This window comes from Natrinema zhouii (genome assembly GCF_013456555.2).
Lineage (GTDB): Archaea > Halobacteriota > Halobacteria > Halobacteriales > Natrialbaceae > Natrinema > Natrinema zhouii.
On the sequence record NZ_CP084884.1, the window covers coordinates 171,287 to 227,827 of the forward strand.

A 56,541-nucleotide genomic window follows, 5' to 3' on the forward strand; every position below is an offset into this window, starting at 1 on the left:
GGAACAACGAACACACCGAGCACTGGCACGACCTCCACGAAGAGATGACCTCCAGCTACCGCAACCTCGACCGCGACACGGCGACCGTCATTATGGATCAGATCGATGAGTAACAGCTACGACCGCCCCCGTGCGGATCCGAACGCCAGCCCCTGTTCGCACACCAGTTACGATACCAAAGAGCAGATCGAGGGCGACGTCCCCGCGACCGGCGAGGATGCGACGGGTCTAGAACGGGAGGTCTGGTCGGCGTTGTACGAGGTCGAGGACCCCGAGATGCCGATAAGTATCGTCGACCTCGGACTCATCTATGGGATCGACCTCGAGGATGGTGAGGTCACTATCGATATGACGCTGACGTACAGCGGGTGTCCGGCACGGGAGATCATCCTCGAAGAGGTCGAGGAAGCTGCTGAGAGTGTCGACGGTGTCGACGACGCAGGAGTGCGACTCGTGTGGTCACCAGACTGGTCGATCGATTTCGTCACTGAACAGGGCAAGGAAGCGCTTCGCGAGTTCGGATTGAGTTTCGATGACTGAACCTGATCCCAGCGTCACGACCAGCGGAGAGATGACTGGTGCGAAGTGTCCATACTGTGAATCGACGGATACCGAGCGCAAACACCCCCGCGGCCCGTCCCGGTGTCAGTCTATTCACTACTGCAACGAGTGTTTTCAGCAGTTTAAGAAGTTTGAATAGGAAGCGATATCGTTTCAATTCCCATTCGAAATCGATGTTTTCGATAGTAGATGTTACTGTAGTTCACGAGTTTCAGAACTATTAGTAAAACCATTCACTACTAATTAAAGTGCCATTACACTTACTCTCAGTTCTGGTCGTCAACAGCGTCGGCCGCGAAGAATACGGGTACTTCGAGAGGCCCTTACACAGATTAGAGGACTTAACCCACATGCGGAAGAAGGTTCTCGGGACAGCGTGACAACAGCGCTGGAAAGAACAGTAGATTGCAGCAGCTCCGTCGTCAGCAAAACGCCGGCAACGGAGATGGATCCGTAGCTGTGCGCTTGAACCTCGGGACGCTAAACGTGAACGGAAAACGTCCTTCTGTCGAGGCACAGATCGAGAGTCCTGTGAAAGTCTCAGGGCTGACCTGAGACGATTTACACACGGACCGTAAGCATCCGTCGGCTATCCTAGATTGACGTGAACGTTTTTGACTTCGGTGTAGGTTTCGATGGCCTCCTCGCCCTGTGCACGGCCATGACCACTCTGCTTGGTACCGCCGAACGGCGTCTGTGGCCAGGTATTGGGTGTGTCGTTGACCATGACCATACCGTACTCGAGTTTGTCAGCCACGGTGTGTGCACGGCTGAGGTCGTTTGTCCAGACGCAGGACGTCAACCCGTACGGCGAGTCGTTAGCGACCTCGAGAGCTTCCTCTTCGTCTTCGACCTCGATGATCGACAGGACTGGGCCGAAGATTTCCTCGCGGGCGATGGTCATGTCGTTGGTCACGTCCGCGAAGACAGTCGGCTCGACGAAGTGGCCAGTGTCTTTGTCATCTGGGACGTCGCCGCCGGCGACGACGGTTGCGCCTTCCGACTTGCCAGTCTCGATGTAGTCGAGAATTTCCTGTTGCTGTCCCTCACTGACGACCGGCCCCATCTGGCCATCGTCGTCGATGCCGCTACCAAGGGGAATGCTTTCGGCGATGTCGGCCATCCGATCGACCATCTCGTCAGCGATGTCTTCGTGAACGACCAGCCGCGAATTGGCCCAGCACATCTGTCCGGCGTTCATGAAGATTCCGTACTGAACGCCTCGGGCGGCCGCGTCGAGGTCGGCGTCGGGGAAGACGACTGCCGGCCCCTTCCCGCCGAGTTCGAGCGTCACGTCTGTGACGCTGTCAGCGGCGTCTTGCTGAATCGTCTGGCCGACGCCGGTGCTGCCGGTGAAGGTGACGTGGTCGACGGTATCGTGACTCGCCAGCGCACTGCCCGCGCCGCTCCCGGATCCAGGGACGACGTTCATAACGCCGTCGGGGAGGTCAGCCTGTTCAGCAGCCTTGGCGTAGTAGAGCGCCGACAACGGTGTCATACTGGACGGTTTGAGCACGACGCTGTTGCCGGTCGCTAACGCCGGCGCGATGCTTCGGCCCGCGAGCTGGAAGGGGTAGTTCCACGGGGAGACGTGGGCGGTAACCCCTACGGGCTCGCGCTTGGTGTAGTTGAGTCGGGAGTCGGACACAGGGATCTGCTCGCCCTGGACCTTATCGGACCAACCGGCGTAGTATCGGAAGGTGTCGGCAACCAAGTCGATCTCCATACCCGCCTCAAACGGCGTTTTCCCATTGTCGTGGGACTCGACCATCGAGATCTCGTCTTTCATCTCCTCGATTGCGTCGGCCATCGCGTGCATGTACTGGCCACGCTCGTCCGGGTCCATCGTCCGCCACTCGGAGTCGTGGTCGACCGCTGCAGCGGCCGCCTGAACGGCCGCGTCGACGTCGGACTCGTCGCCCTTCTGGACCGTCGCGTACGGTTCTTCGGTCGCCGGGTCTTCGGTTTTGATCGTCTCTCCACTACTCGCAGTCGTCCACTCGCCATCGATATACAGGTCTGTCGGACCGGAGTATTCCATTGCGTTCGTATCGAACGCTCCGGCCACCTTAACAGTTTATATCAGCAGTACCGACGGCGTTTACGGACCGTAGGAAGGAGATAGACTTTTCGGCTCTTTGTTCGAGCGGACCGTCAGCTCGGACGGACGGTCGCCGACGGGGTACTGCCCGCTCTCGAGCGGTACTGTCCGACCCGCTAGTGAGAGGTGCTCATCGCGGCACTCCGGAACGGATGCTTCGAGTCCCGAACCGCTACTGAATTGAGTTCTCCGACGAGCCGGTGGCAAGCCGTCGTATTCGACCGCCACGAACGCGTTACACAGCGCTCTCTGACTGAAAACTGATCTCAGTCTTTTTTCTTGATGAGGAACTTCATGTCGCCCTCGAGGACGATAGTACCATCCTGTTTTTCCATCTCCGTGTCGAGGACAACGAGCCCGGCGTCGTCGCGGCCGACCTCTTTCGTCTTCGAGACTTCGATCTCGAGTTGGAGGGTGTCGCCGATGAAGACTGGGTTTGGTAGGTCCATGTAGTTCATTCCCAGGAACGCGAGCGCGGTCCGCTCGACGATCCCAGTTCGATAGACGAAACCAGTCGCCTGCACGAACGTCATGGGACCGTGGGCGATACGCTCGCCGAAGTCGTCCTGGTCGGCCGCGTACTCCTTGTTGGTGTGTAGCTCCGTCCAGTCACCACTGAGCGCCGAGTGCATCATGAAGTCGGACTCCGTGACGGTCCGACCGACGCTGATGAATTCCTGTCCCTCCTCGAAGTCCTCGAAGTGATGTGGCTCGTAACTATAGGCCATACACCGAGTTTCGCAAACCATCGTTAAATAATTTTACGTTCCGATGTTTCACGGTCGAACGTATGGCTCGAGTCACCACTCACCAGTACGTATTTACGCCGACTTTCTGAATGAGTCTCCTGTATGTCGGACGTATCTGACGAGACACGGTCACGTATCGACGCTGATCCGTACTGCGAGACGCTTGGTATCGACATCGTGGAACTGGAGGTGAGGTTCGCCCGCGCGGAACTAACGATTACCGAGGACCTGCTGAACTTCCATGGAACTCCACACGGGGCCGCCATCTACTCGCTTGCGGACGCTGCTTTCGCCGCAGCATCGAACTCCGACGGTGATGCCGCCGTCGGGCTGGAGGCCAACATCTCGTATCTGGAGGCCGCCGATACCGGTGAGACGATCGCAGCCACGGCCGAGGAGACACATTCCTCTGATCGAACTGCGGAATACGAAATCATCGTACTCGGCGAGGATGGAAATCGGATTGCGACGTTCCGTGGACGCGTCTATCGTCCCTAAAACCGCCGTTCCGTTACTCGCGGTGGTCGTAGACGCGCTGGACCTTGCCAACCTCGGTACGGGCGATGCCGCCCGGCTCGACGAGTTCGAGGTCGTCCGGCGTGAACTGGAGGACGTTCTCCAGACGTGTCATGATTTCCTTCCGGAGGTCCTCGTCGTCGCTGTCGAACGCTTCGTCTTTTTCGATGGTGAGTTCCATGACGTCGAGGGTCCCCTCCTTGTGGAGGTCGATGCGGTAGTGGGGAGCGACGCCGTCGATGTCGAGGACGACGTGTTCGATTTCGCTCGGGTAGAGGTTGACGCCCCGGACGATGAGCAGGTCGTCTGCGCGACCAGTGACGTTATCCATGCGGACCATGGTCCGACCACACTCGCACTCGTCGTAGTTCAGCGTCGTGAGGTCGCCGGTCCGGTAGCGGAGGACGGGCAGGGCCTCCTTCGTGAGCGTCGTCAGGACGAGTTCTCCCTCCTCGCCTTCGTCCACGGGTTCGCCCGTGCGCGGATCGACGACTTCCGGGTAGAAGTGGTCCTCCCAGATGTGCAGGCCGTCCTGTGCCTCGTGGCACTCGTTGGAGACACCCGGACCGATTATCTCTGAGAGGCCGTAGATGTCGATGCCGTTCACGTCGAGTCGTTCCTCGATCTCCTCGCGCATCGGCTCGGTACACGGCTCAGCGCCGAAAATAATCGTCGAGATCGGGAGCTCCTTCGGGTCGTAGCCCATCTCCTCTGCCGTCTCTGCGAGGTACAGCGCGTAGGAGGGTGTACACGAGAGGGCGTCGCTCTCGAGGTCGGTCATCAATTCGACTTGACGCTGTGTTCCGCCACCCCCAATGGGGATGACCGTCGCGCCGAGCTCTTCGACGCCGTAGTGGAGGCCGAGGCCGCCGGTGAACAGGCCGTAGCCGTAGGCGTTCTGGACGGTGTCACCCGGGTTCACGCCGCCTGCCTTCAGCGACCGGGCGACGACTTCGCTCCAGACGCTGAGGTCGTCGTCGGTGTAGGAGACGATCTTGGGCTTGCCGGTCGTCCCGGAGGAGGCGTGGATTCGCGAGACCTCCTCGTCGTCGACGGCGAACAGGCCGTCGGGGTACTCGTCGCGGAAGTCCTCTTTGGTCGTCATCGGGAGCTTCGTGATGTCGTCGATGCTCTCGATGTCGCCCGGTTCCACGCCGGCTTCCTCGAGTCGCTCGCGGTAGAACGGGACGTTCTCGTACGCGCGTTCGACTGTTTCGCGGAGACGCTTCTCCTGAATCTCACGGAGTTCTGTACGGCCTTCTGTCTCTACGTGTGCGTGCACCATACGTCACCCGTCGATTGGCAGACTACCATGAAAAACCATTCGGGTGCGATCCATTAGATTCGAGTAATAATGAACGGTTATTCGTCTACGCGTTTCGACGTTCGAACACGACCAGCCACGCAGTGGTCCACACGTGGAGGAAAAGCTATTTCTCTATACATCGGGAACTCGAAGTATGCGAGATGTCTACGTCATTGGTGCAGGGCAGACACCGTTCGGTGCGATGCCCGACGAGAGTTATCGCTCGCTGTTCTCATCAGCCTTCGACGAGGCCGTCGACAGCGTACCACACGGAATCGACGCGGACGACGTCGACGAAGCCGTCGTCGGTTCGCTCGGCGTCGGTGGTCGCCAACTGGGCCTATCGGGACCGGCCGCGACTGAACACGCCGGTCTGCACGGAATCCCGAGTTCGCGCATCGAGAACGCCTGTGCGGCGTCGGGCTACTCGGTCCGGCAGGCGGTTCAAGCGGTCAAAAGCGGGATGGCCGACGTGGCGCTAGCCGGCGGCGTCGAGATCATGACCGACATGAGCAGCGACGTGACGAAGTACTGGCTCGGCGTCAGCGGCGAGACGGAGTGGGAGCGCCTGACGGGGACGACCTTCGCGGGCGTCTACGCGCAGATGGCCAGTACGTATCTCGACACGTACGAAGCGACCCAGGAGCACCTCTCGATGGTCGCGGTCAAAAACCACGCCAACGGCGCGAAAAACCCCAACGCTCACCTGGGCTTCGAGTGCTCACTCGAGGACGCGGTCAGTGCCCCGACGGTCGCCGACCCGTTGAATCTCTATCACTGCTGTCCGACCTCCGACGGCGCGGCAGTCGCGTTGATCGCGAGCGAGGACGTCGTCGACGAGTACACCGACGATCCGATCCGCGTCGCGGGCGTCGGTGCTGCCAGCGAACGGGTCGGACTCTTCCAGCGGGACGAATACACGGCCATCTCCTCCTCGGAGAAAGCCGGCGAACAGGCCTACGAGGACGCGGGTATCACGCCCGACGACGTCGATTTCGCCGAGGTTCACGACTGCTTCGCCATCGCGGAACTGCTCGCCTACGAGGACCTGGGCTTTTGCGACCGCGGAGAAGCGTACCGGCTACTCGAGGACGGCGTCACGGATCTGGACGGCGACCTTCCGGTCAACGCGTCGGGCGGTCTGAAGTCCAAGGGTCACCCCATCGGCGCGACGGGTGCGGGTCAGGTCGCCGAGGCGTTCAAGCAACTGAGCGGCGAGGCCGGTGATCGACAGATCGAAGACCCGCGGTACGGCCTGACGCACAACGTCGGTGGGAGTGGCGGCGCAGCCGTCGTTCACGTCCTCGAACGGGAGGTGGCCCGATGAACGACGTCTCCATCGCAGCGGTCAGTGCCTACGCCCCGCGCCTGCGGATTGACGCCGACGAGATTGCCGACGCCTGGGGACAGTTCCACGCCTCAGGTATCGATCAGAAGGCGGTCCCCGAAGCCGACGAAGACGCGCTGACGATGGCCGTCGAAGCAGCCGAACGAGCGCTCGCCGCTGCCGGCCGAGATGGATCCGCCGTCGCTCACCTGGCGCTGGGAACCACGACACCACCGATGGCCGAAGAGGACCTCACTGCGCGGCTGGCGAGTATGCTCGGCACGCCCGAGGACGTAACGACTCGGACGGTGACGGGAAGTACCCGAGCCGGGGCGCAGGCGCTCGACGCCGCCCTCGACGCGGGACCGTGGGGCGAGGCAGTCGCCCTCGTCGTCGCCAGCGACTGTCCGCGAGGCGAACCGGACAGCGAGCGAGAACACGCCGCCGGTGCCGGTGCTGCCGCGTTCGTCCTCGAGGCCGACGGCCCCGGCACGATCGTCGACCGCGCCTCCCACGTCGAACCGTACCCCGGAACGCGATTCCGGGCGACCGGCGATGACGAGACGACCGGGCTTGGCGTCACACAGTACGACCGGGAGGCATTCGCGACGACGCTCGGCGGTGCCACGAGCGACCTCGAGGCGGCCCTCGACGTCGACGCGGCAGCCGTCCAGTCGCCGGACGGGAAACTGCCGTATCGCGCGGCCGACGCGCTGGGCGTCAGCGTCGAGGACATCGCGGCCGCGGACACGGTGAGCACGCTCGGGGACACCGGTGCGGCGAGTCCGTTCCTCGGTGCCGCGACGGCCTTCGCGGACGGTGCCGAGCGCCTCCTCCTCGCGGCCTACGGCAGCGGTGCGGGCGCGAACGCGTTCGTCGTCGACGGGGCAGTTCCCGTCGCCACGTCGCTCGAGGGGGATACCGACCTGACGTACGCCGAGTACCTCCGGCGGCGCGGCGAGATCACCAGCGACGAGCCCGAGGGTGGCGGTGCGTACGTGAGCGTCCCCTCGTGGCAGCGGACGATCCCCCAGCGTCACCGACTGGTGGCCGGGCGGTGTCCAAACTGTAGTACCCTCAACTTCCCGCCGGACGGAACCTGTTACAGCTGTAACGAGCGCCCCGACGAGTACGTGCCCGTCAAACTGCCGGGTACCGGCACTGTCGAGGCAGTGACGCAGATCGAACAGGGCGGTGCTCCACCCGAATTCGTCGAGCAGCAGTCAAAGAGCGGGGCGTTCGTCAGCGCCGTGGTCGCACTCGATGGACCCGATGGCGAGGAGACGGTCAGCGCGCCGACGCAAGTCCTGACTAGCGGTGACGAGATTGTCAGTGTCGGCGACGACGTCGAAACGACGATTCGGCGCATCTACACGCAAGAAGGAGTCATCCGGTACGGCTTCAAGGCCCAATTCACCGGCGCGAAACGGTAACGAGCCTAGGTGCGTTCGAAAACCGTCGCCACGCCCTGCCCAAAGCCGACACACATCGTCGCGAGGCCGTACGTGGCGTCCTGCTTTTCCATCTCGTGGAGCAGCGTCGTCGAGATCCGTGCGCCCGAACAACCGAGTGGGTGTCCCAGCGCGATCGCTCCACCATTGACGTTCACCTTCTCGTCGGGGATTCCGAGTTCGCGGACGCAGTGGACGCTCTGTGCGGCGAACGCCTCGTTGAGTTCGACGAGGTCGATGTCGTCGATCGTGAGGTCGGCGTCTTCGAGCGCGGCACGGGTCGCGGGGATCGGCCCCTTCCCCATGACTCGCGGATCGACGCCGACGACGGCGCGGGTCGTGACGCGAGCGAGCGGCTCGAGTCCGTGTTCCTCGGCGTAGGACTCGCTCGTGACGAGCATCCCGGCAGCGCCGTCGGTCAGCGGCGAGGCGCTGCCCGGCGTGACCGACGCCCGGTCGTCATCGCGGAAGACGGTCGGCAGGTCGTTCAGTTTCTCGAGTGTCGTGTTCGGACGCGGCGTCCCGTCGGCTTCGACGAGGCCGTCACCGGTTTCGACGGGGACGATTTCGTCGGCGAACCGGCCGCTCTCGGCCGCCTCGGTCGCCCGATCGTGCGAGCGGAGGGCGAACTCGTCCTGGGCGATTCGGCTGACATCGTGTTTTCGGGCGATCGTTTCGGCAGTCTGCCCCATCGGCAGTCGGTCGGGGTCGTACCGCGATTCGATCGCCGGATGGAGCCACTCCGAGAAGGGGATCCGACTCATCTGCTCGACGCCGGCGACGGGATAGACGGCACCGTCTCCGGCCTCGATAGCGCGGGCGGCGTCGTTGAGCGTGCTGAGCGAGGAGCCACAGAGGCGCGTCGTGGTCGACGCGGGAATCGTCTCTGGGAACCCGCCTGCGAGCAACGACTGCCGGGCGAGGTTGCGTCCCTGTTCGTTCTCCTGATTCGCACAGCCGAGCCGGAAGTCCTCCCAGGCCGTTGCCGGAACTCCCGTGCGCTCGACGAGCGCGTCGAGAATCGTCGTAACGAGGTCTTCAGGATACAGGTCGGCGAGTGCGCCGTCCTTTTTTGTCTGTGGTGTTCGCACTGCATCGACGATTACAGCCTTGGCTTGTGTCATCACACGCTGTAGCTCGAACGGTTCGGAGTTTAAGCCTTCGACTCTCGGCTACGCCGGGATCGGACGGTCGGTAACCCGCTCGTCACGCGATCAGTCACCGCTACTGTCTCACGAACATTCGATATTGTTTTGAGTCGAACGTAGGAAGAGTAGTGTAGGCAATACCCACTGCGCGGTAGTCCCGCAATCATGATTTCCACATACCGCTCCGAACGCCTGCGATCGCTCGACGGGAGACGAGACCGGCTCCAGCCCCGATCATCGCTGAGACCGCAATCGTCGGACCGTCCGTGGTATCACACCCCAAGTTTCGGCGGAATTCGTACCGATCTCATTACGGTAGCGACAGAGAGCACATCAGTAGGGTCGTCGTCCCCATCGATACGGTCGCTCGTACAGCACTCGAACCACTCCTGCAGCGTCACGGTTACCTCTCGGCTAGCGTGTACCCCATGAACGAAGATTTCAACGCGGGAGTACGCGATTCCATCGGTGTTCTGCTCGGCCTCGTTCCGTTCGCACTCGTCTTCGGAATCGCCGCTGACGGCGCGGGGCTATCGGTCGTTCAGACGACGGTGATGTCCGCGGGTATCTTCGCAGGAACCGCACAGCTCGTCACCGTCGAGTTGATCGCTGCGAACGCGGGGCTCGCCATCATCGTCGCCACCGGGGTCGTTGTCAACCTGCGGATGCTCATGTATTCGGCGTCGATCGCACCGCACTTCACCGCCTACGGGAAGCGCACGCGGGCGTCCCTCGCGTACTTCCTCACCGACCACGTCTACGCGATGTCGATCGCCGAGTACGCCGAGGAAGCCCGAAGCCGTGACAAGCGGCTGTACTACCTCGGACTCGGCGTGAGTGTCTGGGTCGTCTGGGTCGCCACGACGATCGCCGGCTTCGTCCTCGGGGCCGGCATTCCCGAGTCGCTGAACCTCATGTTCGCGATCCCGCTGGTCTTTCTCGCGATCTTGATCCCGGCGATCGAGGACCTTCCGCAGGTCGTCGCCGCGCTCGCCAGCGCCGTCGTCGCGGTCGCCGCGGCGTACGCCGTCGCCGAGTTTGGGCTACCGGCGGGAATCGACCTCCTCATCGCCGCGGCTGTCGGAATCGTCGCTGGTGTGACTACTGAGGAAGTGATGGGCCAATGAGCGAGTTCTCCACGCTCGCCATCTGGGCCATTATCCTCGTGATCGCCGTCGCAACGTACCTCATCCGGCTCTCCTTTATCCACTTGTTCGGCCGGATCAACCGGGTTCCGCCGCGCATCTCGCTCTTCCTCAGGTTCGTCCCCGCGGCGGTACTCGCGGCACTCGTCGCTCCCGGGCTCGTCACGCCGAATCCGGACGTCGCCGCGATGGTCGCAGACGAGCGGCTGGTCGCCGGTATCGTCGCCGCCGCGGTGGCGTGGTGGCGCGAGAACATTCTGCTGACGATCGTCGCCGGGATGGCCACCCTCTGGGTACTCGAGTTCGGTCCCGCGCTCGTCTTCTGAGACGGTCTGTTGTCACGAACTCCCCGGCGAAACCGCGAGCCGCCCGGCGGTTACGCCGGAACGGACGAACACGTATGAAACGGAAACGGCTTTTATGCCCCCACGGTATTGCCTGTGTATGCGAGTCGCAGTACTTGGAGCCGGTACCATGGGACACGGAATCGCACAGGTAACCGCCATGGCCGGTCACGACGTGGTCGTACGGGACATCGAGATGGAGTACGTCGAGAACGGCCTCGAGTCGATCGATGACAACCTCGGGGGCGGCATCGAACGCGACAAGGTCACCCGCGAGGAGGCCGACGCGGCCCTCGAACGCCTCTCGGGGACGACGGACCTCGAGGAGGCCGTCGCGGACGCGGATCTCGTCGTCGAGGCCGTCCCCGAGGACCTCGACCTCAAGAAGTCGACGATGGCGGACGTCGAGGAACTCGTCGACGACGAGACGGTCATCGCGACTAATACCTCTTCGCTGTCGATTACGGAGATTGCGAGCGCCGCCGAGAACGACGGTCGCGTGATCGGTCTGCACTTCTTCAATCCGGTTCATATCATGGGTCTCGTCGAAATCGTCGTCGCCGAGCAGACCGACGATGAGACCCTCGCGTTCGCCCACGAGTACATCGAGGACATCGACAAGACGCCCGTCGAAGTGACCGACTCGCCCGGCTTCGCCTCCTCGCGGCTGGGCGTCGCGCTCGGCGTCGAGGCGATGCGGATGGTCGAAGAGGGCGTCGCCGACCCGCGTGACATCGACACCGCGATGGAACTCGGTTACAATCACCCAATGGGGCCGATCGAACTCGGCGACGTCGTCGGGCTCGACGTCCGGCTGGATATCATCGAGTACCTCCGCGAGGAACTCGGCGAGCGGTTCAAGCCGCCGCAGGTCTTAAAACGGAAGGTCCGAGCCGGCAAACTCGGCAAGAAGAGCGGCGAAGGGTTCTACGTCTGGGAGAACGGCGAAATCGTCGGCACGAGCGGCGAGTGGGGGGACGACTGATGTCGGTCGAAGCGACCGCCGCCGAGTGTGAGACGGTAAACGCCACCGTCGGTGACCGGCTCGAACATGTGGCGACGATCGAACTGTGCCGGCCGGACGCCCGTAACGCGCTCAACGCACAGCTCCGAGACGAACTCAAGGACGTTCTCGACGCCGTCGAGGACAGCGACGTGCGCGTCGTCGTCCTGACGGGCGCCGAGGAGTCCGGCGCGTTCGTGGCGGGCGCGGACGTGACGGAACTGCGCGAACGGGACATGCTCGAGCAACGCGAAGCGAGCAAGCGCCCGCGCGTCTACGAGCGCGTCGACGACTGCCCGATCCCGATCATCGCCCGGATCAACGGCCACGCGCTGGGTGGGGGTTGTGAACTCATTCAAGCGTGTGACATCCGCATCGCCCACGAAGACGCGAAAATCGGCCAGCCGGAGATCAATCTCGGCATCATGCCGGGTGGCGGCGGCACGCAGCGACTCCCGCGACTGGTCGGTGAGGGCCACGCCATGCGGCTCATCTTGTCCGGCGAACTCATCGACGCCGAGGAAGCCGCGGACATCGGCCTCGTCGACGAGGTCCACGGCGACGAGACGTTCGACGATAGCGTTTACGACCTCACCGAAGCGATCGCAGAGAAGAGCCCGGTCGCCCTCGAGTTCGCGAAAAAATCCGTCAAAGCGGCCTCGCGGACGGGCCTCGAAGCGGGGATCGAGTACGAGGCTGAACTGTTCGCGCAACTGTTCGCGACCGATGACAAGGACGAAGGCATCGACGCCTTCTTCGAGGACCGCAACCCCGACTGGCCGAGCAGCTGATGTTGATAGTTCCGTGTAAACGGACAACATGACTGTTTAACCTCATCGAACGGATTTTCACCGCTGAAACGGACTAACTGCTCGATATACCGGTTGGGAGACGCTTTCTGGCCTAATGTGGGCCGTTCATTGGGAGTGAACGTTCGAGTTCGGTCATTTCCGTGCTGCCATCTCGGGACATCCAGATCGAGTGCATGAGGGCGGCCCGATCCGTCACTGGAGCCGTTTGTTGCTAACTCTTACCACTCGCTCCCCTTCAAATTCGCGTCCATCCTCATTGAATGTGCTGTCTGAAGCGTTTCAGGGCTGATATCGTCAGATATCGCACGACTTATTCACAGTGTTCCACGGGACAGGCCTACCAGCTCGGCTCCGCCTCATCGCAGCCACCAGTCGAAGCAGCAGGGGCGAACGATATGGCGCGATGAGTCACCGTTCACCTCTGCCGTTACAGAACTAGAACTGTAATGAATTCGTCGCCAACTCCTCGAGACGAGTTACCACACTAACGTTCGAATAGCTCGAATTGGATAGCTGAACGAATCGATCACTCGTGCCGTCGGACCCGACCCTCTACGGCCCGTATTCGTAGAAACGCTGGCATCGCTGGCACTAATCGTCAGGACGCTTTCGAACGTCAACCCGGTGTTCATTGTGATTGAACGAGTCTGAGGAGGGGAAAGCCTCGCCTCATCCACCGATCTGTTGGAATTTTTAAGTATCCGTTCGATGCCATCGTGAGAGTCATCCGAGGTCGGGATCGACCGTCTCGTGGTACCTGCAGTTCAGGCGATGCGCTCGATAACCGGTGACGCACTCGAGAAGGTGTCCTGTACGAAGAATCATCAGGCGTGTGCGAGATTGATCGTGATCTCGTTGACCGTTCCGAGAAGCAGCGTCGAGAGTTCGTCTCGGAGGAACGAGCCCTCGAGGCGATTCGAGGGTCCAGCGATGCTGATCGCGCCGAGTGCGACTCCGTTCTCGTCTTTGATCGGAGCACCGATCGCGTGGAGCCCTTCGACGGACTCCTCGATGTTCAGTGCGTACTTGCGCTCACGGATGGTCTCGATCTCGTCCCAGAGCTCGTCTTCGGTCGTTATCGTGTGCTGCGTTCGCGCTGGCAACCCGTACATCTCGACGATCTCGTCGATGCGCTCGTCCGGAAGAAATGCCAGTATCGCCTTCCCCGCGGCGTGCTGGTGGAGGTAGTTCTGGTGTCCCAGACGTGCGTACGTCCGCACGGAGTGTTTCCCCTGTGCGCCGTAGATGTGGACGCTCCGTCCGTGTTCCTCGACGGCACACCAGATCTTCTCTTCGGTCTCGTCGGCGAGTGCGTCGACTTTCGGTTTCACTTCCTGATAGAGCGTGTACCTCTCTCGAGCAACGACGCCGTAATCAAGAAAGCGAATTCCGAGGCGATACTCGCCGTCGTTCTCGATGAGGAAGCTGTTCGCCTCGAGCGTCTTCAGGTGGCGATGGGCGGTGCTCTTGGCACAGCCGAGCTGGTCCGTCACCTCGGTGATCGTCGCGGGCCCGTTCTCCTTGAGGTAGTCGACGATGTCGATCGCTCGCTCGACGGTTTCGACGGGCCGGTCGACCTCGGGTGGGAGTGACATACGACACTACGAGGGGCTACGTTCACTAAAACTTGTTCAAGCTATTCGAACGCCACGTGAGCCCAACTGGACGTTTCGTCATCGATTCCGGCGAAACGGCGTGGGGATCGATAACCGTTAAATCAAAGAGCGCGGAATGTGAGGAACTAGTACCATGATCAAGATGGTAGACTTCCTCGTCCGCACGGACGGGTACAGCCACGAAGAGTTCACCGAGCGATGGCAGGGCGAACACGCAGCGATTGCACAGGACCTTCCGGGTCTCCGGAAGTACACGACGTCCGTCCCGACCAACCCGGATGCCGCCGAGTACGACGGCGTCCTCGAACTCTACTTCGACGACGCCACGGCGCTCAACGCGGCCTTCGAGTCCGAGGTCGGACAGGCAGTCCAGGCCGACGCAGCCGAGTTCATCGACCTCGAGGCAGGGCCAACGCTCGTGGTGGACGAGACGGTGCAACTCGACGAGACCCATGACTGAGACGGGAGAACGGCTCGTCGAGGAACTCGACGCCCAGAACGTCGAGTATCTGTTCGGGTATCCGGGCGGTCGAGTCATCGAGATCCTCGATTTCATCCCGGAGTCCGACGTGACCCTGGTTCGCCCACGCGACGAGCGCGAGGCGAGTATCATGGCGGAGATGTACGGGCGGATGACGGGAAAGCCCGGTATTCTCGCGGGTCAGGGACCGTGGATCGGCAGCCTCGGTGCCATCGGCCAGATGGAGGGCAAACTCGCCTCCTCGCCGATGGTGGTCATCACGGAAGCCAGTGAGCGCGGCGATTACTCCACGCTTGCCCCCTACCAGCAGGCGCGGGGCGACTACGGCGGACTGGATCTCCCCTCGGCGCTCGAGGCGTACACCAAGGAACACTGGTTCCCCCGGTCGCCGACGGAGACGATCCGCAGTCTGCAGTTGGCGTTCAAACACGCGACAGCCGGCCGCTCCGGTCCGACCGCCGTCATCCTCGACGGCGATGCGGTTTCGGAGGAGATGCCCGAGGACCCGGTGCCCCCGGTCTGGGACGGCCACAACCAGGTACGAAACTGGGAGGCGCGGCCCGATGCCGACGACCTCGAAACGGCCGTCGACAGACTGGTAGCCGCTGAGCGGCCGGTGATCATCGCCGGTAACGGCGTCCACTCCGCAGGCGCGTACGATGAACTGCTGGCGGTCGCCGAGGCCACGGACGCTGTCGTCACCACCTCTTATCTCGGAAAATCGACCTTCCCTGAGACACACGAGCAGGCCGCGGGCGTCATCGGCTCGTTCGGCCACGAAGGGGCCAATCAGGTCGTCAGCGAGGCCGACGTGTTGCTCGTCGTCGGCTCCCGGCTCAACCCGATGGACACGAACTGGCAGGCACCGGACTTCATTCGGCCGGACGAGCAGACGATCATCCACGCCGACATCGACACGCGCAACGCCGGGTGGGTCTACCCCGCCGACGTCGCGCTCATCGGCGATGCAACCCAGAGTCTCGGCGACCTCGCGGACGCACTGCCCGCCGACGTGAGCAACGACTGGGCGCACGACCGGGCCGCCGAGGCACGGGAATCGTTCGACGATCCGAAATGCGAGTCGGATGCCTCCCCCATCAAGCCCCAGCGCGCGGTCAAAGAGATCGAAGCCGTCGTCGACGCGGACACTATCGTCACGGCCGACTCCGGGAACAACCGCTTCTGGCTACTGAACTACCTGCAGGCCCCCGACACGGGAACCTACTACGGCAGCGGCGGCGTCGGGAGCATGGGCTGGGCCACGCCGGCAGCCGTCTCGGCGGCGATCACGACGGACAAGGACGTCATCGGCGTCGCTGGCGACGGCGGCTTCACCATGACGATGACCAGCGTCGAGACGGCCGTCGAACACGGCGTCGCGCCGACGTTCGTCGTCTTAAACGATACGAGCCTGGGCATGGTCCGGCAGATGCAAGACGACGAGGGCGACATCGCCGGCGTCGAGTTCCATGACACTGACTTCGTCAAAGCCGCCGAGGCCTTCGGTGCCGAGGCAACGCGCGCGGTGACGCCCGATGAACTCGCCGACGCGCTCGAGACCGGGACGAACGCCGACGTCCCGTTCGTTATCGACGCGCGTATCGACCGCGACGAAGAGATGGTCGAGTCGCTCCAGTCGTCGTTCTACGAACAGGTCGGCGGCCTCCACGAGTAACGGGGCCTACCGGTCTACCGGCGCTTCGACCTCGAGTTCGACGAGCAACCCGTCCTGTGCGAGTTGCTGTGGACCGAGGAGCGTGAGACACGGGAGCGGCGGCTCGCTGAACACGTCGTTCCACACCTCGAAGAACGCGTCCCGGTTCGCGTGGAGCTCGACGACGTGTGCGGTCACTTTCGTCACGTCGGCCAGCGATCGGTCGACTTCCTCGAGCAGCGTCTCGACGTTCGCGAACGCTTGGCGTGTCTGTGCTGTGACGTCCTCGCCGGCGAGTTCGAACGACTCGTCCCAGCCGACCTGCCCGGACATGTAGAGTGTGCCGTCCGCGACGATGCCGTGGCTGTAGCCGATGCTCGAGGCGTCGATGAGTCCGTCCGGGTCTAGCTGTCGCCGTGCCATGACGTGACAGACATCGTGAATCTCGAAATACCTGACGGTAGCTGTGGTGGCGAGACGGTGCTAATAACAAACTTTTTTGTGTTGCTCCGTCACGTCGTTGGTACACGATGACAGAGTCAACTGTACTCATCACTGGTGGTACCGGCTTCCTCGGCTCGTACGTCGTCGAGGACCTGGTTGATGCGGGACACGACGTCGTCGCCTACGATCTCTCGACGGACGATCGGATCCTAGACAAGCTGGGCGTCGCCGAGGACGTGACTATCCGGCGGGGCGACGTCTCCGAGGCGACCGACGTCATCCGCGCGGTCAAGGAGACCGGCACGACACACATCATTCACCTGGCAGCGCTACTGACCAATACCGCGCGCGACAACCCGCGTGCGGCCCTCGACGTGAACGTCGCGGGCACCAACAACATCCTGGAAGCCGCTCGCACGCTCGACGATCAGGTCGAACGGGTCGCCTGGGCATCCAGTGCGGCCGTGTACGCGCCGCCGCACAACTACGACGGCGAGTACGTCGACGAGAACGAACTCGTCTATCCCGACACGCTCTACGGGGCGACCAAGGAGTACAACGAACACCAGGCTCGGGTCTACTACGAGGACTACGACGTCTCCCACGTCGGCCTGCGCCCGACCGTCGCGTACGGCCCCTACCGGGAGACCGGTGGCTCGGCGTTCCTCGCGAACATCGTCGAGAAGCCGGCCCTCGAGGAGTCGTTCAGCGTCGAGTACGGCGATCAGGTCATCGACTGGCAACACGCTCGCGACATCGCCCAGGCGTTCCGGAAAGCGGCGTTCGCCCCCGACGAGGACCTCAACCAGCGTATCTACAACGTCCGCGGGGAACTCGCCACCATACGCGAGGCCGCCGACACCGTCCGCGAGATCATCCCGGACGCCGATCTTGACGTCTCCGACGACGGCGAACTCCCGTGGACCCAGAACCTCGATATGACCGCCGCACAGGACGACCTCGGCTACGAGGTCGAATACGACCTCGAGACCGGGTTCCGAGAGTACATCAACACGCTCCGCGAGGAGAACGGGCTCGAGCCGGTCTGATCGGCACCTGAGACGGACGACTGTCAGTCATTTCCGCCGTAACCGCAGTACATCTTCGATTGCGCCGGCAAATCATCATGGCAGACCGTCTGAGCGCTTACGATTCTTCTAACCGCTGGCCGTCGACGTAGAGCGCGTCGGCCGGCGGTCGGCCCTCGCCGTACCCCTCGTGGTACTCGAACAGCTGGAACAGCGCCCCGGTCGGGTTCGACGGGGGAACGAACGCCTCCGTCCAGTCGTCGTACTCCGTGTACTCGACGACCCGATAGCCGGCGTCCTCGAGCGCCGCGGCGACGGCCGCGATATCCGCGACCTCGAAGGTGATGTGGTGGAGCCCGGGGCCGTGTTCGTCGAGGTATGTCGTCAGGAAAGTGTCGTCGGCCTCGGGCTCGATGAATTCCAGTCGCGAGGCGTCCATCCCGAAGTCGTACTGCGCCCAGTGGAAGCGGCCCTCGACGGACTCCTCGATGAGCTTCCGACAGCCGAGCGCGAACAGGATCGGTTCGGCGTCGGCGATCGAGTCGACGGCGATGCCGGTGTGGTCGACGCGAATCGGTGTCTCGTGGGACATAGCCACCAGTGGTCGCGGCGGACAGTTATACGCTCGGGTAGTCACACGCTGACAGGACGGCGAACCGATCGACGGGGTGTGTTAGATATTAGCAAACCCGGAGTTTGATTAGGCCCCTCTGTGTATCGGGACACGATGTACGAGCGCGATTTCATGGAAGGAACGCGTGGAACCATGGCTGTCGACTGGGAAGAACGCATCGACGTCCAGCGCATGCGCCGCGAGCGCAAGGAGCGGGCGCTCGAGCGACTCCGGGACTCGGATCTCGGGTCGATGGTGCTCATCGACGACCCGAACGTCCGCTACGTGACCGGGCTCGCGATGACCGGCGGCAGCGGTGCGGACCACTACACGCTGCTCACGGAAGACGGCGACGTCGTCCACTGGGACACGGCCGATCACGCCTCGAACCAGCGGTTCAACTGTCCCTGGCTCGACGACATCCGGTACGCCTGTCCCGGCCTCGGGAACGTCCCTCGAGCCTCGGGAAGCGCTTCGGCTCGGCGCTGGCTAAAGGACAAGATGGCCGAGACGATCTACGAGGCCATGGAAGAGTACGGCGTCGCCAACGAACCGATGGGCATCGACGTGGCCAACGGTGCGCTCGTCGAGCGCTTCGAGGACCGCGGCGTCGACGTCAACACAGACGCGGCCACGGACATCATGCTCGACGCGCGCAAAGTGAAGACCCGCGACGAGATCGAGTGTCTCCGACAGGTCGCGGCCATCTGTGAGGCTGGCTTCCAGGCCATCACCGAGAGCGCAAAGCCCGGCAAGCTCGAGTCCGAAGTCTGGGGCGACGCGGTAGGCGAACTCTGGCGCCACGGTGCGATGGCCCAGGGCGGCTACGTCACCTCCGGCCCGAACACGTGGCCGAAACACCAGGCGAACACGACCGACCGTCTGATCCGCCCCGGCGACCTCGTCTACGCCGACTTCTACAACATCGGCTACCTGGGCTATCGCTCCTGTTACTACCGCACGTTCAGCGTGGGCGAGCCTACGCAGGCACAACAGGACGCCTACGAGAAGGCCCGCGCCGATCTTTACGACGTGCTCGAGCGCATCGAGCCCGGGGCGACCACCGACGAGATTTGCAACGGCTTCCCGGACGAGGAGGGCGAGCATATGGACTGGTACGATGTCGACGACTTCTGGCAGATGACGACCAATCACTGGGCCCACGGCCTCGGTCTGCAACTGTACGAGGTACCACTCATCTGGCGCGGACTCTCGCCGGACCACCCCATCGAGATCGAGGAGGGTATGACGATGGCCGTCGAGACGATGCAGCCGGCTGACCGCCAAGGCGTCCGCGTCGAGGAGATGGTCGTCGTCCGCGAGAACGGTGTCGAGATCCTCAGTCAGTGGCCCGTCGAGGAGATCACCCGCATCGATTACTGAATGGTAACAGCTCGCGAATACTGTTCTGACGTGAACCGTCGTCAGTCTATACCTGTCGACCGAGTTCGTGACCGGAATAAACAGCGTCAGCGATCCGTCGAGGCGAGACACAGTCGCCGACGGCATGGACCTCCTCGATCTCGGTCGACTGCCGGAGTGACTCGAGGTTCGCCGCGAGTTTCTGGTAGAGGTCGTCGTTCGACTTTCGCATCGTCGTGAAGATGACGTAGTCTGCCTCGAAAGCGGTCTGCTCTCCTGAGTGGACGTTGGCGGCGACGACGTCGTCGTCGCGGACTTCCTCGAGTGCGTGGTGAGTTACGAACTCGACGTCCGCCTCGAAGAGGGTGGTGAAGATCGTTCCTCGTTCGAACGTGTGTAACGCCTGACTGAACGCGCTCGCGCCCGGCGTCACGAACGTCACGTCGTTGTCAGCGGCGAGCGACTGGGCAACGCCAGCACTCACGTTGTACCCCTCTTCGTCGAAGATCACGATGTGCTGTTCCGACGGATCGGCCTCGAGTGCATCCTCGGGGGTCAGTACGTGGTCACGATCCCAGCCCGGGACGGGACGATGCGTTCCCGACGTTTCGCCTTTCTCGGACCACCTCGCACCAGTCGCGACGACGACGACCTCCGCACCGTAGGTCTCGACGTCGTCGTAGCTCATTTCGGCTCTGCTCCCCGTGTGGACAGCGACGTCGTCGAGCCGCTCAAGTTCTGTAGCCCGCCAGTCGCGGACCCTGTTCCACTCGCCGAGATCCGGAAGTGCCCCCTCGAAGTTGACTCGACCGCCGAGAGCGTCTGCTTTCTCATTGAGGTGGACGAGGTGACCACGTTCGCTAGCGACTCTCGCAAACTCCATGCCGGCCGGCCCGCCGCCGACAACGAGAACGGCCCTCTGTTCGTCGGCCGCATCGTACTCCTCGGGCGGCCAGATCGCCTCCTTCCCGACCGTCGGGTTCTGCGTGCAGGTGAGTGGGATCCCCTGTCTCGACTGGGAGACGCAGATATTACAGCCGATGCACTCTCGGATCTCGTCGATGCGCCCCTCTCTCACCTTTCGCGGCCAGTGTGGATCGGAGATTGACTGGCGCGCCATGCCGACCATGTCGATGTATTCCTCCTCGATGAGGGAGACCGCATCGTCCGGGTCGGTGATTCGTCCGGTGCCGCCGACGGGAACGTCGAGCTCGTCGGTGGCAGCCTTCACGAAATCAATCTGGTAGTTCTTCGAGTGGCGACGGCTCGGTGCGATCATGTCGTCGATCGACTGCTTGACGCCGATGTCGATGTCCCAGAAGTCGAGGTCGCCGCCGATCCGCCGGACGATCTCGAGGCCGTCGCCATCCGCGGTCAGTCCGCCCTCGACACGTTCGTCGATCGTATACCGGGCACCGACGGCCATGCCGTCGCTCACGTTCTCGCGAACGCTGTCGATGACTTCCCGGAAGAACCGCAGCCGATTTTCGAGCGAGCCACCGTACTCGTCGTCGCGATCGTTGTAGAACGGTGAGAGGAACTGTGAGATGAGGTATCCGTGTGCAGCGTGGAGTTCGATACCGTCGTAGCCCGCTCGACGCGCCCGGTCTGCTCCATCGCCGAACGCTTGGACGATCTCCTGAATGTCGTCGTACTCCATCTCCTTTGGCGTGTAGTCGCTCCCAGTCGGGAGCTGTGACGCCGAAAGCGGCGGATGGCGACTCCCGTAGTTTCCGGCTGTTGCGCCGCCGTGCCACAATTCGACGAACAGTTTCCCGCCGTGGTTGTGAACCGCGTCGACCATCTCTCTTTGCGGAGGGATCGTCTCGTCGTCATGGATGAATCCCGAGTCGACGGGCGTGACGTCGGTTGACTCGTGGACCTGACTGTACTCTTGGACGATCAGGCCGAATCCGCCCTTCGCCTTCTCCGCACGGAAGTTCGTCTGCTGGTCTCCGAGCCCGTACGCGTTCCCATGTGGCGGCTGAAAAACTCTGTTCGGGATCGTCACGGGTCCGAGGTCGATCGACTCGAAGAGGGGGCTATGCCGGTCAGACATGTATGTTGTGTCCACATAGCACGTCTTAAAACTGTTTCTGCCCCGGTTACGGGCGACGTTTCGTTACCGCTACCCGAGGCGCTCCTAAAGTGATAGATTAGCCGTTCCGGCGATAGGCAGAGGAACATTTATTAATTACGATCTGATTAGGTGCCTTGTATGTGGCACGAGACAACATACCGCACTATCGAATATCCTAATCTGAGAGCGATTCGTCGATTAACGATCACCAAGAGCGACCAGCGAAGTCAGGGGGTGATCGGACGATGAGTTACCTTCTCGGGTTTCCGACGCCAGTCATCGAGGTCCTTCTCATACTCATCGTCCTCTTTCTCGTCGTCTCGGTATACCTCGGAACGCAGATGGAAGGGACGGAACCGGTTCGAGACCACGAGTCCCTCGACGGAATCGATTCCAGCGAGGTGAACGATTGATGTCCATCGGCACCGGCGTACTGGTTCCATTACAGACGTGGGGCGACGATCTCGGCATCGAGTACCATTCAGAGACGGCAGTGTTCTTTTTCGCCGTGTTTGCCGTCCTGATGGTTGCGATCGGGATACTGGCGAGCCGCTACCAGACAGACCAGGAAGAGTACTTCGTAGCGGGACGACGATCGGGCGTTCTCGTTGTCGCGCTGGCAGTGTTCGTCTCGATTCAGAGCGGTTGGGGTATGATCGGCGTCACCGGAACGGGGTATCTCGTCGGCCTCGAATACTTCATCCTCGTCGGAGGACTGATCATCTTCGGATTCACCGCATCGTACTGGCTGCTCGGACGGAAGATGCGCGTGCTCGGTGACGCACGGAACGCTATCACCGCACCCGATGCGATGTACTACCGGTTCCAAGACGAGCGCGTCCGGTTGCTCGGCGCGGCGTCGGTCCTGCTTGGCAGCATGGGGTATCTCGCTGCCCAGTATGCCGCACTCGGCATCGTCGGGTCACTCATCTTGCCGATCAGCTTCTTCGAGGCGCTGGTAGTCGGGCTGGTGATCGTCGGCTTCTATACCGTCATTGGAGGGATGCTCGCGGCTATCTGGTCCGACGCAATTCAAGGGGCGATAATGGTTCTCGGCGGTGTGTTGACCGCCTACTATGTTGTGACAAACTCCGGACTCGGCTGGAACGGAATGATCAACGCGATCCAGACGGAGAATCCCGCGTACTTTGAGTTCACGCTGCTCGGTGGTGACGGGATCATGGCCATCGGCCTGGTCATTTCAGTAATCGTCATTCAGGCGACCGTCGCCGGCCAGCCTCACGCGATCACGAAGTTCTACATGGTACGTGACGCGTCGGTGCTGAAGTGGGGCGCACTTATCACCGGTTCGGCGTACCTCGCGACGGCGATGTACTGGCTCGCCGCACCGTTCCTGCAGGCCGCTGTCATCGAGGGGACCGTTTCCGATCCGGGCAATCCGGACGCGACCCTTCCACTCGCGCTCATCCAGTGGGCCCCGGACGTCGTCGTCGCATTCGTCCTCACTGCGGTCATGGCCGCGATCATGTCGACGAGCAACGCGTTCCTTAACATGGGCGCGTCTGCGGTCGTCCACGACTATTTCATCGAATATCGAGACGTTGATCTCTCTCGCAAGCAGGAAGTCCGTTGGGGACGCCTGACCACGGCAGTTCTCCTCGTCGCAGCGGGCGTTATCGCGGCTACCTTCCCCGGACTCATCTTCGTACTCGGGGCTGCAGGCTGGGCGATCTTCGCCGCCGTCATCTTCCCGTGTATCGCCATCGCATACAACTGGCGGGGAGCGACCGCTGAAGGTGCACTCGCCGGCGGCGGCGTCGGACTGGTGCTTACGATCCTCCTCGCCTACGGTGTCGAGTATGCCGGTATCGAACTGCCCATGGGATTCCTCGGGGGTCAACTCGCTACTCTCGTCGCCGTCGTCGTCTTCGTCGCCGTCTCCTTCGTCACGAGTACGAGCGACTATCACGACTTGGATGAGGACATCAAGACGGTAATGAACCTCGGCCGGATCAAGGGCAATCCCGAGGAATCCGTCGGCGTCGCAGCCGATGGCGGGATCGAAACCGACGACTAGTCTCACTGACGCACCGCCAGCTCTCGTCGCTCTACTCTCTCTACCGCGGTATCCTCGAACCACGTACTGGACATTACTCGAGGCTCCCCCGCTTCATCGAGCACCATGTGCACGACTTCGCGGCCGTGACGCCATCGTCCGCCGTACTCGAAGACGTGGTGAAAGTGTACTTGCCGGCTTTCGAGACGCGGTCGGGCACCGTCATCGCGTCCTCGAGTTCGATCGGTCCTGTATAGTCGATTCCTGATGGACAGCGCGTCGTCGATTTCCTCGAGGCACTCGCCGCGACGTTCGCAAATACCGTGTAATTCCTCGCGTAGATCAGGACACAAGCGTTGTGAGTCCGCCCTATCGGTGCGAGGTCGCGAAAGCAAACTGAGTCTCCGTCTCGTATGCGAATACTGCTATGAGTCGCCCTTTCGACACGGCGGTCTTTGCTCTGGCGGCCGATTCGTGGTCTCCGGACGGGACCTCGCCCCTTTGTCAAGGATTAAGGCGGTTCCCCGAATTGAATCGTGTATGCAACTCGGTACTGGTCTCTTTACCTGCCAGCAGCGGCCGAACGACGACCGCTCGATGAGTGAGATCTATGACGAGATGCTCGAACTCGGCCGCGTCATCGATAACGCCGGCCTCGACAGCGCATGGGTGTCCGAACACCACTTCCTCGATGACGGGTACATGTCGGGGATCTCGCCCGCACTGGGTGCGCTGGCGGCGGTCACGGACGACATCGAGCTCGGTCCGTGTATCGCGCTGGTTCCGCTGTACGATTCGGTTCGCTTCGCGGAGGATATCGCGACGATCGACCAGCTCGCGGACGGCCGGGCGACGCTCGGCCTATCGATCGGCTCGAACGTCGACGAGTTCGACGCGTTCGGCATCCCCGAGGACGAGCGCGTCGACCGACTGACTGACACCGTCAACGTGCTCCGCGGCGCGTGGTCGGCGGGGCCACTCGACTACGAGCCTGATTTCTACGAGATCTCGGCCGACGTCGATGTGACGCCGAAGCCCGCCCACGACGTGCCGATCATGCTCGGCGGCGCTGCCAAGCCCGCCGTTCGGCGTGCCGCCCGTATCGGGGACGCTTGGTGTGCACCCTCGGCCATCTCGCTCGAGGGGGTCCGCAAGCGCAAGGAGGACATCGAGAACGTCCGCGAACACGAAGATATCGACGGCGACTTTCAGGTCTACGTCCTCCAGCACGGGTTCGTCGGTGACTCTCGCGAGGAGGCCTGGGAGGCGATGCGCGACGGCTACTTCTACATCCAGCGCCGGTACGCGGAGATCTTCTCCGGCGAGCCCGTCGACGAACTGTCCGACGAACGCAAACGAGAACTGAAGGAGCAGGCGATCTTCGGTACACCCGAACAGGTCGTCGACGAACTCGAGACGTATCGCGATGCGCTCGGTGACGACATCCACTTCATCTTCCGGACGTACCACCCGGGAGCCGGCATGGAGGAGATGGCCGAGTGTATCCGTCGACTCGGCGACGAGGTCCGCCCTGAACTGGTCTGATCACAGCGAGAGCACGAATCTTTTTGAGGTGGTCTGTTCTCTCTATGAGTGTGCGAAGCAGTAACGAGGACCTCGATCGGACAGCGCTCCGTCAATTACAGGCAGACTGTCTCGCGAAGACGGTCGAACGCGCGTACGAGAACGTCCCGTTCTACCGCGAGCGACTCGAGGAAGCCGGCGTGGAGCCGGGCGACATCGAGAGCATCGACGACATCACGAAGCTCCCGATGACGACCAAAGAGGACTTCCGCGACAAGTACCCCGACGGCCTGTTCGCCGCCGATGACGACGATCTCACTCGGATCCACGCCTCTTCTGGAACGACCGGCAAACCCAAGATCGTCTCCTATACCGACTCCGACCTCGATATCTGGGGCCAAGCCATGGCGCGATCGCTGGCCGCGGCCGGAGTCGAACCCGGCGACACCGTCCAGAACGCCTACGGCTACGGCCTGTTCACTGGCGGGCTGGGCTTCCATCGAGGCGCCGAGGAACTCGGCGCGACAGTCGTACCGACGAGCAGCGGCGGTACGCAGCGACAGATCGAACTCGCACAGGACCTCGAGAGCGACGTCCTCGCGTGTACGCCCTCCTACGCGCTGTACTTCGCCGAGACGGCGGAGGAGCTGGGTCTCGATCCGCGAGAGCTCCCGATTTCTGTGATCGCGTACGGTGCAGAGACCTGTACTGAGCCGATGCGCGAGGAGATCGAAGACCGACTCGACGCGACCGGTATCGACAACTACGGGCTCTCGGAGATCATCGGTCCGGGCGTCGCCGCGGAGTGCCACGAGGCACAGGACGGCCTGCACATCTGGGAGGACCACTTCTACCCGGAAGTCGTCGATCCGCGTACGGGCGAGCCCGTCGACGAAGGCAAGGAGGGAGAACTCGTCCTGACGACGCTCACGAAGGAGGCCCTGCCCGTCCTCCGCTACCGGACCGGCGACCTCACGACGCTGAACTACGACGAGTGCGAGTGTGGCCGGACCATGGTCCGCATGGACAACGTCACCGGGCGCACGGACGAGTTGCTCATCGTTCGCGGCGTCAACCTCTATCCGAGCGAAATCGAACACGTCGTCCTCGACATCGACGGCGTCGCTCCCCACTACCGCATCGACCTCCACAAGGAGGGGACCCTCGACGTCATGGAACTCACCATCGAAAAAGACGAGGAGAGCGATCGCAGTGAAAACGAACTGAAAGACGAGATCCAGACCCGACTGCATAACGCGCTCTCGTTTACGCCGGACGACCTCGAGCTCGTCGAGCCGGGTGGCATCGCCCGCACCGAGGTCGGCAAGGTTCAGCGCGTCTACGACCATCGCGGGTGACCGCAGCCAGACGCGTCGGTGAACCTCACCTCATAACTACGTAATAGGATTCTACCATCAATTGTGAATGTGGGACGCTGGCAGGATCACTCGAGGGTCCCGACTCTTGGCAGCGGTTCTTGGGAACATCAGTCGCGGTGAAGCACCCATCATGAACAGCTCCGGTGACGCCGAAATCTTCAGCTGTTTCCGTCAGCTGACGCCACTGCACTCGCTGAAACCCGGTACTCTTGGCGGGCCGGCGCTCGGAATGGACCTCGACATCGTCAACACCAGCGGTGAATCCGTCGTTGACGACCACGAAGGAGGGATGTCTCGGCTGCGAGTTCTTCGCGCCGTCGATGACCGAGTCGTTGCGGAGCGGTGACGAGCGCTATCTAGAAGAGTACTGGTCGCGGTTCGACGATCTGTGGGACCACGATGACCGGAGGACCTCAATGCCATCGACGAGATTGTTATGGCTCGATACTCCGACCCAGCCCCGCTACATGATTCGGCTGCGAACCGAGGGGTGGTCCATGTTACCGTGGAAAACCAAAACAATTAATTATCCGGCAGAAAAAACGCTGACCGTTATGGACACAGAAGCGTTCTTCGAGAAGATGCCGTTTGCCGACCTGCTCGGTATCGAGGTTACCACTGCTACGGACGGACACGCCGAGGGGACCGTCGAGATGCGAGAGGAACTCTCTTGGAACGAAGACCGGATAATGGCTCATGGCGGCGTTACGTTCACGTTGGCGGACACCGTCGGTGGTGCCGCGCTCGTCTCGCTCGTCGACCAACCTGTTCCGACTATCGATATGCGAATCGATTATCTGGAAGCTGGGACCGGCGATCTGCGTGCGGAAGCCGATGTCGTCCGTCTCGGCAGTGACGTTGGCGTCGTCGACATCGCGGTCTACGCCGCTGACGAAACGCAGGTCGCAGACGCTCGCGGCGTATACAAGACGGGATAGTCGGTTTCAGCGATAGCCGACGCCTCGAGTGTCTTTCTGCTGTCGGATCGAGACAATACAAGCAGCTTTTGTTGTGGAGTCGATCGGTTCGCTGTTCCACTCGACACGAGTACGTATCGACTTCAGGAGATCGCAGTGGGTAGAAGGGAGGAGACGTCACGTGCTCCCCGTCGATTGACCTGACCGTAGTACCACACTTTCAGATTATGATCACCAACCAATCATTCTATACTATTCACGTCTAATAACGGAATTGTCCCTCATCATTATATAATGTGTTACCATCATGGCAGACCGTGGCAGATACTAACCAATACTGTTGGCGGAATGTATCGAGACGGGATATGCTAAGAGCGAGTACGGCAGTCGCCGGAGCAGCGGGGATCAGTGCCGTGGCACAGACGGAACTCGCCTATGCGAAGTCAGCTGGTCAAACGACTACGGTCACGATAAAGCGCGACGAGTACGGTGTCCCTCATATCTACGCACGGGAAGCGGACAGTCGTGCCCCCGTCTTCTACGGGTTCGGTTACGCTACGGCGAAAGATCGATTATACCAACTCGAGCTGTACAAACGGTATTATAGAGGCACTGTCGCGGAGGTCATCGGCGAAGGTGACGAAAACAACGACTGGGTACAGTTCGATAAGGAGGCCCGCCGAAATACCGCCGGCGAACAGTCCCTAGACAAACAAGCCGAAAAACAGATGACATCGGAACAGCGGAAGATGCTACAAGCGTTTACCGACGGCATCAACCGCTACATCCGGGAGGTACACAACAGTGACGACCGCGAATTCCACAAGGGGTTCTCCGATAACGATTTCGAGCCGGAGGAGTTCTCCTTCGCCGATAGCGCTGGAATGTTTGTTTCGACCATGTCCTATTTCAGTGGGACCCAGCTGGAAACACTCGGTGCAGCACTCGTCGACGCACTCGAACGAGAAACGGGAAGTCGGGAACGCGCGATGGAACTGTTCCGAGACTGCAACTGGGGCGACGACCCCGGCGCACCGACCTCGACCGTGCAACCCGAGGTCGGATATCATCCGCCGTACGTCGAGGCCAATTCGGTGAGTAAGTCGGCACCAACGTACGAACGTCGGGGGAAGACTGGGAAACTCAACGATTCGACTAACAAAGTGACTGGCGGAAACACGACGACGCCAGCGAACGCGCAGAAAGTCCACGAGACCGAGATGGATCGGATCCAGACGCTGGCGTCAGGTCTCGACGATCTCGGGCTGGCCATGAAGTACGGGAGTAACGCACTCGCGGTTCAGGGAGAACTCACCGAGTCCGGCGATGCCCTGTTATTCGGCGGCCCGCAGATGGGATTCAATACGCCGTCCGTCATGTACGAAGCAGGACTTCACGGACCGGACTTCGACGTAACGGGGTCCACCGTCGCCGGTTACCCGTTCATCATGTTCGGGCACAACCAGAACGGGGCATTTACGTCGACCGCAGGTCTGGACAACAGCATCCAGACGTTCGTCGAATCGATTACGGTCAACGAAGACGGACCAGATACGTACACGTTTCGGGGAGACGAACACGAGATCGAAACCGAAGAGAAAACCATCGCCGTAAAGGACGGCGACGACGTTACCTACACCGAACGGTTCACCCGCCACGGCGTTATCACGACGTGGGACCCGGAGAACGATCAGGCCATCGCACAGACACGTTCGTACGCGGGTAAACACATGCGGTGTCTGCGTGCGTACCTTGAGGCACAGTTAGCCGGCGGCGTCGACGAGTTCGAGGAAGCGGCTCAACGATGCGACTACTCGCTGAACTTCTTCTGGGCGGGCAAGTGCGGCGACATCGGATACTTCCATCTGGGCCGGTACCCCGACGCCGAATCCGTCGAGTGGGACACTCGATTGCCTGCCGACGGAACCCAGTACGAACTCACAGATGACGATTATCTCCGCGCCGCTGACGGAGAAGTTCCACACGCCATCAATCCAGCGCCAGGATACATCGCCAACTGGAACAACAAGCCCGCGCCGAACTGGGACAGCGGTGACCTGAGCTACTTCTGGTCGACTCACCACCGCGTGCAGCGTATCATCAATCTCGTAGAGCACAGCCTAGAAGAGAACGGTTCGGTCAATTACGAGCTGTTGAAGGAGATTATCTACGATATTTCCTTTGTCGATCGCAGAGCTCTTCGGTACAAACCCCATCTCCTCTCGGCATTGGACGACGCGGAACTCGATGAAATAGAGCAACAGGCAAAAGCGGAGCTCGAATCGTGGGAGAACTATCGCCAAGGCGAAGGAGAGGACTTCACTGGAAAGTACACTGCCGGGTTCACGATCTGGGACGCGACGTTCCCAAAAATAATCGAGGAAGTATTTAGCGATGATTTCGGACAGGCGTACGAATTAGCGAGTAACTTCCTCAATTACAGCTACGGGCAGGGAACGCTTATGCGCGTCCTTCACAGTGACGAAGCTGCATTGACCCCGAATGTTGATTACGTAGACGGGGATCCAGACGACGAACTGATCGCAGCCTTCCGCAGCGCCGTCTCGGAACTCTCGGACACGTACGATGGCGCTCCGTCTTCCTGGCGAACGGAGGCCCGTATCGCCGATCTCAATAACATGGCGTTGTTTGGAATGCCGATCGGGGTCAGCGATGCAGGCGATATGCCCTGGGTAAACCGTGGAACAGAAAATCACATCGTACAGTTGAGTGACGACCCCAAGGCCGAGAACGTCCTTCCGCCGGGCAACGACGGCTATATCGCACCCGATGGAACGACCGGCGAACACTACAATGATCAACTTCAGTTGTTCATCGACTTCGAGTACAAGCAACTGCTGTTTGCCGACGAGGAAGTCAACGCTGCCACGGAGTCGACACGGGAAATAGTGGTATGGCCCGAAGATTCTCCCGACAATCGATCTGATGACGCTCCTGGGAATCGATCCCATGACGACACAGCCGACGGAACGCCCGGTTTCACGGCGGTAACCGGCGCCGGCGCCGTACTCGGTTCAGCACTCCTCTGGCTGCGCCGACGAACCGGCGGTCGCTAACAGGACCGTCCACACGGCCACCCACTTCCCGTGTTCGTTGCACACCTGACCGATTCCATAACCCGAACGACTGCCTTACTCGGGTCCATTTCGAGTTGCATATTGCGTCACTCAGCTGGAAGAGCCAGCTCTCTCAAAGCGGGGGAAACGCTGAGGAACGGTTATTGACCCCTGAAAATAGATGGCTGGTTGATTCGGACTGAGCAAACGGGCTCGATGAAATGGAATCGGTATCAGGCCTGTGTCTGTGAGTACTCGTCAACCCACTCCTGGAGCGTGATACCCATCGTCGACTGGGTGATCGCGTTCGAGGAAGCGGAGTTCGCGCTCTTTACGAGCTCCGCCTCTATCGTCCGAGTGGGAATCTCACCGATGAAGTGAGGAATCGCTCGCTGGACCGAGAGCGGACAGCCGACCTCGTGGGCGAGCGCGTAACCCGACAGCGAATGTGGGACCTCCTCGGTCGCGTATGTTGGGTCCGGCTCGAGCAATGTCTCGTCGTCAACGAAGTCGACGTACTCGTAGCACTTGCCGACATCGTGGAGGAGACACGCTGCCACGATGGTGTCAATGTCAGGATCCGCGCCGTGGAAGTCACGTTGTTCTTCAGCCGTCTGGCAGGCGATGCGAGTGACGCCGCGAACGTGCTCGACGTTGGTTACCTCGTGAATGTTCCAGGCGTAGGGGATATCCTCGATGTGGTTCCATCCACCTCGATCGAGGCCGAGCCGCCACGCGTCGACGACCGTCTCCCGGAGGTTCGGACTGTCGATCGAGCCGAGTTCGGGGAAGGCCTCGCGGATCTGGCTCTCGTAATCGGGCATGAGTTAGCCCTCGTCTTTGACGAGCCGTTCCTGTCCGATAAAGCGAGGGCGATCCTCGAGGGCCAGGAAGTTGTCGACGTCTTCGCGGGCTTCCTTCGCTTTCCCCTTGGCAGGATCGTAGTCCCGAGACCCCTCGCTGCCCAGCGCGGCATAAAGCTTCGAGAGGTCCTCGAAGTACAGTTCGGCGACGCCGTCGAACTCCGCGTTCTCGGGATCGGTTGGCAGGATGGTGTTGTACTTGACGACGCCCTCAATCTCGCGAGCGATGGGCGTGTGATTGTTCTGCCAGTAGTCAACGAACTCCTCGTGAGTCATGCCCTCTTGGCGGATCAGGAACGCCGAGTGTTTGTAGAGGCGATCAGTGTCTCTGTCGACCTCGTCTTTCTGGACGATCTCCTCGCCGATGAACCGCGGACGCTCCTCGATGGCCAGGAAGTTGTCGACGTCTTCGCGGGCTTTCGCCGCGATCTCTTTGGTCGGATCGTAGTTACGGGAACCGGGACTGCCCAGCGCTTCGTGGAGATCCTCGAGCGTCTCGAAGTACAATTCTGCTACCCCGTCGAACTCGGCGTGTTCAGGTTCGGTCGGCAGCACCTGTTGATACCGCGTGACACCCTCGATGTCCTTCGCGATTGGCGTGTGGTTGTTCTGCCAGTAGTCAACGAATTCGGTATGAGACATACCCTCCTGTCGTACGAGCAGAGCTATGTGCTTGTACATCACTCCTCACTATCACACTCCCTCAAAATAAATCCTCAGGTTGACAGTGTTCGTACCGATTCAGTGAGCGAAGATATACACGACCTTGATACATATGTAATATCCATCACGAGTGCGGTCAACCCAACCATCGGTAACCGAGCTTCGAATTCACCGGGGTTGATTCCGCAGACATCGAAGTCCACTCGAGGACGGCTATCGACTGATCCTTTCAGCGCGTGTTCGAGTGCCGTTCGAAGCCACGGTGCTTTCGAGACGCACGAGTCTGGAGTCTGCTGAACGAAACTGTCGGCCAGCAGTAGAAGGAGCAGCGACGAACTCGACCACGTAGGTTCTCGCACGAGCGTGTTCTCGTCCCGACGGCGACTCGAGTTGTCGAACGACTCTGCGACGGGAACATCCGCAATTAGCGGTATCGAACGTTCTGATCGCCGACCTCCGTCCCACAGTTAACTGTGAAAATTGGCTTCGTAAATACCGTCGCCGTCCGAAACAACCTAATGTTTATTATGAATTGGTGTACAGTGAATAGCACACCCATGCGAAGGGAAACCAATGGTGGCAGTGACAGTATTGTATCCGGCTCCTCACGTCGAACGTTCCTATCGGCCGCTGGCGCAGCGGGTGCAGTAGCACTCGCCGGCTGTGCGGGTGGTAGCGGGAGCGAAACGGTGACGATCGCGAGCCTCAACCCGATGAGCGGGGCCTACAGCTCACTCGGACCGGCACAGCGCGATGGCGTCGAACTGGCCGTCGATCAGATCAACAACAGCGACGAGTTCGACTACGAGATCGAGGCGGTGTACGACGATACCGAGACGGAAGCCGGGGCCGCATCTCAGGCAGCCCAACAGGTCGTCCAGCAGGAGCAGACCGACTTCGTGTTCGGCGCCATCTCCAGTTCCGTCGCGCTGGGACTCAACGAGTTCGCCAGCGATGCGGAGTTCGTCTATTTCCCGGGTGCGGCAGCCGTTCCGATCACGGGCGAGGCGTGCAACGAGTGGGTATTCCGCTTCGAGACGAACACGGCTCAGATCGCCGAGGCAATCTCGGCGCACACCGTAAACGAGATCGGCTCGAACGTCTGGTTCCATATCGCCGACTACGCCTACGGGGATTCGGTCTACAACCGGACCAGTGAGCGAATGCAGAACGCGAACAGCAACTTCACCGAGGTCGGGAAGACTGAGTCCAGCCTCGGTTCCTCGAACTTCGGCTCGTACATTAGCCAGATCAGCGGGTCCGACGCCGACGCAGTCATCCTCGGCATGACCGGTGGGGACCTCGTCAACTTCGTCAACCAGGCTGCAGATCAGGGTCTCACCCAAGAGAAGGCAATCGTCGGTCCGACGATGTCGTTCAAGAGCGCGCGTGCGGGGACGGGTGCCGGTGCGGTCGGTACCTACGGCGGCGTCCGCTACGATCCCTCGATCGAACTCGGCGACAACCAGCAGTTCGTTGAGGCGTACCAGGACGAACACGACGGCGTCCCCGGGAACTTCGAGCGGGTCGGCTACGAGTCCGTCCGCCTGATGGTCCGAGGCATGCAGGAAGCTGGGAGTACCGACCCCACAGACGTCAGAGACGCTCTCGAGGGGGGGACGTTCACGACGGTCCTCGGAGACATCACCCTCCGTGAGTCCGACCATCAGGCCACCAACCCCACCTGGATGGGCGAGATGGTCGAGGGCGACGGCGACATGGCCGATGTGAACCTCCTCAGCAAGGTCGAGGGCGAGAACACGCTGCCAACCGGCTCCGAGCTAGGCTGTGAGCTGAACTAGAGCGCTAACAATGACATTCGTAGCAGACTTCGCCGAACAACTGATCAACGGCATCACCCTCGGGATGGTGTACGTCCTGTTAGCCGCGGGACTGTCCATTATTTTCGGGGTCATGGACGTCATTAACTTTTCACACGGGGAACTGTTTGCCCTCGGTGCGTATTTCGCAATCAGCATCTCCAGCGCGCTCGGGGTCGGACTCGGGTTCTGGACAGCACTGGTCGTCGCACCGCTTCTCGTCGGCGTCGTCGGTGTTGCAATCGAACGATTCACTGTTCGACCGCTGTACGGCCGGAATCCCCTGTATCACATCCTCCTTACCTTCGGGCTCGTCCTCATCATTAACGACCTGATCAAACTAATCTGGGGGACCCAACAGCGAAATCTCGGGGTGCCGGGCTATCTCAGCCAGCCGCTCGGTATCGCCGGCATCCAGGTGTCCCTGTACAACTACTTCATGATCGCGTTCGCAGGGTCACTCGCGCTCGGGGTCTATCTGTTCCTGAACCGGACCAAATACGGGATGATCGTCAGGGCCGGCTCACAGGACAGACAGATGGTCCGCAACGTCGGTATCGACATCGACAAGTATTACACGCTCGTGTTCGGTCTCGGTGCCGCACTCGCGGCCGTCGGCGGGATCGTGCTCGGCGGCTACCAGAGCGTTAGTACCGGGATGGGCAACAGCGTCATCATCCCTGCGTTCATCATCGTCGTTCTCGGCGGACTCGGGAGTTTCCGCGGTGCCGTCTTCGGTGGCCTTCTCGTCGGCATCATCCGCACGATGACGCGGACGTACGGCGGCACAGAGTTCGGCGACATCGCCGGCATCACTCTCTCGCTACCGGACCTGGAGGGCCTCACCATCTTCCTGTTGATGATCGCCGTGTTGCTAATAAGGCCACAGGGCCTGTTCGGTGATCCGGAGTTCCAAGACGGGGGCGGTGAAGAGGGTGACCTCCTGACCGGTGCCGGCGGCGGCGTGTTCACGGAGAGCGTCCGGATGAAACTCGGAGCGGCAGCGATCGGCCTGCTGGCCATCGTCCCGTTTGCCATCCTCTTGACTGGCAACGACTACTATATCATCCTCCTCAATCGCGTTCTCATCATGGCCATCTTCGCACTAAGTCTGGACATCGTCATGGGTTACACCGGCCTCGTCCCGCTTGGACACACTATGTTCTACGGCGTCGGGGCATACGCGGCCGCGCTGGTGATGATCCACTACACGTCGTCGTTCATCGTCGCACTCCTGGGCGCGATCGTCATCTGTGCGCTCATCGCGTGGATCGTCGGGAGCCTCTCGATTCGGGTCTCTGGCGTCTACTTCGCGATGATCACGCTGGCGTTCGCCGAGTTGTTCTACAACGCGGTGTTCAAGTTCCAGTTCACCGGGGGCAGCGACGGATTGCTCGGCTGGGACCCCTTCTTCGGAATCGCCGGTGTCGGTGCCGAGCTCGGCGATATCGAACTGCTGATCGCCGGACTCGAGATCACGCCGAACGTCGTCTTCTACTACACCACGCTGATCTTGGCAGTCGCATCGCTCCTGTTCGCCCGTCGATTCATGAACGCGCCGTTCGGGAGCGTCCTCCAGTCTATCAGCGAGGCCGAGGAGCGTGCCGAGTTCATCGGGTACGACGTGACGAAGTACAAACGCCGCGCGTTCGTCATCAGCGGCGGGATAGCCGGAATGGCGGGTGGCCTCCTGGCCGTCAAGCCGAGTACGTTCATCATCTCACCGGACCAGACCCTCGCGTGGATTCACTCGGGCGAGGTTATCGTGATGACGCTCCTGGGCGGCATGGGGACGCTTTTCGGACCGATGATCGGCGCCGGCGTCTTCATCGGTGCCGAGGACATCCTCTCGTCCTACACCGAGCAGTGGCGACTGGTGATCGGTACCATCTTCGTGCTGTTCGTGCTGTTCGTCCCGCGCGGGCTCGTGTCGGTCCCGTCGCTGCTTGTTCAGCGTCGCCAGCGGACGGAAAGTGACAATACATCGGTCGGACTCGAGGACTCAGAGGTGAACACGAATGACTGAGACAGTACTCCGAACGGATGGCTTGACGAAACGCTTCGGTGAACTCACCGCCGTCGACCACGTCGACCTCGAGGTCGAGAAAGGAGAGTTCCGGAGCGTTATCGGCCCGAACGGCGCCGGCAAGACGACCACGTTCAACCTCATCACCGGCGCGCTCATTCCCTCCGAAGGGATCGTGCGCTTCAACGGCACGGACATCACGAACCTGCCGCCACACGAGCGCGTTCACCACGGCGTCGGTCGGTCGTTCCAGATCACCAACGTGTTCGGCGGCCTCACCGTCCGCGAGAACGTCCGTCTGGCCGCGCAAGCAGTGTACGGTGACGACATCAGTCGGCGGGAGGCGATGTTCCGCGATAAGGACTCGTTCGATGAACTGACCGATCGGACTACCGAAATCCTCGACGAGATCAGCCTGCGTGACCGTGCGGACGAGCACGCGGACACGCTCGCGTACGGCGACCAACGCCGTCTGGAAATCGGTCTCGTGCTCGCGACGGATCCGGAACTAGTTATGCTCGATGAACCGACCGCAGGCATGAGTAGCGAGGAAACACGAGAAACGATGGCACTCATCAGTGACGTCCTCTCGGACCAGTCGCTGATGCTCATCGAACACGACATCGATCTCGTCATGCGCGTCTCTGACCGGATCACCGTCCTGACTCGCGGGCAGGAACTCGCGAGCGGGACGCCGGAAGAGATAGCCGACAACGAAGACGTCCGCGATGCGTACCTCGGAGGTGCTCTCGATGAGTGACCCACTGCTCTCGATACAGGACTTGCGCGCCGGATACGATATGACCGAAGTATTGCAGGGGCTCACGCTCGAGGTCGAGCGTGGCTCGGTCGTCTCACTCGTCGGCCGCAACGGCGTCGGCAAAACGACGACGCTCCGATCGGTCGTCGGCAACCTCATGCCGACCGGCGGCTCGATTCAATTCGACGGGGACGATATCACGACCCTCGACACCGAGTCGACCATCAAGAAGGGGATCGCGTTCGTCCCGGAGGGACGCAGGGTATTTCCTGGCCTGACGGTCCGCGAGAACATCGAGATGGGCCACATAGGCGTCGACGCGAGCGACGGGCCGTCGGTCGACGAAGTGATCAACATGTTCGAGAACCTCCGGGAGCGCGAGGACAGTTACGGCTCGATGCTCTCCGGCGGCGAACAGCAGATGGTCGCTATCGCGCGTGCGCTGATCGCCGATCCCGAGCTGCTCCTGCTCGACGAGCCGACTGAAGGGCTCGCGCCGTACATCGTCAGACAGATCGAGACCATCATCGAGGACCTCAACGAGCAGGGAATTACCGTGCTGGTCGTCGAGCAGAACATCCCGGTCGCACTGGGTGTGTCCGACTACACGTACATCCTCGAGAAGGGGCATATCGTCCACGAAGGACCTTCCAAGGACGTGAGCGAGAACGGCGACGTCCTCGACAAGCATCTCGGTGTCGGGCTAGCCGACTAACGGTCCGCTCCGACGATGCCGTTCTGATAGCATCTCTGTGTGACCGGATCAGTGACGGCAGTCCGATACCGGCCGCTCCCGGTCTGTGGGGCGGGCGTTACTTATTTGAGATCCGTCTGAGAATAGGCGTATATGAACGAGATCGTACTCGGTATCGATCAGCATGTCGAACGCGCAGCCGCCCAGGCCAGGACAGTTATCGACCTGTTTGACGTCGACGACACCCGCGCGTACCTGCTCCACGACTTCGTAGACAACCCGGAAGGTGCATCCGTTACACAGGTCGACGCCGTAAAGCGCGCACAGGAGCGACTCGAGGACGCTGGCGTGGTGGTCGAGCTACGGGAGGGAAGCGGTGATCCGGCGGAGTCGATCCTCGAGACCGCCAGCGAATTCGATGCTGACGCGATCTGTGTCGCCGGACGCAATCGATCCCCAGCAGGCAAGGTGCTGTTCGGGAGCGTAACCCAATCGGTCGTGTTGAACACCGACCGACCGGTTCTCATCTGTAGCGAGGCGGAGACGGCATAGCACCGCTCTGGACTTCACCAGCAATCTATTACCACTTCGATAGCAGACGGTATCCGTATCTGGTGTTCGGAAGGATAGAACAGGTCGCTGAGAGAATAGTTACCGCGATCGCCGGGAAGAGAGGGTATACAGAACGGATCCGCCCCGAGCCTCCGTTCGAGTAAATAGAACTACCGGTACGAGAAGTTAACGCGCAGTTCTCCGGAGATACCCCGGACCAGATTCGCGAGTTCGTTTTCGATGCGATCGCTGTCGAGGCGGTTGGACGGGCCGGAGATGCTGATGGCTCCGTAGGAGTTCCCGGCGTTGTCCGTGAGCGGAGCGCCGACGCCGGAGACTCCCTGAAGGAACTGTTCGGATCCAAATGCGACGCCGCGGTCCTGAATCTCCTCGAGTTCTGCCTCGAGCTCCGCACGGGTTTTCTCGTTGCCGAGCGGATAGTCGTAACTATCTAAAATTTCCGTTCGCCGCGCTGCCGGCAGGTTCGCGAGGATCGCCTTTCCTGCCGCTAACTGATAGAGTTCGATATGGTGGCCGATTCGAGCATTGGTTTGAATGCCGTGTTTTCCCGCTGATTTGGCGATGAATACGGCCTTCCCGTTCTGTTCAACGGTCCACCAGGCCTTCTCGTCTGTTTCCTCGGCGAGTTCGTTGAGTTTCGGGAGCACCTCGTCGTACATCTCCTGGGTCTCCTGAACCATCATCCCCATATCGAGCAGGCGGAGACTAAGACGGTACTCCTGCGAATCGTTCTGGACGACGTATCCCCGGTCCTTGAGCGTCGCGAGGTGGACGTGAACGGTGCTCTTGGGCATATTCACTGTGTCGGCGAGCTCCGTTACGCCGGCTGACGTGTGCTCTTTGAGCGCTTCCATGATATCGAGCATCCGTTCGTCCGAGCTGACCGTGTTGTCAGTCCCCATGGGAAGTGGGAGGATTCCAGACCAATAATTCTGTTCATTGCTGTTGAATATGCTATGAGACGCCTTGACAGCTCCCTTTTTGATGCGTTCAAAGCGGCCATAGTACCAGCGACACGCAATCATCGCTGGTTTTCTCGGAACGAGCAGGGACTGGCAGAGAATTGAGAACCGGTGACAGCTATACGGTTCGGTGATGGGAAACGCGGTAACTGGCGCTCAATTCAAGCTATTCGAATCGTACTGGAAGAAGAACTTAGCCTGTGCGATTACCGTATTTTCCTCTGGCCGTGACAGCACGTCGCTAGCAAAGATATCCAGAGAAGATCACGACGGTAGTTGTGTCCATCTGAGACTGTATACCATTCACCACGGATGAACGATCGGATGCAGTTTTGACGGACAGGCTTCTACGATAGCATCACTCATGAAATTACAGTTCTAGCTCTGTAACACCAACGACTCGAACGAGGTCGTTACTGATCAGCGTATCAATACCGAATCAGCGAAGAGCTCGTCAGGAAGAAGGTTCACTTTTTGGAATCGCACTCACACCCTCCATCATTGAGTAGTTTGGAAATATTCTTGTGGGACCCACAATCAGTACAGAGGACATTAATTTCGACGAAGATGTCGAATGAACCGAGTGTGAATATGTCCGTCTTCCTGAGATTTGAGAGGGTCGTCTCTACGACGGCGACGAGTCGACCACGAAGTCCGTTTATCGTCTGTCGAGCGGACTCAATTCGATCACCGGCCTCGGATCCTTTCTCTACACCTCTTCCCTTTGTCAGGTATGTGTGGATGGCCTGATGCGTGACGAAATCTCGCTGCAACTGTTCAACGTCAACACCGTCATGCTCGAGTGTTTTTCGGACGTGTACTTGTTCGCCGCGACTCACGTCTTCGTCTCTGAGAGTGCGATAGATCGTGTCGATATCGCCGTCGAGGCGTTGTTGTGCGGTCTTAGCCAGCGCACTGCGGAGTAGCTCTTTGTTGAAATACTCTGCGAGCTCACGGAGGCTGTAGGACTCTCGGTCGTCGCCGACCCAATATTCCTCGAGCTTCTGTCCTGTTCCGCCGAGCGAATACCGATTCATAACCTTTCCGACTTTGTATCTGGACGTTCCGCCCGAATTCGGAGAGTCAGCCATTAGCGAGTCCTATTCCGGCGGGAATATTAAAGGATGCTCGTTGCCCCTTCAAACGGTACCCATCGGAATAATCTCACTTGGAATTCCCTAAACAGTTGCAGTAATCATTACCTGATCATTGCCGGACTGATGGCTATTTTCGGCACTGTCTATAGTAGACGTTAGAAATAATCACCCACTATAGGAATAGAGAGTTGGTCAAGAGCGGTGTCGATTGCTGTTGTGAGTTCAGTCAATGAATCAAAGAACCGATTGCTAAGATTCGCTTGGAGTTGTCTCCAGCACTCCTCGACCGGATTTAGCTCAGGAGAGTACGCCGGTAACGTGACAAAGGCGAGGTCGTCGCGGACCGCTAGGTCCGTGACGCCGACGCCTGGAAGTACGGCGCACCATCTAGCACGATAATCAAATCGTCTTCGAACTCTTTGCATAAGGCGAGAATTAAATGTTTTGCGTGTTCGGCGGTGACGTACTCTTCGAACCGGGAGAAAAAGCGATCACTGTCCTCGGTGATCACGCCCAACAAACACGTCCAGTCGCGTTGTCCAGACAATTCGACGGACGGCCGCGTGCCGCGCGGAAACCATGCGGCACGCGGCTCAACTTGCACAGATTTCTTGGTTTGATCGATACAGACTACTGTGGCGTCCATCTCCCGCTGCTTTTTTTGAGTTCCTCGCGGAACGTTTCTTCCACCTCAGCATCTGCTTCAGCGGCTGTACGGCGTGGTTTTTGATAGGTCAATCCCGCTTCTTTGAGCAATCGCCGGCAGCTCGGGATTGAGTACTCGACATTGTATGTTTCGTCGAGATACTGCTGGACGAGCGCCGGCGCGTCAACTCCAACGTTCACTGGTGGTTCGTGAACCGTTTCTTCGAATTCTTGTTGCTCTTTTTCCGAGAGTTTTCGTTTTCTCCCAGATCGGTGAGCATCAGTAACGGCCTGCTCAAGCGACTCGTCAGTGTCGAGTCGCTTAAGCCAACTGTAGATTGTTCGTCGGCCGGTGTCGTGCCACTCTGCTAGTTCGGTCTGTGTCACACCGTTTTTGTATGCAATTGCTGCTAATAACCGCTGTGTCGGCTTGTTTCCCTCGACGTTGTCGAGAGCATCTTGAAGTTCTTCGACAGAGATTTCGTCGAGATGGTCCATTAGTATACGCAACATTTCTTGGGCGGAAAGTTCTAACGGTTACTATAGAAAGAGGAAGGGTACAACAGTCGAAGTGAGTTCATTCGTGACGTGCTTCGAGACGCGATCAAGCATCCCGATTTCAACCGAGCGGATTTGAAGGCGATGCTCGCGAGCGAAGTCGACATTCAGTAGAGGAACACGGGAACGAGCGACGACGTGAAGGCGGATCACGGACTGTCCGGGAACAGCGACGATGAGTGAAGAGTGAGATTGGGAATTCACCAATACAGCAGACCGACAGTTCGACGGCCTCGACGAATACGCTCAAGACCGAATCAGTTCCAAACTGGACGAGATCGTCACGGATCAGTGGCGCGACCTGATTGATTATCTCGAACCACTCGAAGGTGTCCATACCAGAAGCTCCGAATCGGGCCGTTTCGCCTCAGGTATCGTGTTGCTCGGAGTGACCAGACCCTCTACGTGCTTACGATCACCAAGCGCGGTGGCGACGCCTGCCGGGGAGACGATGACTGACAGTCTATGAACCCCCTCGACGGCGATCCATATGCATTGAGATGACCAGTCTCAACTACTGCTAACGCTGATGGTAGCGAGCCTCGACAGCGCCGAACCGCGGGCGGCGGTCGGAACGAGCACCGGGCTATAAGACCATTGGCGTACTGTGTTCTCATATGCCAATACCCGGCTACGATCCGGAAGATATTGACGAGATGCTCGAGTCGCGCCTCGGAGACGACGAGATCGAGAGCAAGCTGACCAAATCGGAACTCGGGCGCTACCGAGCCGGCGACGCGATCCTGATGGACCTCCTCGACGAGGAGGAAATCGAGCGGGTCCGCGAGCGCGGGGACGGCTCGAGCTGAGTCGAAACCGCCAAATACGGCGGGTCAGACCGGATCGAGACCCGCTTCGTCGCGCAAGACGTCGATGTACTTCCAGAACCCCGACTCGAGGCCGGTGGCTACTCGATCGAGGATCCGCGAACCCGGCGTGCATTGAGCGAGGAGATGATCGTCCAGTTCGCCAGGGTGGGCTCCATCTACGAGATTGTCAGCGAGAGCGGGAACACTTACGAGGTTGACGTTGAGACGGAGACGTGTACCTGCCCAGATTGGGAACAACGCCAGCCCACTAGTGGGTGCAAGCATCTCAGACGTGTTGATCTCGAGATTCGAACTGGAATCACCCCCAGCTCAGATGGACATTCAATCGATAACAGTAGTTGGTAATCCGATTTCTCTATTTAGAGTTGGTCAAGAAACGTTTTGAGACTTCTACGTGGATCTCATCAGGTTTGAAGTACAAACGGAAGTGCCAGCTGCACTGTTCGTCTCTGCAGGCGGATACCACCACATCGGGGCGAACACGTGGAATCACCGATTCAGGCCAGTCGGCGGCAGAGGGCTGACCTGGTTCAAGGTCGTTCTCCCAGAAACAGAGACACTTGACGTGATTCGAGAGCGATACTTTAGAATCGGTGATCTGGGCAAACGTACAAGCGATTTTGTCCCCTACAACGTCTTATGGAGGTTACTCTCGTCGGGACTGGAAGCCCAGTCCCGATTCCCGAGCGCGGTGGCACGAGTATCGTCGTCGACCTCGCCGACGAACGCGTGTTGATCGACTGTGGGCCGAAGACCGTCTACGGTCTCATGGACGCGGGAATTCGCTTCGGGGAGATCGAGACGCTATTCTTCACCCACCACCACATGGACCACAATGCATCGTTCTTCCACTTCGCGTTCACGAGCTGGACGGAGGGCGGGCGTGAATCACTCACCATCTACGGACCCGACGGCACTGACCGACTCGTTAACGCGCTGTACGTCGTCTACGCGGAAGACATCGAGTACCGCCAGGACATCTACTCGACCGACGGCATCTCGAATATCGAGACCGAGCTGGTTATGGACAGCTTTAGTCGCCAGATGGACGGCTGGGAGGTCGCTGCACTCCCGGTCAAACATTCGATCGAGACGTACGCGTATCGGTTCGACGAGCACGAGACGGGTTCATCGTTCGTCTTCTCTGGCGATACTCGGAAGATCTCATCGCTCTCCGAGTTTGCCGCGGACGCGGACGTCCTCGTGCAGGAGTGTAACACTGCACCAGTTGATGAAGACCGCGTGCCAGACGAGGACGACACGTTCGTCTGGCCACAGCATGCAGAGGGAGAAAAAGGCCTAGACAGGTCTACGTTGACTGCAAACCACTGTGATGCGACAGATGCCGGTGAAATCGCGCAAGATTCCGGTGTCCAGACGCTTGTTCTCACCCACATCATGCCGTACCGCGACCTCGAGGCAATGCGACAAGACGCTGAATCAGTCTTCGACGGAGAGGTGGTCGTCGCCGAAGATGGACTCACCCTTTCTCCATAGTTCACTCAGTCCGCAGTCGGATAATAATTCTATCCGGATCAGGTATCTCTCTGAAGTTGGCAGTGACTATCCACGCGAGTTCACGCAACGGCGATCGATATTTCTCGCTGATACGGATCTAGCACACTCGATTATCAACCACATGATAGCTCGAACAAACCCCTAGGAACCGACGAATGAGCGTCCTCTGGGTGCTTGAGTGGCGAAACGACGTTCTACGTGGAAGTTCGCGGACAGTACTTTTGACGATGATGATGATGGAGACTCAGTATGCGATTTGTCCAACTCTCGGTTCCGGCCGGAAAGCGCACTGCGATCCTCGATATCCTTTCCGAGGAAGACATCGACTACGTCATCACCGATGAATCCAGCAGCAACGGCGGCTACGAGGCGGTCATCTCGTTCCCGCTCTCACAGGACGACGTCGAGCCAACGCTCGACCGACTCCGGGAGAGTGGCATCAGCGCGGACGCTTGGACCGTTGTGGTCGATGCCCAGACCGTCGTCTCTGACCGTTTCGAAGGAGACGAGAAACGAGATGACGACCGGGACGCACCCAGCGGTCTCATCGCGCGCGATGAACTCCGAACGGCAGCTTCGGATCTCGCTCCTGGACGCTCAGAACGCTGGTCGTACGTCGTATTGACCGTCGTGAGTGCCGTCGTCGCGGTCGTCGGCTTGCTTCAGAACTCGGCCGCAGTGGTAGTGGGGTCGATGGTCATCGCACCGTTGATTGGACCGGCGATGGCCGCCGCCACGGGAATGGTCATCGACGACAGCGATCTCGCCACGCGCGGGGTAGCGTTGCAGGTACTCGGTCTCGGTCTCGCCGTCGTGAGCGCAGCGGCCTTCGCCGCAGTCGTTCGGTTCGTGGGATTGATGCCACCGGGTACCGACATCACCGCGATTCCGGAGGCTCAGAGCCGCCTTGCGCCGAATTTCCTCTCACTGGCCGTCGCGCTCGGCGCGGGTATCGCCGGTGCTATCAGCCTTACAACGGGGAGCGGCGCGGCGCTCGTCGGTGTGATGATCGCGGTTGCGCTCATCCCGCCGGCCGCAACAGTTGGTCTCGGCATCGCGTGGGGCCAGCCGCTCGTGAGCTTCGGCTCGGGGGTGTTGCTCCTCGTGAACGTGCTCTCCATCAACCTGATCGCGCTGGTCGTCATCTGGCTCATCGGCTATCGGCCACAAAACTCGTTCCAGCTCAATGCAGTGCAAGCCAAAATCCGACAGCGAATCCGCATGCTTGCGATTGCGCTCGTCGTGCTCTCGGTGTTCTTGGCCGGCGTTACCTACATCACCTACCAGTCCGCACAGTTCGAGGAGCAAGCCGAAAACGAGGTACACGACATGATTGACGAGCAACCGTATCGCCAGCTCGCCTTGGTCGATCTCTCAATCGGATCGAGCGAGACGGCCATCGCCTTCGACGAAGCTGACGTCGACAGCGGTGGAGCCATCAACGTCTCTGTGACGCTCAACCGGCCAATGGGGACCACACAGCCGAACTTTGCCTCGGATCTTGACCGCCGACTCACCCAGCAGACCGAGCGCGATGTTGTCGTCGAGGCGCAGTTCATCGACACCGGCCGAACCGCCTCGGAACGGTCGTCGGGAAACGCCACGGGTTCGTCGACATTGTTCACGCCTCCACTCGAGTCCGCGGCCGGCGGCGTGAGCGTGAGTCCGTTTTCGGCGGACGATCGAATTGATACTCAGTACCTCCAGGAAGGACAATGAACATATCCGTCTGGAGAAGCGTGTTGACAACTTGTTCAGCGAAGTCTAAGTCGAATTTCTCACGGAAATGATACAGAACGGCGTTTTCGTGGCGTGAATCTCCGCTGTTCTCATAGAACGTGAAGTACCTCGGGTTCAAGCCCCGAAGCACTCGCCCTGTTCAACCTGTAGAACAGTGAGAAGAGAATCAGGGATGCTATCTTCGATTTGAGGACAAAGACTCCGTCTGGTCCGACTTCTACCGTTTCGAAATAAAGTTCACCAGTGAACGGTAGATAACCATCAATAATCGTCATCGCTTCGCTTGTCAGTGCGCTCTGGGTTGAATGAGGTCGCAGGAGGGCCACCTGAGCGTCGACTGTATAGCCACTCTGCCCAAGAGAGTTTGAGCTGACTCGGATCTCGATTTGGGAACTGTCGTTCGGCTATCTGACTATAGTTAAGCAGCGCCACCAATAGGACACCCCCTACAATATTGCCAAGCGTGACCGGGACGAAGAAATCTGCAAATGCGGCCAAGAGGCTTTCATTTCCTTGAAACACGAAGTAGAGAACCTCACACGCGCCGGTAATGCAATGGAATAGATCTGTTGAGGGGATAAGAAACATGAGAAAAATAACGATAAGAAAGCGTGTCGTCGTTTCTTGACTCGCATGCACCAGCCAGACCATCGCTGCAACGATGTTCCCTGCGAACACTCCCTTAAAAAAGAGGTCCCACCAACCGGTTGCGAAGGCGTGTTCGCCAAAACCGCTCGCGACTGCAGCGGCTTCGGGTGTGAATACGCCAGTTGACGCAAGAACGTACGCGCCAAGAGCTGCACCGAGAACATTTGCAATAATGACTACACCCCAGAGCCGGAGCAGATTCCGTATACTTGCAATGCGGGTTAAGACAAGCGTGACGGGTGTGAGCGTGTTCTCGGTGAACAGTTGATATCGTCCCATCACAATGAGAACAAAGCCAACTGGATAGAAGAGATTGCCAATCAACGACGCTGACTCGAGCGGTACGGCCGCGGTAACCGCCGACCGTGCAAGAAACGTAAGCGTGACTGCGAGACCGGCGGCCAACCCGCTCATGAAGAGGAGACGGTTACTCCGACGAAACTCTTCGTCAGCAGTAGCAACGAGCCGCTGGAAGATTTCATCCGCCGAGAACATATCGCGGATAGCTTCGCCCGCCGCCGGTGCTCCGCTTCGCGATCGATCAATCGTTTCACGTAGCGCTCTATCGCGATGCCGAATTGATGCTTGGATGGCAGTAAGATCGCCCGCCTGAGCGATCGCCTCGAGCAGTGCGTCGTGTTCGGAGGGTCCGTCGTACCGTCGGCCGTTGATAAAGAATGTTGGTGTGCCATCAACGCCGCTTTGTGCGCCGCTTGCAACGTCTTCTTCGATACGCTCCTGGTGAACACCTGCATCTAGTTCTCGGGCGAACTGTTCTGTATCAAGCCCTATATCAGCGGCATAGTCAAGGAGGTTCTCCTGCTCGAGTGCGTCCTGATGTTCATAGAGCATATCGTGCATCTCCCAAAATTTCCCTTGAGCGGCTGCCGCCTCAGCAGCTTCTGCAGCGCGCAGCGCGTGAGGATGTGCTTCTGTGAGCGGGAAATGGCGGAAAACAAATTGAAGTTGGTCGCCGAGGCGATTCTGAATTTGCTTGAGTACGGGGTACATCTCTTTGCAGGATGGACAGTCGAAATCGCCATATTGCACAAGTGTGAGTGGGGCATCATCGGGGCCACGGATATGGTCACGTTCTGTGACCGGGGTTGCGAGAGTCGAGACTGTCGATCGGCTCATAGGTGTGTTCTGTAAGCGATAACTCGGTTCAGGTCCTTAATCATCTGGCCGTCGAGGCGAAATTGGTTGAGAGTCGCGGAAACTTTCATTTAAGTAGCGATGTTTTCTTCGATGTAGTGTACTTTGTCTCTTTCTTCCGCAGACATCAGATTGTTGTGTTGACGAATCATTAGAAGGAATTTGAATATAGATGCGTTAATTATTCAGATATTTTAACCATATAGAAGGCCTAATATACGTCTGATACCCTATGAGGCTACGATGAAGAAGTGGAACTATCTTCTCACTGCATTGGGGATTGGCCTTCTGCTCAGTGCAGTTGGGAGAGCAATATATGCAATGACTAGTGGATTGCAGCCAGAAGTAGCGCTACAGGGAGTTATAATTGAGGCAATTCTGATCGGCCTTCCCGGAATTGTGTTGGTTTCTGTTGGGGTACTGTTATTTAATTCCCCTATTGCATCCGATCTCTATTCGCGGATCGTCGGTTGGACCATTGGTGGAATTGTCGTAGCGAGTCTGATAATTGGCTTACGAGAGCTTCACCCTGGTGTTAATGTTGACTTTACGGGTGGAACACAACTCATCTTGCTATCGATCAGTTCAGTTGTCGGATTACTGGCTGGTGTACAGGATGCACGTACCCAGATGCAGGCAAAAACGCTTGAACAGAAAAATAAGGAGCTGAAACAGAAGTACGAACTTGAGAAGCGGAATGAGAAGCTGAAACAAACAGAAAAACGCCTCGAGCAAGCCGTAACGGAATTGGAAGCATCCAACGAACGATTGGAAGAATTCGCATACGCTGTCTCCCACGACTTACAAGAGCCATTGCGTATGGTCACGAGTTATCTCAAACTTCTCGAAAACCGATACGGTGAAGAGTTCGACGAAGATGGCGAGGAATTCATCGAATTTGCTGTAGACGGTGCCGAACGGATGAGGTCGATGATCGACGGGTTACTCGAATATTCGCGCATCGAAACGCAAGGGGATCCGTTCGACACTGTTGACTTGGATTCCGTTCTCGATGATGTCTTCACCGATCTTCAGTTCAAAATTGAAGGATCAAATACCGAAATAGAACGCGACTTGTTACCTACCGTCGAAGGCGATGAGAACCAGTTGCGTCAGGTATTCCAAAACCTGCTCAGCAATGCAATCGAATACAGCGGCGATCAACCGCCACAGATATACATTTCATCCGAGCGTGACGGGGAGATGTGGACTCTCGCTGTCCATGACGAAGGGATTGGGATCGATTCTTCTGGTACTGACCGTATTTTCAACATCTTCCAGCGTCTTCAATCGGATGACGAACAACCTGGTTCAGGGATTGGATTAGCGGTTTGTAGACGGATTATTGAACGTCATAATGGTGAGATTTGGGTAGAATCTGAACCCGGCGAGGGGTCATCGTTCTTCTTTACGCTCCCTGACTCGAAACAGAAGCCAGCCTTCTCAGCTAGCGGTATGAAAGATGTCTAGCATTCGTTAACAGGCCACGCCTTTGCAGAGAGGAGCATCCGGCCTTGTTGAGATCCCATTCTTCGGACGAAACACAGCATGATTCGGCCAGACGCTCGCTTGTATCGCGATGTGCTCACAGGTCGATTACTTCAATACGGTATCTGCCGACACACTCGAGAGACTCGCTTCGACGAACGTTCGGAGGGGCACGACGTCGGCGGTGGACGAGAGCGCTTCGAGCGCCCGATACGCCGTCACGAGACGCCGCTGTGCACACTGGCGAAGCCGTTGTTCGTCACGGATCGGAGCCACGGTACGGGTGACGTGGTATCAGCGGCGAGGGTGTGCTGTATCCGGCGTGCCGCACTGAATTCGCGTCCCAGCGTTGCAACGTGGTGGCGCCGCCGATTCTCGACTGTCGCGAGCGTCGCACCGATCACAGCGGCGCCGCGGCCGAGAGCCCCCGCCGTGCCGTCGACGAACGAACAGTACGCTGTCGGTGACGGCTGGACATCGTCGCTGCCGAACGTCTCGAGAATCGTCTCCGAAACGGACGCGAGTGTCGCGAAACACGTCTCGACGTCGGCCGTCTCGACCGCTCCGAGCGTCGAATACGCCGCGGTATAGAGATAGTCCGACGCCAGCAACGCGGTGTCCGACTTCCAGGCTACCGGGTTCTCCGCCGTCTCGCGGAGTCGGCCCAGCAACTGCATCCGGAGCCGACAGTATCCGTGGAGCAGCTCCATCGCTGCCGCCGCGTGAAGCGTCGATGTCTCGTCCGGTGTCTCCGCGATCGAATTGTATACGAGCGCGACTAGTTGTCCGTACCACCGATCGTCCCGGTCGACGATACTCGTCCGAGCCGGTTCGAGGTGGGCTCCGCGTGCGGATTCGAGTACCATCTCGAGACGGCTATCGATCGCCCTTCGCCGTTCGTCGAACGTGAGTTCTCGAGACATGTGTCAGTCGTCCGATGACGCAGTTTTCGTGCCACTGATGTCGGCGCCGATGTTCGCCTCAGTGATGTCCGTCTCCCGCCACGTCCCTCGCTTGAACCAGAGGTACGCGACGAGCGCGCCGACGATGTTCGAGATCGGAAACGCGACCCAGAGACCGACGGGGCCGAGTGCCGACGCACCGATCCAGGCGACGGGCAGCCGAACGAGCCCCAGCGTTACGACCGAGATGACGGCGGCGAACAGCGTCTTTCCGGCCCCCCGGAAGCCGCCGGTGTACGCCCGCATGACGCCCATGAATCCGAACGTCAGGGCGGCGTACCGGAGGAACGTCGCACTCTCGGCCACGACTGCCGAATCGGTCGTGAAGATCGCCGAGATCGGTCGTGCAGCCAGAAAGATGACGACGCCGAGTCCGGTGAGGACGACCAGCATAGCGCGAGCGCCGAAGTGATTCGTCTCGGCGGCCCGGTCTAGCTTTTTCGCGCCGATATTCTGCCCGGTCATCGTTTCGATACCCTGTGAAACCGCGAGCGCTGGCAGGAAGACGACTGAGAAGATCCGCGTGCCGATCCCGTAGGCGGCGCTGATCTCCGCCGGGAACGCAGCCAGCACGAACAACAGGAGGTTGATCGACAGCGAGCGTGCGGTTCCCTCTATCGACGCCGGGAGACCGATATCGACGACCTTCCGTCCGAACGAGAGGTCGGGAGCCATCTGTTCCAATCGAATCCGGACGCCGCGGTCGCCGCGAAACATGACCGCGATCCCGACGGCGAACGCGAGTGCCCGCGAAAATACCGTCGCGATCGCGGCGCCTTCGATCCCCGACCCGGTGTAGCCCGTCAGCCCGAGGAGCCAGGCCTCGAGGCCACCCGCTCCGAGGTATCCGAACAGGGGATTGCTCTGAAAGCCGAAGATGAGTATCGGATCGAGAAGGACGTTGATGACGACCGACCCGGCCATCACGTACATCGGCGTGATCGTATCGCCGTAGCCGCGCATGAGCGCCATGAACACGGCGAAGCCGAAGACGAACACGAGGCCGACCGAGTAGACCTGCATGTAGTCCACGACCAGCGGTGAGATTTCGGGACCCGTGCCGAGTAGCACGAGGAACTCGTCGACGAAGGCGTAGCCGACCACCCCGAGCACGAGCGAGGCGATAACGGCGTAGACCATCGTCTGGGAGGCGGCGTACTCGGCTTTCCGATCGTTTCTGGCACCGACGTGTTGGGCGACGAGGACGCTGCCAGCGACGGAGAGACCGAGCGCGAGCGAGATCATCAGAAAGACCATCGGGAACGCGAAACTGATCGCCGACAGCGAGTTCGTGCTGTGTCGTCCGAGCCAGAACGTATCCGCGAGATTGTACGCGGTCTGGAAGAGGTTCATGATGACGATCGGCAAGGAGAGGTAGAACAGCGGCTTGCCGATCCCGCCCGACGTGAGATCGAACTCGTCGGGACCCTTGAAGAGGGAGTCGACGAATCGGCGAACTCCCATCAGTACGCCACCTCGGACGCGCCGGTGGCGAGCTGTGTTTCGACGTATCGTTCTATCGCCTCGGCGAACCGATCCATCGACGCGCTGGTCGCGACGTGACGCGTGTGCACGCCGTTGATCGCTGCCGTGAGAAACTCGGCGATCAGGTCGGGATCGATGCGCTCGTCGAACGCTCCCTCGTCGATTCCGTTCGCGATGATCGTCCGGAGCTCGTCGTACAGGAGGTCGTCGAACGTGGCGAGTCGAGTCCGTATCTCGCCATCGTACGGAGCCTGCGCGCTCATTTCCAGCATCGCCGTTCGAAACTCCGCATCCTCGTCGGTATTGGCTGTCGTGAGGAGGACGTCGAGTAACGAGCGGAGACGTTCCGCTGGACTGTCGCCGGAGACCGACTCGATCCGATCGGTGTACTGCTCGTAGAGGAACTCGAGGAAGACCGTAAAGAGATCCGCTTTGCTCTCGTAGTAGTAGTGAATCGTGGCTTTGCTCGTGTCCGTTTCGGCAGCGATGTCTCGGAGCGTGAGATCCGCGTATCCGTGCTTGCAAAGCGCGCGTCGTGTCGCGTGCAAAATATCGGTTGCTACATCGTCGTCCATATCAGTTAGTACAATATTTACTAACCAGTTAGTCAAAAGGGTTTGGGAAGAGAATCGTCTCGATACGGCCGTTCTATCCCACGCATCCATCCAGCGAGCACCAGCTCAGCCGATGCGAAAACTTCGATATCTGACGAAAAGGTCAAAACTGTTATCCGCCGCCCTCGTAACTGTCTCTCTAATGGGCGATTCACCGAAAGAGACGGTCTCCGACCCAAACGAGGAGATCATGCGCGCGACGTACCGTGCACTCCGAACCCACGGGTACGCCAATCTCACGATCAAACGCATCGCCGACGAGTACGGGAAGTCGACCGCGGCAATTCACTACCATTACGATACGAAGGAAGACCTGCTCGCGGCGTTTCTGGAATACATTCTCGATCAGTTCAAAGATGCAGTTCATGAGGTCGAAACGACGGATCCCGAACAGCGCCTGGAGCTGCTGCTCGAGAAACTGCTCGTCGATCCGGAGGACCACTACGACCTATTGATCGCGATGCTAGAGATGCGAAGCCAGGCGCCGTACAAGGAAACCTTCGCCGAACGGTTCCAGCAGAACGACGAGTACGTCAGGTACATGCTTCGGATGGTGATCAACCACGGGATCGAGGAAGGCGTGTTCAACGACGTCGACGCCGAACACACTGCACGGGCGCTCATGACGATCGTCGACGGGGCCCGAACTCGAGCCGTCGTGTTCGACGAAGAGCGCGCATTGACGACGGCGAGACGGACCGCCGACGAATACGTGAGTGCCATGTTACTGAACGACCGGCAGTGAACGGACGGGACGAGCGCCGACTGTGGGGGTCTGTTTCAGGTATCGTCCGGGGCGTCAACCTGGTCTTGCCCGACGTCCTCGACCGACTTCGTACACCAGTGACAGAACTCGAGGTCCGGGTCGAGTTCGTTCCCGCAGTGGGGACAGGAACTCGTGTCCTCGTCGCGAGTGTCACTCGAGCGAGCGGCGACGTTCTGCGTGTGAGCGAGTACGTATGCGTCGACGATGCTGAGCCCCACGACGAGGAACATCGGCGAGACCGCCAACAGTGTCCCGACGTTCATGGTCCCGGCGATGACCTCGTCAACCGCCGATTGATCGACGAACAGGTAGGAGACGACTATCGAGGCGCCGAGCCATCCGAGTGCGCGACGCCATCGGCGGAGGTAAAGGTGGCCGAGACCGGTCGCGAGTGCTGCGAGAAGCGCTGCGAGCCACGGTCGTTTCTGCGATACTGACTGCCCCATGTATTGACTAACTAGTTAGTTAGTGATAACCCTTCGTTCTCGATTTACTTACCTGTCGACGGTTCCCAGCCAGAATCGTCGTCTGCGAGTACGGCGATTCACCACCTTGCAAACGAGTGCTCTGACTTTTTCCGTGGTGGTAACGGACTGGTGAATGAACGATCGTTCATGAGCATCGAAGCCACCAACGCGAACAAATCGGAGAACGGGCTCGCCGGCGCCGTCGATCGCATTCTCGATAAGGGGCTGGTCATCAATGCGGACGTCACGATCGATGTCGCTGGAACGGAACTTCTTGGAATCAAGGTTCGGGCAGCACTGGCGTCGTTCGAGACGGCGGCGGAATACGGCCTCGAGTTCCCCGCGGGAACGGAAGAGACGAAAGCCTACGCTGAAGCGCGAGCCCGAAACGAGACGTGTCCGCAATGTGCGAAACGGGTCGAGAAGGAGGTCCTGCTCGACGACGAGTGTCCGTGGTGTGGTTGGCGAAGCGCTCGCTCGAAGCGCCGGGAGACAGAAGATGAGAAACTCACGGAGCGGGACGACCGGCCGACGGAGTCGATCGAGGCGGAACGACTACCGACCGATGTCGACGAAGAGGACCGATGAACCGCCAGTCGAACACACCCTCTCACTTGGATCCATGAACACCAATGAACTCGGCGACGTCTCTCGCGTCCTCTCGCGAGCGGAGCTCCGACGATATCGCCGACACCTCCGAACGACGGCGAGCGATCCGATTGGTCAGAATCGAGAATCGGAACCGCTCACTCGGGACGACCAACGTCGAATCGTCACCCGAGCGTACGCCGAGTCCGAGTCCGCCAGACGAACGATCACTCGAGTCACCGAAACAGTCGACGCGTTGCAATCCGCACTCGGCGTGTCCCGGAAGGCGGTGTACGAATTCCTGCGAGCGCTTGGCGATCACAGTCTCGCCGTTCTCGAGTACTGCTGGCACAACGAACACGCATCGATCCGGGAGCTGACGACGTTGATCGGCGCGGCGACCGACACGGAAACACTCACCGTGGTCCGAGAGCGGCTCAATGTGGTCGCGCGGAAAACCTTCGGCGAGTCGGTACTCGAGTTCGAACGGCGAGGGGTCGACTCCCGGACCGGTACGGTCGTCACGTTCGAGTGGTGGTTCACTGGCGAACCCAGGGATCACTCCGCTCTCGAGTCGCTACGCGACGAGAAGGTGGTTGTTTCATGACGATCGAGGTCGATGAGGAGGAACTCGAGCAGGGGCTGCTCGGGCTCATTATGGCGCTCGTCGAAATCATCAAGGAGGTGATCGACCAGCAGGCGCTTGAATTGGTCGAGAAGGGCGTTCTCGACGACGAGTCCGCCGAACAGCTCGGCCAGTCGCTGATGGACCTCGAGGAGACCATCCAGCAGATCGAGGAGGACCAGAATATCGAGGAGACAGCCTCGGAGACGAAAGATCAGCTCGACCGAACGGTCGACGACGTCCTCAACACGGCGCTCAACCCCGCCGAGTGGGCTCGCGAGATCGAAGCGCAGGAGGGAGAATCCGTCCGGACGGTCGACGATGGCGTCTCCGAGGGCGAGCTATCACCAACAGAGGCCAGCAACGGAGAGACGAATGACTGAGAGCAAGTACACCTACTGTATCGTCGACGCGACGGATGATGACCCAGGGACACTCGGGACGGGAATCGACGAGGAGCCGGTGTCTGTTGTCGTTCAGGACGGCATCGGCGCCGTCGCCCACGACTGTCCATCGGAGGCGTACGATACCGACGACCGATCGCAGGCGGAAATGTGGGTCAAACAGCACAATAGCACGATCGATCGCGCGGCGGACGCGTTCGGAACGCCGCTCCCGATGACGTTCGATACGATCTTCGAGGACGAAGCATCCCTTCGAACATTTCTCACCGAGCATCGGAGCCAGATCAGGAACAGATTGGACGTTCTGGCCGGAACGGAGGAGTACGGCATCCGGGTCTACTGTGATGAAGACGTACTGCTCGAGGAGACCGAGCCAGCCCCCGACTCGACGGGGGCTCGTGATTCCGGGATGGCGTATTTCGACCAGAAGAAACGAGAGAAACAGCGCCAACGAGAGCGCGCCGAACGCACGAAGGAGCGCTTCCAGTCGTACTTCCCACGAATCGAGGCAGTCGTCGACGAGCTCGTGGAAGAAGAACTCGAGCGCGGCGGTCACGACCGGGGCAGAAACGTCCTCACGGCGTCGTGTCTCGTCGCGGGCGGAGAGATCGACGATCTGAAACGAGTCCTGAGCGAGATCGACGACGAACCGGGCGTCAACGTGGTTTTCACCGGCCCGTGGCACCCCTATTCGTTCGTCGGCTCACTCGGAACCACCACTGAGAATCATGGAACCTGAAACCGAATCGGCCGACGAGGGTCTCGCCGGACTGCTGAATCGAGCATTAAACAAGGGGGCAATCCTGAACGCCGACCTGCTAATCACCGTCAACGACGTTCCCCTCGTCGCCGTGCGACTGCAGGCGGCGATCGCCAACATCGAGACGATGATCGAGTACGGCATCATGACCGAGTGGGAGCCCGCGATGGCTCACATCGACGACAACTATCTCGCCGAGACACGGGAAACCGATGACGAGACGGCCAACGGAACCGACGCGGACGCCAAGCCAATTGACGGTGGCGACGAACGGAGCACTCGAGAGAGGCCGGTCGAACCAACCCCTGCAGACACAGGAAATCGGCAGTAGCTCGGTGTCGCTCGACTAATCGGTGTCCTATCGCAAGACGACCCGTCTCTTAAGGTCCTAAGCGAGGTATACGACACGTACTAGTCTATGGCTGACTCCACTCAGTTCGGTGCGGAAGCGACGAACACCGTCGACGTCATCATGCAGTCGACGTACCATGTCCTGCTGGAACACGGCTACGCGGGCCTCTCAATCGCGAGGATCGCGGACGAAGCGGGACTGAGCAAATCCGCACTCTACAATCACTACGAGGGCAAGAACGACCTGTTGCTGGACTTTCTGAGCCGTTTCCTCGAGTGGTACCTCGATTCCCCGCTCAATGATACTGCAGAGGACCCACGAGCGGAGTTGCAAAGGCTTATCGACCTGCTTTCAGTCGATTCGGGAGGAGCCGATTCTTCGACGGACAGCACCCTCGAGACGGCGGCGGCCGATGCGTTCGTCGAACTGCGGGCACAGGCGATTCACGACGAGTCGTTCCGAACCGAACTGCTTCGCGAGGACGAGGTGATTCGGACTCGCCTCGTTCAGATCATCCAGCAGGGCATCAACGACGGCGTCTTCCTTAACGTCGATCCAGAGCCGGTCGCCGAGTTTATTCTCACTGTTCTCGAGGGTGCCCTGTTCCGGTCCTCGCTGTCGGACGACGGTCGAGAAGTAGCCGTCTACGATCGGCTAGACGAATATATCAAGTGTCAACTCGTTTTAAGCACCGCAGGAGAGACGCCGTAGTTTCAACAGCCTGTATCCTCAGTTCGATACATGAGTGCCGAAACACACGTTTTGATACCGGAGTACGGTGACCGATCCGTCCTACAAACCGACTTATGTTCAGTATGCAAGT

At 59.8% G+C, this 56,541-nt stretch carries 54 protein-coding genes and 2 pseudogenes (1 of these 56 running past the window's edge); 38 read left to right on the plus strand and 18 right to left on the minus strand.

The features are described from left to right. The 3 genes in view from paaC to HYG81_RS45970 are tightly spaced (each overlapping or abutting the next) and all read left to right on the plus strand, a layout consistent with a single transcriptional unit that may run on beyond the window. On the plus strand, positions 1-113 hold the 3' portion of the coding sequence (gene paaC, locus HYG81_RS43255) for a 1,2-phenylacetyl-CoA epoxidase subunit PaaC (RefSeq protein ID WP_226778541.1). Its footprint begins 721 nt before the window's first position; 113 of the gene's 834 nt are visible here — the last part of the coding sequence; the start codon falls outside the window, past its left edge; it ends in the stop codon at positions 111-113. Continuing rightward, a complete protein-coding gene (paaD, locus tag HYG81_RS43260; RefSeq protein ID WP_226778542.1) occupies positions 106-540 on the plus strand; it encodes a 1,2-phenylacetyl-CoA epoxidase subunit PaaD in 435 nt (144 codons plus the stop codon). Before paaC ends, paaD begins: the two co-directional genes overlap by 8 nt. Further along, complete coding sequence (locus HYG81_RS45970) at positions 533-700, plus strand: PaaD-like zinc ribbon domain-containing protein (RefSeq protein ID WP_425607579.1); 168 nt, start codon at positions 533-535, stop codon at positions 698-700. The genes paaD and HYG81_RS45970 overlap by 8 nt, the downstream gene beginning before the upstream one ends. Before the next feature lie 450 nt (positions 701-1,150). Here the strand turns inward: HYG81_RS45970 and HYG81_RS43265 are convergent, their stop codons facing one another. Further along, positions 1,151-2,602, minus strand: coding sequence for an aldehyde dehydrogenase family protein (locus HYG81_RS43265; RefSeq protein WP_226778543.1), 1,452 nt, complete (start codon positions 2,600-2,602; stop codon positions 1,151-1,153). A 326-nt stretch (positions 2,603-2,928) separates the two neighbouring features. Further along, positions 2,929-3,390, minus strand: a complete 462-nt coding sequence (locus HYG81_RS43270; RefSeq protein ID WP_226778544.1) for a MaoC family dehydratase — start codon at positions 3,388-3,390, stop codon at positions 2,929-2,931. Positions 3,391-3,513: 123 nt separating this feature from the next. Here HYG81_RS43270 and HYG81_RS43275 point away from each other — a divergent pair, with 123 nt between their 5' ends. Continuing rightward, complete coding sequence (locus tag HYG81_RS43275) at positions 3,514-3,909, plus strand: PaaI family thioesterase (protein ID WP_226778545.1); 396 nt, start codon at positions 3,514-3,516, stop codon at positions 3,907-3,909. 13 nt (positions 3,910-3,922) lie between these two features. Here the strand turns inward: HYG81_RS43275 and paaK (HYG81_RS43280) are convergent, their stop codons facing one another. Then, complete coding sequence (gene paaK / locus HYG81_RS43280; protein ID WP_226778546.1) at positions 3,923-5,212, minus strand: phenylacetate--CoA ligase PaaK; 1,290 nt, start codon at positions 5,210-5,212, stop codon at positions 3,923-3,925. 175 nt (positions 5,213-5,387) lie between these two features. Between paaK (HYG81_RS43280) and HYG81_RS43285 the strand changes: the two genes are divergently transcribed. Both HYG81_RS43285 and HYG81_RS43290 read left to right on the plus strand, forming a co-directional pair. Further along, on the plus strand, positions 5,388-6,560 hold the full coding sequence (locus HYG81_RS43285) for a thiolase domain-containing protein (protein WP_226778547.1): 1,173 nt from the start codon (positions 5,388-5,390) through the stop codon (positions 6,558-6,560). Further along, positions 6,557-7,993: a zinc ribbon domain-containing protein gene (locus HYG81_RS43290; RefSeq protein ID WP_226778548.1), complete on the plus strand. Its 1,437-nt coding sequence runs from the start codon at positions 6,557-6,559 to the stop codon at positions 7,991-7,993. Before HYG81_RS43285 ends, HYG81_RS43290 begins: the two co-directional genes overlap by 4 nt. Before the next feature lie 5 nt (positions 7,994-7,998). Here HYG81_RS43290 and HYG81_RS43295 read toward each other — a convergent pair whose 3' ends face one another. Continuing rightward, the gene (locus HYG81_RS43295; protein ID WP_226778549.1) at positions 7,999-9,135 is read right to left on the minus strand and encodes a thiolase family protein; all 1,137 of its coding nucleotides are present in this window, start codon (positions 9,133-9,135) and stop codon (positions 7,999-8,001) included. Positions 9,136-9,587: 452 nt separating this feature from the next. On the opposite strand from HYG81_RS43295, the gene HYG81_RS43300 reads away from it, so the two are divergent. The 4 genes from HYG81_RS43300 (at position 9,588) to HYG81_RS43315 (ending at position 12,442) form a co-directional block, all read left to right on the plus strand. Next, positions 9,588-10,286 (plus strand): AzlC family ABC transporter permease, encoded by a 699-nt coding sequence (locus tag HYG81_RS43300; protein ID WP_226778550.1) that lies wholly within the window; start codon positions 9,588-9,590, stop codon positions 10,284-10,286. Continuing rightward, positions 10,283-10,630, plus strand: a complete 348-nt coding sequence (locus tag HYG81_RS43305) for an AzlD domain-containing protein (protein WP_226778551.1) — start codon at positions 10,283-10,285, stop codon at positions 10,628-10,630. Before HYG81_RS43300 ends, HYG81_RS43305 begins: the two co-directional genes overlap by 4 nt. 118 nt (positions 10,631-10,748) lie before the next feature. Then, positions 10,749-11,633, plus strand: coding sequence for a 3-hydroxyacyl-CoA dehydrogenase family protein (locus HYG81_RS43310; RefSeq protein WP_226778552.1), 885 nt, complete (start codon positions 10,749-10,751; stop codon positions 11,631-11,633). Then, complete coding sequence (locus tag HYG81_RS43315) at positions 11,633-12,442, plus strand: enoyl-CoA hydratase/isomerase family protein (RefSeq protein WP_226778553.1); 810 nt, start codon at positions 11,633-11,635, stop codon at positions 12,440-12,442. The genes HYG81_RS43310 and HYG81_RS43315 overlap by 1 nt, the downstream gene beginning before the upstream one ends. A gap of 845 nt (positions 12,443-13,287) precedes the next feature. Here the strand turns inward: HYG81_RS43315 and HYG81_RS43320 are convergent. Then, positions 13,288-14,058, minus strand: a complete 771-nt coding sequence (locus tag HYG81_RS43320; protein WP_226778554.1) for an IclR family transcriptional regulator — start codon at positions 14,056-14,058, stop codon at positions 13,288-13,290. A 154-nt stretch (positions 14,059-14,212) separates the two neighbouring features. Here HYG81_RS43320 and HYG81_RS43325 point away from each other — a divergent pair, with 154 nt between their 5' ends. Continuing rightward, positions 14,213-14,539: an EthD family reductase gene (locus tag HYG81_RS43325; RefSeq protein WP_226778555.1), complete on the plus strand. Its 327-nt coding sequence runs from the start codon at positions 14,213-14,215 to the stop codon at positions 14,537-14,539. Continuing rightward, on the plus strand, positions 14,532-16,235 hold the full coding sequence (locus tag HYG81_RS43330) for a thiamine pyrophosphate-binding protein (protein ID WP_226778556.1): 1,704 nt from the start codon (positions 14,532-14,534) through the stop codon (positions 16,233-16,235). The genes HYG81_RS43325 and HYG81_RS43330 overlap by 8 nt, the downstream gene beginning before the upstream one ends. Before the next feature lie 6 nt (positions 16,236-16,241). Here the strand turns inward: HYG81_RS43330 and HYG81_RS43335 are convergent, their stop codons facing one another. Beyond that, on the minus strand, positions 16,242-16,637 hold the full coding sequence (locus HYG81_RS43335; protein ID WP_226778557.1) for a RidA family protein: 396 nt from the start codon (positions 16,635-16,637) through the stop codon (positions 16,242-16,244). A gap of 107 nt (positions 16,638-16,744) precedes the next feature. On the opposite strand from HYG81_RS43335, the gene HYG81_RS43340 reads away from it, so the two are divergent. Then, complete coding sequence (locus tag HYG81_RS43340) at positions 16,745-17,707, plus strand: NAD-dependent epimerase/dehydratase family protein (protein ID WP_226778558.1); 963 nt, start codon at positions 16,745-16,747, stop codon at positions 17,705-17,707. Positions 17,708-17,804: 97 nt separating this feature from the next. On the opposite strand, the gene HYG81_RS43345 is transcribed toward HYG81_RS43340, so the two are convergent. Beyond that, entirely contained in the window at positions 17,805-18,278 is a 474-nt protein-coding gene (locus HYG81_RS43345) for a VOC family protein (protein WP_226778559.1), read from the minus strand. 135 nt (positions 18,279-18,413) lie between these two features. On the opposite strand from HYG81_RS43345, the gene HYG81_RS43350 reads away from it, so the two are divergent. Beyond that, on the plus strand, positions 18,414-19,682 hold the full coding sequence (locus HYG81_RS43350) for a M24 family metallopeptidase (RefSeq protein ID WP_226778560.1): 1,269 nt from the start codon (positions 18,414-18,416) through the stop codon (positions 19,680-19,682). Positions 19,683-19,728: 46 nt separating this feature from the next. Here HYG81_RS43350 and HYG81_RS43355 read toward each other — a convergent pair whose 3' ends face one another. Next, positions 19,729-21,720 carry an oxidoreductase gene (locus tag HYG81_RS43355; protein ID WP_226778561.1) on the minus strand — a complete coding sequence of 664 codons (1,992 nt, stop codon included), beginning with the start codon at positions 21,718-21,720 and terminating at the stop codon, positions 19,729-19,731. 266 nt (positions 21,721-21,986) lie between these two features. Here HYG81_RS43355 and HYG81_RS43360 point away from each other — a divergent pair, with 266 nt between their 5' ends. The 7 genes from HYG81_RS43360 to HYG81_RS43390 all read left to right on the plus strand — a co-directional run bounded on the left by HYG81_RS43360 (position 21,987) and on the right by HYG81_RS43390 (position 30,655). Next, positions 21,987-22,154, plus strand: a complete 168-nt coding sequence (locus tag HYG81_RS43360) for a hypothetical protein (protein WP_226778562.1) — start codon at positions 21,987-21,989, stop codon at positions 22,152-22,154. Next, positions 22,154-23,779, plus strand: coding sequence for a sodium:solute symporter family transporter (locus tag HYG81_RS43365; RefSeq protein ID WP_226778563.1), 1,626 nt, complete (start codon positions 22,154-22,156; stop codon positions 23,777-23,779). Before HYG81_RS43360 ends, HYG81_RS43365 begins: the two co-directional genes overlap by 1 nt. A 519-nt stretch (positions 23,780-24,298) precedes the next feature. Continuing rightward, positions 24,299-25,303 carry an LLM class flavin-dependent oxidoreductase gene (locus HYG81_RS43370; RefSeq protein ID WP_226778564.1) on the plus strand — a complete coding sequence of 335 codons (1,005 nt, stop codon included), beginning with the start codon at positions 24,299-24,301 and terminating at the stop codon, positions 25,301-25,303. 44 nt (positions 25,304-25,347) lie between these two features. Beyond that, entirely contained in the window at positions 25,348-26,640 is a 1,293-nt protein-coding gene (gene paaK / locus HYG81_RS43375; RefSeq protein ID WP_226778565.1) for a phenylacetate--CoA ligase PaaK, read from the plus strand. A gap of 151 nt (positions 26,641-26,791) precedes the next feature. Beyond that, the gene (locus HYG81_RS43380; RefSeq protein ID WP_425607580.1) at positions 26,792-27,007 is read left to right on the plus strand and encodes a hypothetical protein; all 216 of its coding nucleotides are present in this window, start codon (positions 26,792-26,794) and stop codon (positions 27,005-27,007) included. Between the two features lie 208 nt (positions 27,008-27,215). After that, the gene (locus HYG81_RS43385) at positions 27,216-27,599 is read left to right on the plus strand and encodes a PaaI family thioesterase (protein ID WP_226778694.1); all 384 of its coding nucleotides are present in this window, start codon (positions 27,216-27,218) and stop codon (positions 27,597-27,599) included. A 344-nt stretch (positions 27,600-27,943) separates the two neighbouring features. After that, positions 27,944-30,655 (plus strand): penicillin acylase family protein, encoded by a 2,712-nt coding sequence (locus HYG81_RS43390; RefSeq protein ID WP_226778566.1) that lies wholly within the window; start codon positions 27,944-27,946, stop codon positions 30,653-30,655. 233 nt (positions 30,656-30,888) lie between these two features. Here HYG81_RS43390 and HYG81_RS43395 read toward each other — a convergent pair whose 3' ends face one another. Both HYG81_RS43395 and HYG81_RS43400 read right to left on the minus strand, forming a co-directional pair. Next, positions 30,889-31,479 carry an HD domain-containing protein gene (locus tag HYG81_RS43395; protein ID WP_226778567.1) on the minus strand — a complete coding sequence of 197 codons (591 nt, stop codon included), beginning with the start codon at positions 31,477-31,479 and terminating at the stop codon, positions 30,889-30,891. Positions 31,480-31,482: 3 nt separating this feature from the next. Beyond that, positions 31,483-32,199, minus strand: a complete 717-nt coding sequence (locus HYG81_RS43400) for an EthD domain-containing protein (RefSeq protein ID WP_226778568.1) — start codon at positions 32,197-32,199, stop codon at positions 31,483-31,485. 539 nt (positions 32,200-32,738) lie between these two features. Between HYG81_RS43400 and HYG81_RS43405 the strand changes: the two genes are divergently transcribed. From HYG81_RS43405 to HYG81_RS43425, 5 genes are all read left to right on the plus strand, one after another. After that, positions 32,739-33,983: an ABC transporter substrate-binding protein gene (locus HYG81_RS43405; protein WP_226778569.1), complete on the plus strand. Its 1,245-nt coding sequence runs from the start codon at positions 32,739-32,741 to the stop codon at positions 33,981-33,983. 10 nt (positions 33,984-33,993) lie between these two features. Next, the gene (locus HYG81_RS43410) at positions 33,994-36,027 is read left to right on the plus strand and encodes an ABC transporter permease (protein ID WP_226778570.1); all 2,034 of its coding nucleotides are present in this window, start codon (positions 33,994-33,996) and stop codon (positions 36,025-36,027) included. Further along, on the plus strand, positions 36,020-36,787 hold the full coding sequence (locus tag HYG81_RS43415; protein ID WP_226778571.1) for an ABC transporter ATP-binding protein: 768 nt from the start codon (positions 36,020-36,022) through the stop codon (positions 36,785-36,787). Before HYG81_RS43410 ends, HYG81_RS43415 begins: the two co-directional genes overlap by 8 nt. Further along, positions 36,780-37,502 carry an ABC transporter ATP-binding protein gene (locus HYG81_RS43420; protein WP_226778572.1) on the plus strand — a complete coding sequence of 241 codons (723 nt, stop codon included), beginning with the start codon at positions 36,780-36,782 and terminating at the stop codon, positions 37,500-37,502. The genes HYG81_RS43415 and HYG81_RS43420 overlap by 8 nt, the downstream gene beginning before the upstream one ends. Before the next feature lie 132 nt (positions 37,503-37,634). Next, on the plus strand, positions 37,635-38,033 hold the full coding sequence (locus HYG81_RS43425; protein ID WP_226778573.1) for a universal stress protein: 399 nt from the start codon (positions 37,635-37,637) through the stop codon (positions 38,031-38,033). A gap of 170 nt (positions 38,034-38,203) precedes the next feature. On the opposite strand, the gene HYG81_RS43430 is transcribed toward HYG81_RS43425, so the two are convergent. The 3 genes and pseudogenes from HYG81_RS43430 to HYG81_RS45515 all read right to left on the minus strand — a co-directional run bounded on the left by HYG81_RS43430 (position 38,204) and on the right by HYG81_RS45515 (position 41,256). Further along, entirely contained in the window at positions 38,204-38,956 is a 753-nt protein-coding gene (locus tag HYG81_RS43430; protein ID WP_226778574.1) for an IclR family transcriptional regulator, read from the minus strand. A gap of 527 nt (positions 38,957-39,483) precedes the next feature. Beyond that, positions 39,484-40,107, minus strand: coding sequence for a rod-determining factor RdfA (rdfA, locus tag HYG81_RS43435; RefSeq protein WP_226778575.1), 624 nt, complete (start codon positions 40,105-40,107; stop codon positions 39,484-39,486). A 161-nt stretch (positions 40,108-40,268) separates the two neighbouring features. Continuing rightward, positions 40,269-41,256 (minus strand): annotated as a pseudogene (locus HYG81_RS45515) (IS630 family transposase). A 677-nt stretch (positions 41,257-41,933) separates the two neighbouring features. Between HYG81_RS45515 and HYG81_RS43455 the strand changes: the two are divergent. The 4 genes and pseudogenes from HYG81_RS43455 (at position 41,934) to HYG81_RS43470 (ending at position 45,383) form a co-directional block, all read left to right on the plus strand. Next, on the plus strand, positions 41,934-42,125 hold the full coding sequence (locus HYG81_RS43455) for a DUF8027 family protein (protein WP_226778576.1): 192 nt from the start codon (positions 41,934-41,936) through the stop codon (positions 42,123-42,125). Positions 42,126-42,197: 72 nt separating this feature from the next. Continuing rightward, positions 42,198-42,491, plus strand: a pseudogene (locus HYG81_RS43460) (hypothetical protein); the annotation flags it as partial. A gap of 294 nt (positions 42,492-42,785) precedes the next feature. Continuing rightward, entirely contained in the window at positions 42,786-43,643 is an 858-nt protein-coding gene (locus HYG81_RS43465; RefSeq protein ID WP_226778577.1) for an MBL fold metallo-hydrolase, read from the plus strand. 270 nt (positions 43,644-43,913) lie between these two features. After that, positions 43,914-45,383 carry a TIGR00341 family protein gene (locus HYG81_RS43470; protein ID WP_226778578.1) on the plus strand — a complete coding sequence of 490 codons (1,470 nt, stop codon included), beginning with the start codon at positions 43,914-43,916 and terminating at the stop codon, positions 45,381-45,383. A 282-nt stretch (positions 45,384-45,665) separates the two neighbouring features. Here the strand turns inward: HYG81_RS43470 and HYG81_RS43480 are convergent, their stop codons facing one another. After that, complete coding sequence (locus tag HYG81_RS43480; protein ID WP_226778579.1) at positions 45,666-47,189, minus strand: formate/nitrite transporter family protein; 1,524 nt, start codon at positions 47,187-47,189, stop codon at positions 45,666-45,668. A 261-nt stretch (positions 47,190-47,450) separates the two neighbouring features. Here HYG81_RS43480 and HYG81_RS43485 point away from each other — a divergent pair, with 261 nt between their 5' ends. Next, positions 47,451-48,677 (plus strand): sensor histidine kinase, encoded by a 1,227-nt coding sequence (locus tag HYG81_RS43485; protein WP_226778580.1) that lies wholly within the window; start codon positions 47,451-47,453, stop codon positions 48,675-48,677. 236 nt (positions 48,678-48,913) lie between these two features. Here HYG81_RS43485 and HYG81_RS43490 read toward each other — a convergent pair whose 3' ends face one another. From HYG81_RS43490 to HYG81_RS43500, 3 genes are read right to left on the minus strand one after another with little or no spacing between them, the layout of a single operon-like run. Beyond that, positions 48,914-49,618 (minus strand): polyprenyl synthetase family protein, encoded by a 705-nt coding sequence (locus tag HYG81_RS43490; protein WP_226778581.1) that lies wholly within the window; start codon positions 49,616-49,618, stop codon positions 48,914-48,916. 3 nt (positions 49,619-49,621) lie between these two features. Beyond that, the gene (locus tag HYG81_RS43495) at positions 49,622-51,121 is read right to left on the minus strand and encodes an MATE family efflux transporter (protein WP_226778582.1); all 1,500 of its coding nucleotides are present in this window, start codon (positions 51,119-51,121) and stop codon (positions 49,622-49,624) included. After that, a complete protein-coding gene (locus tag HYG81_RS43500; RefSeq protein ID WP_226778583.1) occupies positions 51,121-51,717 on the minus strand; it encodes a TetR/AcrR family transcriptional regulator in 597 nt (198 codons plus the stop codon). The genes HYG81_RS43495 and HYG81_RS43500 overlap by 1 nt, the downstream gene beginning before the upstream one ends. 181 nt (positions 51,718-51,898) lie before the next feature. On the opposite strand from HYG81_RS43500, the gene HYG81_RS43505 reads away from it, so the two are divergent. After that, entirely contained in the window at positions 51,899-52,501 is a 603-nt protein-coding gene (locus HYG81_RS43505) for a TetR/AcrR family transcriptional regulator (protein ID WP_226778584.1), read from the plus strand. Positions 52,502-52,536: 35 nt separating this feature from the next. Here HYG81_RS43505 and HYG81_RS43510 read toward each other — a convergent pair whose 3' ends face one another. Continuing rightward, on the minus strand, positions 52,537-52,968 hold the full coding sequence (locus tag HYG81_RS43510; protein WP_226778585.1) for a zinc ribbon domain-containing protein: 432 nt from the start codon (positions 52,966-52,968) through the stop codon (positions 52,537-52,539). Positions 52,969-53,118: 150 nt separating this feature from the next. Here HYG81_RS43510 and HYG81_RS43515 point away from each other — a divergent pair, with 150 nt between their 5' ends. The 6 genes from HYG81_RS43515 to HYG81_RS43540 all read left to right on the plus strand — a co-directional run bounded on the left by HYG81_RS43515 (position 53,119) and on the right by HYG81_RS43540 (position 56,429). Beyond that, positions 53,119-53,577, plus strand: a complete 459-nt coding sequence (locus tag HYG81_RS43515; protein ID WP_425607581.1) for a gas vesicle protein — start codon at positions 53,119-53,121, stop codon at positions 53,575-53,577. 34 nt (positions 53,578-53,611) lie between these two features. Continuing rightward, positions 53,612-54,184 (plus strand): hypothetical protein, encoded by a 573-nt coding sequence (locus HYG81_RS43520; RefSeq protein ID WP_226778586.1) that lies wholly within the window; start codon positions 53,612-53,614, stop codon positions 54,182-54,184. Then, the gene (gvpK, locus tag HYG81_RS43525; protein WP_226778587.1) at positions 54,181-54,585 is read left to right on the plus strand and encodes a gas vesicle protein GvpK; all 405 of its coding nucleotides are present in this window, start codon (positions 54,181-54,183) and stop codon (positions 54,583-54,585) included. The genes HYG81_RS43520 and gvpK overlap by 4 nt, the downstream gene beginning before the upstream one ends. Then, positions 54,578-55,345: a gas vesicle protein GvpL gene (gene gvpL, locus HYG81_RS43530; protein ID WP_226778588.1), complete on the plus strand. Its 768-nt coding sequence runs from the start codon at positions 54,578-54,580 to the stop codon at positions 55,343-55,345. Before gvpK ends, gvpL begins: the two co-directional genes overlap by 8 nt. Further along, complete coding sequence (gene gvpJ, locus HYG81_RS43535) at positions 55,335-55,697, plus strand: gas vesicle protein GvpJ (RefSeq protein ID WP_226778589.1); 363 nt, start codon at positions 55,335-55,337, stop codon at positions 55,695-55,697. Before gvpL ends, gvpJ begins: the two co-directional genes overlap by 11 nt. 87 nt (positions 55,698-55,784) lie before the next feature. Beyond that, complete coding sequence (locus HYG81_RS43540) at positions 55,785-56,429, plus strand: TetR/AcrR family transcriptional regulator (protein ID WP_226778590.1); 645 nt, start codon at positions 55,785-55,787, stop codon at positions 56,427-56,429. The last annotated feature ends 112 nt before the right edge of the window (positions 56,430-56,541 follow it).

Bases quoted from the DNA above. Each gene is read 5' to 3' on its own strand.
- paaD (WP_226778542.1), top strand. From the start codon at position 106: ATGAGTAACAGCTACGACCGCCCCCGTGCGGATCCGAACGCCAGCCCC.
- HYG81_RS45970 (WP_425607579.1), top strand. From the start codon at position 533: ATGACTGAACCTGATCCCAGCGTCACGACCAGCGGAGAGATGACTGGT.
- HYG81_RS43265 (WP_226778543.1), bottom strand. From the start codon at position 2,602: ATGGAATACTCCGGTCCGACAGACCTGTATATCGATGGCGAGTGGACG.
- HYG81_RS43270 (WP_226778544.1), bottom strand. From the start codon at position 3,390: ATGGCCTATAGTTACGAGCCACATCACTTCGAGGACTTCGAGGAGGGA.
- HYG81_RS43275 (WP_226778545.1), top strand. From the start codon at position 3,514: ATGTCGGACGTATCTGACGAGACACGGTCACGTATCGACGCTGATCCG.
- paaK (WP_226778546.1), bottom strand. From the start codon at position 5,212: ATGGTGCACGCACACGTAGAGACAGAAGGCCGTACAGAACTCCGTGAG.
- HYG81_RS43285 (WP_226778547.1), top strand. From the start codon at position 5,388: ATGCGAGATGTCTACGTCATTGGTGCAGGGCAGACACCGTTCGGTGCG.
- HYG81_RS43290 (WP_226778548.1), top strand. From the start codon at position 6,557: ATGAACGACGTCTCCATCGCAGCGGTCAGTGCCTACGCCCCGCGCCTG.
- HYG81_RS43295 (WP_226778549.1), bottom strand. From the start codon at position 9,135: ATGACACAAGCCAAGGCTGTAATCGTCGATGCAGTGCGAACACCACAG.
- HYG81_RS43300 (WP_226778550.1), top strand. From the start codon at position 9,588: ATGAACGAAGATTTCAACGCGGGAGTACGCGATTCCATCGGTGTTCTG.
- HYG81_RS43305 (WP_226778551.1), top strand. From the start codon at position 10,283: ATGAGCGAGTTCTCCACGCTCGCCATCTGGGCCATTATCCTCGTGATC.
- HYG81_RS43310 (WP_226778552.1), top strand. From the start codon at position 10,749: ATGCGAGTCGCAGTACTTGGAGCCGGTACCATGGGACACGGAATCGCA.
- HYG81_RS43315 (WP_226778553.1), top strand. From the start codon at position 11,633: ATGTCGGTCGAAGCGACCGCCGCCGAGTGTGAGACGGTAAACGCCACC.
- HYG81_RS43320 (WP_226778554.1), bottom strand. From the start codon at position 14,058: ATGTCACTCCCACCCGAGGTCGACCGGCCCGTCGAAACCGTCGAGCGA.
- HYG81_RS43325 (WP_226778555.1), top strand. From the start codon at position 14,213: ATGATCAAGATGGTAGACTTCCTCGTCCGCACGGACGGGTACAGCCAC.
- HYG81_RS43330 (WP_226778556.1), top strand. From the start codon at position 14,532: ATGACTGAGACGGGAGAACGGCTCGTCGAGGAACTCGACGCCCAGAAC.
- HYG81_RS43335 (WP_226778557.1), bottom strand. From the start codon at position 16,637: ATGGCACGGCGACAGCTAGACCCGGACGGACTCATCGACGCCTCGAGC.
- HYG81_RS43340 (WP_226778558.1), top strand. From the start codon at position 16,745: ATGACAGAGTCAACTGTACTCATCACTGGTGGTACCGGCTTCCTCGGC.
- HYG81_RS43345 (WP_226778559.1), bottom strand. From the start codon at position 18,278: ATGTCCCACGAGACACCGATTCGCGTCGACCACACCGGCATCGCCGTC.
- HYG81_RS43350 (WP_226778560.1), top strand. From the start codon at position 18,414: ATGTACGAGCGCGATTTCATGGAAGGAACGCGTGGAACCATGGCTGTC.
- HYG81_RS43355 (WP_226778561.1), bottom strand. From the start codon at position 21,720: ATGTCTGACCGGCATAGCCCCCTCTTCGAGTCGATCGACCTCGGACCC.
- HYG81_RS43360 (WP_226778562.1), top strand. From the start codon at position 21,987: ATGAGTTACCTTCTCGGGTTTCCGACGCCAGTCATCGAGGTCCTTCTC.
- HYG81_RS43365 (WP_226778563.1), top strand. From the start codon at position 22,154: ATGTCCATCGGCACCGGCGTACTGGTTCCATTACAGACGTGGGGCGAC.
- HYG81_RS43370 (WP_226778564.1), top strand. From the start codon at position 24,299: ATGCAACTCGGTACTGGTCTCTTTACCTGCCAGCAGCGGCCGAACGAC.
- paaK (WP_226778565.1), top strand. From the start codon at position 25,348: ATGAGTGTGCGAAGCAGTAACGAGGACCTCGATCGGACAGCGCTCCGT.
- HYG81_RS43380 (WP_425607580.1), top strand. From the start codon at position 26,792: ATGAACAGCTCCGGTGACGCCGAAATCTTCAGCTGTTTCCGTCAGCTG.
- HYG81_RS43385 (WP_226778694.1), top strand. From the start codon at position 27,216: ATGGACACAGAAGCGTTCTTCGAGAAGATGCCGTTTGCCGACCTGCTC.
- HYG81_RS43390 (WP_226778566.1), top strand. From the start codon at position 27,944: ATGCTAAGAGCGAGTACGGCAGTCGCCGGAGCAGCGGGGATCAGTGCC.
- HYG81_RS43395 (WP_226778567.1), bottom strand. From the start codon at position 31,479: ATGCCCGATTACGAGAGCCAGATCCGCGAGGCCTTCCCCGAACTCGGC.
- HYG81_RS43400 (WP_226778568.1), bottom strand. From the start codon at position 32,199: ATGTACAAGCACATAGCTCTGCTCGTACGACAGGAGGGTATGTCTCAT.
- HYG81_RS43405 (WP_226778569.1), top strand. From the start codon at position 32,739: ATGCGAAGGGAAACCAATGGTGGCAGTGACAGTATTGTATCCGGCTCC.
- HYG81_RS43410 (WP_226778570.1), top strand. From the start codon at position 33,994: ATGACATTCGTAGCAGACTTCGCCGAACAACTGATCAACGGCATCACC.
- HYG81_RS43415 (WP_226778571.1), top strand. From the start codon at position 36,020: ATGACTGAGACAGTACTCCGAACGGATGGCTTGACGAAACGCTTCGGT.
- HYG81_RS43420 (WP_226778572.1), top strand. From the start codon at position 36,780: ATGAGTGACCCACTGCTCTCGATACAGGACTTGCGCGCCGGATACGAT.
- HYG81_RS43425 (WP_226778573.1), top strand. From the start codon at position 37,635: ATGAACGAGATCGTACTCGGTATCGATCAGCATGTCGAACGCGCAGCC.
- HYG81_RS43430 (WP_226778574.1), bottom strand. From the start codon at position 38,956: ATGGGGACTGACAACACGGTCAGCTCGGACGAACGGATGCTCGATATC.
- rdfA (WP_226778575.1), bottom strand. From the start codon at position 40,107: ATGGCTGACTCTCCGAATTCGGGCGGAACGTCCAGATACAAAGTCGGA.
- HYG81_RS43455 (WP_226778576.1), top strand. From the start codon at position 41,934: ATGCCAATACCCGGCTACGATCCGGAAGATATTGACGAGATGCTCGAG.
- HYG81_RS43465 (WP_226778577.1), top strand. From the start codon at position 42,786: ATGGAGGTTACTCTCGTCGGGACTGGAAGCCCAGTCCCGATTCCCGAG.
- HYG81_RS43470 (WP_226778578.1), top strand. From the start codon at position 43,914: ATGCGATTTGTCCAACTCTCGGTTCCGGCCGGAAAGCGCACTGCGATC.
- HYG81_RS43480 (WP_226778579.1), bottom strand. From the start codon at position 47,189: ATGAGCCGATCGACAGTCTCGACTCTCGCAACCCCGGTCACAGAACGT.
- HYG81_RS43485 (WP_226778580.1), top strand. From the start codon at position 47,451: ATGAAGAAGTGGAACTATCTTCTCACTGCATTGGGGATTGGCCTTCTG.
- HYG81_RS43490 (WP_226778581.1), bottom strand. From the start codon at position 49,618: ATGTCTCGAGAACTCACGTTCGACGAACGGCGAAGGGCGATCGATAGC.
- HYG81_RS43495 (WP_226778582.1), bottom strand. From the start codon at position 51,121: ATGGGAGTTCGCCGATTCGTCGACTCCCTCTTCAAGGGTCCCGACGAG.
- HYG81_RS43500 (WP_226778583.1), bottom strand. From the start codon at position 51,717: ATGGACGACGATGTAGCAACCGATATTTTGCACGCGACACGACGCGCG.
- HYG81_RS43505 (WP_226778584.1), top strand. From the start codon at position 51,899: ATGGGCGATTCACCGAAAGAGACGGTCTCCGACCCAAACGAGGAGATC.
- HYG81_RS43510 (WP_226778585.1), bottom strand. From the start codon at position 52,968: ATGGGGCAGTCAGTATCGCAGAAACGACCGTGGCTCGCAGCGCTTCTC.
- HYG81_RS43520 (WP_226778586.1), top strand. From the start codon at position 53,612: ATGAACACCAATGAACTCGGCGACGTCTCTCGCGTCCTCTCGCGAGCG.
- gvpK (WP_226778587.1), top strand. From the start codon at position 54,181: ATGACGATCGAGGTCGATGAGGAGGAACTCGAGCAGGGGCTGCTCGGG.
- gvpL (WP_226778588.1), top strand. From the start codon at position 54,578: ATGACTGAGAGCAAGTACACCTACTGTATCGTCGACGCGACGGATGAT.
- gvpJ (WP_226778589.1), top strand. From the start codon at position 55,335: ATGGAACCTGAAACCGAATCGGCCGACGAGGGTCTCGCCGGACTGCTG.
- HYG81_RS43540 (WP_226778590.1), top strand. From the start codon at position 55,785: ATGGCTGACTCCACTCAGTTCGGTGCGGAAGCGACGAACACCGTCGAC.